Origin of the sequence: Marinomonas shanghaiensis, from assembly GCF_003259175.1 — a bacterium.
Lineage (GTDB): Bacteria > Pseudomonadota > Gammaproteobacteria > Pseudomonadales > Marinomonadaceae > Marinomonas > Marinomonas shanghaiensis.
This window is the reverse complement of record NZ_QGOK01000007.1, coordinates 1-57,671: the sequence shown is the minus strand read 5'-3', so window position 1 is coordinate 57,671 and position 57,671 is coordinate 1. Positions and strand designations below refer to the sequence as shown.

General features: G+C 44.8%; 51 protein-coding genes (1 of these 51 running past the window's edge). 24 read left to right on the top strand and 27 right to left on the bottom strand.

Annotated elements, in window-relative coordinates; translation table 11 throughout:
* From DKT73_RS07195 to DKT73_RS07165, 8 genes are all read left to right on the top strand, one after another.
* A protein-coding gene (locus tag DKT73_RS07195) for a glycerate kinase (RefSeq protein WP_111637888.1) crosses the window boundary here: on the top strand, positions 1 to 400 show its final stretch. It extends 761 nt beyond the left edge of the window; 400 of the gene's 1,161 nt are visible here — the last part of the coding sequence; the start codon falls outside the window, past its left edge; it ends in the stop codon at positions 398 to 400.
* Positions 401 to 512: 112 nt separating this feature from the next.
* Positions 513 to 1,583, top strand: a complete 1,071-nt coding sequence (locus DKT73_RS07190; RefSeq protein WP_111637887.1) for a sensor histidine kinase — start codon at positions 513 to 515, stop codon at positions 1,581 to 1,583.
* Positions 1,580 to 2,269 (top strand): response regulator transcription factor, encoded by a 690-nt coding sequence (locus DKT73_RS07185; RefSeq protein WP_111637886.1) that lies wholly within the window; start codon positions 1,580 to 1,582, stop codon positions 2,267 to 2,269. Before DKT73_RS07190 ends, DKT73_RS07185 begins: the two co-directional genes overlap by 4 nt.
* A gap of 44 nt (positions 2,270 to 2,313) precedes the next feature.
* Positions 2,314 to 2,967, top strand: coding sequence for a potassium channel family protein (locus tag DKT73_RS07180; RefSeq protein ID WP_111637885.1), 654 nt, complete (start codon positions 2,314 to 2,316; stop codon positions 2,965 to 2,967).
* 1 nt (position 2,968) lies between these two features.
* Entirely contained in the window at positions 2,969 to 4,336 is a 1,368-nt protein-coding gene (locus tag DKT73_RS07175) for a TrkH family potassium uptake protein (RefSeq protein ID WP_111637884.1), read from the top strand.
* A gap of 74 nt (positions 4,337 to 4,410) precedes the next feature.
* The gene (locus DKT73_RS07170) at positions 4,411 to 5,400 is read left to right on the top strand and encodes an AAA family ATPase (RefSeq protein ID WP_111637883.1); all 990 of its coding nucleotides are present in this window, start codon (positions 4,411 to 4,413) and stop codon (positions 5,398 to 5,400) included.
* Between the two features lie 20 nt (positions 5,401 to 5,420).
* Positions 5,421 to 6,005: a hypothetical protein gene (locus DKT73_RS20265; protein ID WP_232827809.1), complete on the top strand. Its 585-nt coding sequence runs from the start codon at positions 5,421 to 5,423 to the stop codon at positions 6,003 to 6,005.
* Positions 5,966 to 7,963, top strand: coding sequence for a S8 family peptidase (locus tag DKT73_RS07165; protein ID WP_232827808.1), 1,998 nt, complete (start codon positions 5,966 to 5,968; stop codon positions 7,961 to 7,963). Before DKT73_RS20265 ends, DKT73_RS07165 begins: the two co-directional genes overlap by 40 nt.
* 63 nt (positions 7,964 to 8,026) lie before the next feature.
* On the opposite strand, the gene mnmE is transcribed toward DKT73_RS07165, so the two are convergent.
* From mnmE to rpmH, 4 genes are all read right to left on the bottom strand, one after another.
* A complete protein-coding gene (gene mnmE / locus DKT73_RS07160; RefSeq protein ID WP_111638037.1) occupies positions 8,027 to 9,406 on the bottom strand; it encodes a tRNA uridine-5-carboxymethylaminomethyl(34) synthesis GTPase MnmE in 1,380 nt (459 codons plus the stop codon).
* A 137-nt stretch (positions 9,407 to 9,543) separates the two neighbouring features.
* On the bottom strand, positions 9,544 to 11,199 hold the full coding sequence (gene yidC, locus DKT73_RS07155) for a membrane protein insertase YidC (protein ID WP_111637882.1): 1,656 nt from the start codon (positions 11,197 to 11,199) through the stop codon (positions 9,544 to 9,546).
* Positions 11,200 to 11,294: 95 nt separating this feature from the next.
* Positions 11,295 to 11,693: a ribonuclease P protein component gene (gene rnpA, locus DKT73_RS07150; protein ID WP_111637881.1), complete on the bottom strand. Its 399-nt coding sequence runs from the start codon at positions 11,691 to 11,693 to the stop codon at positions 11,295 to 11,297.
* Positions 11,694 to 11,701: 8 nt separating this feature from the next.
* Entirely contained in the window at positions 11,702 to 11,836 is a 135-nt protein-coding gene (rpmH, locus tag DKT73_RS07145; protein ID WP_012072147.1) for a 50S ribosomal protein L34, read from the bottom strand.
* Between the two features lie 510 nt (positions 11,837 to 12,346).
* Between rpmH and dnaA the strand changes: the two genes are divergently transcribed.
* From dnaA to gyrB, 4 genes are all read left to right on the top strand, one after another.
* Positions 12,347 to 13,897, top strand: coding sequence for a chromosomal replication initiator protein DnaA (gene dnaA / locus DKT73_RS07135; RefSeq protein ID WP_111637879.1), 1,551 nt, complete (start codon positions 12,347 to 12,349; stop codon positions 13,895 to 13,897).
* A gap of 32 nt (positions 13,898 to 13,929) precedes the next feature.
* The gene (dnaN, locus tag DKT73_RS07130) at positions 13,930 to 15,027 is read left to right on the top strand and encodes a DNA polymerase III subunit beta (RefSeq protein ID WP_111637878.1); all 1,098 of its coding nucleotides are present in this window, start codon (positions 13,930 to 13,932) and stop codon (positions 15,025 to 15,027) included.
* 98 nt (positions 15,028 to 15,125) lie between these two features.
* Positions 15,126 to 16,232 carry a DNA replication/repair protein RecF gene (gene recF, locus DKT73_RS07125; RefSeq protein ID WP_111637877.1) on the top strand — a complete coding sequence of 369 codons (1,107 nt, stop codon included), beginning with the start codon at positions 15,126 to 15,128 and terminating at the stop codon, positions 16,230 to 16,232.
* Positions 16,233 to 18,656, top strand: a complete 2,424-nt coding sequence (gene gyrB, locus DKT73_RS07120) for a DNA topoisomerase (ATP-hydrolyzing) subunit B (protein WP_111637876.1) — start codon at positions 16,233 to 16,235, stop codon at positions 18,654 to 18,656. It begins immediately after the preceding gene.
* A gap of 447 nt (positions 18,657 to 19,103) precedes the next feature.
* Here the strand turns inward: gyrB and DKT73_RS07110 are convergent, their stop codons facing one another.
* The gene (locus DKT73_RS07110; RefSeq protein WP_111637874.1) at positions 19,104 to 19,949 is read right to left on the bottom strand and encodes an SDR family oxidoreductase; all 846 of its coding nucleotides are present in this window, start codon (positions 19,947 to 19,949) and stop codon (positions 19,104 to 19,106) included.
* Between the two features lie 83 nt (positions 19,950 to 20,032).
* Between DKT73_RS07110 and DKT73_RS07105 the strand changes: the two genes are divergently transcribed.
* Positions 20,033 to 20,443: a winged helix-turn-helix transcriptional regulator gene (locus DKT73_RS07105; RefSeq protein WP_111605779.1), complete on the top strand. Its 411-nt coding sequence runs from the start codon at positions 20,033 to 20,035 to the stop codon at positions 20,441 to 20,443.
* An 83-nt stretch (positions 20,444 to 20,526) separates the two neighbouring features.
* Here DKT73_RS07105 and DKT73_RS07100 read toward each other — a convergent pair whose 3' ends face one another.
* The 3 genes from DKT73_RS07100 to DKT73_RS07090 all read right to left on the bottom strand — a co-directional run bounded on the left by DKT73_RS07100 (position 20,527) and on the right by DKT73_RS07090 (position 24,480).
* The gene (locus DKT73_RS07100; RefSeq protein WP_111637873.1) at positions 20,527 to 21,273 is read right to left on the bottom strand and encodes a siderophore ferric iron reductase; all 747 of its coding nucleotides are present in this window, start codon (positions 21,271 to 21,273) and stop codon (positions 20,527 to 20,529) included.
* A 44-nt stretch (positions 21,274 to 21,317) separates the two neighbouring features.
* Positions 21,318 to 23,459, bottom strand: coding sequence for a TonB-dependent siderophore receptor (locus DKT73_RS07095; protein WP_111637872.1), 2,142 nt, complete (start codon positions 23,457 to 23,459; stop codon positions 21,318 to 21,320).
* Between the two features lie 145 nt (positions 23,460 to 23,604).
* Positions 23,605 to 24,480, bottom strand: coding sequence for a helix-turn-helix domain-containing protein (locus DKT73_RS07090; protein WP_111637871.1), 876 nt, complete (start codon positions 24,478 to 24,480; stop codon positions 23,605 to 23,607).
* Between the two features lie 170 nt (positions 24,481 to 24,650).
* Between DKT73_RS07090 and DKT73_RS07085 the strand changes: the two genes are divergently transcribed.
* Complete coding sequence (locus tag DKT73_RS07085; RefSeq protein WP_111637870.1) at positions 24,651 to 25,781, top strand: MFS transporter; 1,131 nt, start codon at positions 24,651 to 24,653, stop codon at positions 25,779 to 25,781.
* A 76-nt stretch (positions 25,782 to 25,857) separates the two neighbouring features.
* On the opposite strand, the gene gmhB is transcribed toward DKT73_RS07085, so the two are convergent.
* The 7 genes from gmhB to def all read right to left on the bottom strand — a co-directional run bounded on the left by gmhB (position 25,858) and on the right by def (position 33,241).
* Positions 25,858 to 26,415 (bottom strand): D-glycero-beta-D-manno-heptose 1,7-bisphosphate 7-phosphatase, encoded by a 558-nt coding sequence (gmhB, locus tag DKT73_RS07080; protein WP_111637869.1) that lies wholly within the window; start codon positions 26,413 to 26,415, stop codon positions 25,858 to 25,860.
* Between the two features lie 56 nt (positions 26,416 to 26,471).
* Complete coding sequence (gene ybaK, locus DKT73_RS07075; protein WP_111637868.1) at positions 26,472 to 26,945, bottom strand: Cys-tRNA(Pro) deacylase; 474 nt, start codon at positions 26,943 to 26,945, stop codon at positions 26,472 to 26,474.
* Between the two features lie 15 nt (positions 26,946 to 26,960).
* The gene (locus DKT73_RS07070) at positions 26,961 to 28,409 is read right to left on the bottom strand and encodes a TrkH family potassium uptake protein (protein WP_111637867.1); all 1,449 of its coding nucleotides are present in this window, start codon (positions 28,407 to 28,409) and stop codon (positions 26,961 to 26,963) included.
* Positions 28,410 to 28,480: 71 nt separating this feature from the next.
* Positions 28,481 to 29,854 carry a Trk system potassium transporter TrkA gene (gene trkA / locus DKT73_RS07065; RefSeq protein ID WP_111637866.1) on the bottom strand — a complete coding sequence of 458 codons (1,374 nt, stop codon included), beginning with the start codon at positions 29,852 to 29,854 and terminating at the stop codon, positions 28,481 to 28,483.
* A gap of 377 nt (positions 29,855 to 30,231) precedes the next feature.
* Positions 30,232 to 31,623 (bottom strand): 16S rRNA (cytosine(967)-C(5))-methyltransferase RsmB, encoded by a 1,392-nt coding sequence (gene rsmB / locus DKT73_RS07060; RefSeq protein WP_111637865.1) that lies wholly within the window; start codon positions 31,621 to 31,623, stop codon positions 30,232 to 30,234.
* Positions 31,624 to 31,632: 9 nt separating this feature from the next.
* Positions 31,633 to 32,631, bottom strand: coding sequence for a methionyl-tRNA formyltransferase (gene fmt, locus DKT73_RS07055; protein ID WP_111637864.1), 999 nt, complete (start codon positions 32,629 to 32,631; stop codon positions 31,633 to 31,635).
* A gap of 94 nt (positions 32,632 to 32,725) precedes the next feature.
* Positions 32,726 to 33,241, bottom strand: a complete 516-nt coding sequence (gene def, locus DKT73_RS07050) for a peptide deformylase (RefSeq protein WP_111637863.1) — start codon at positions 33,239 to 33,241, stop codon at positions 32,726 to 32,728.
* A 236-nt stretch (positions 33,242 to 33,477) separates the two neighbouring features.
* On the opposite strand from def, the gene dprA reads away from it, so the two are divergent.
* Positions 33,478 to 34,794, top strand: coding sequence for a DNA-processing protein DprA (gene dprA / locus DKT73_RS07045; protein ID WP_111637862.1), 1,317 nt, complete (start codon positions 33,478 to 33,480; stop codon positions 34,792 to 34,794).
* 46 nt (positions 34,795 to 34,840) lie between these two features.
* Here dprA and DKT73_RS07040 read toward each other — a convergent pair whose 3' ends face one another.
* Positions 34,841 to 35,260 (bottom strand): Hsp15 family ribosome-associated heat shock protein, encoded by a 420-nt coding sequence (locus tag DKT73_RS07040; RefSeq protein WP_111637861.1) that lies wholly within the window; start codon positions 35,258 to 35,260, stop codon positions 34,841 to 34,843.
* A gap of 44 nt (positions 35,261 to 35,304) precedes the next feature.
* On the opposite strand from DKT73_RS07040, the gene cysQ reads away from it, so the two are divergent.
* A complete protein-coding gene (gene cysQ / locus DKT73_RS07035) occupies positions 35,305 to 36,153 on the top strand; it encodes a 3'(2'),5'-bisphosphate nucleotidase CysQ (RefSeq protein ID WP_111637860.1) in 849 nt (282 codons plus the stop codon).
* Between the two features lie 147 nt (positions 36,154 to 36,300).
* On the opposite strand, the gene DKT73_RS07030 is transcribed toward cysQ, so the two are convergent.
* The 5 genes from DKT73_RS07030 to DKT73_RS07010 form a co-directional block, all read right to left on the bottom strand.
* On the bottom strand, positions 36,301 to 37,893 hold the full coding sequence (locus DKT73_RS07030) for an alpha-glucosidase (protein WP_111637859.1): 1,593 nt from the start codon (positions 37,891 to 37,893) through the stop codon (positions 36,301 to 36,303).
* Between the two features lies 1 nt (position 37,894).
* Entirely contained in the window at positions 37,895 to 38,923 is a 1,029-nt protein-coding gene (locus DKT73_RS07025; protein ID WP_111637858.1) for an ABC transporter ATP-binding protein, read from the bottom strand.
* Positions 38,924 to 38,935: 12 nt separating this feature from the next.
* Entirely contained in the window at positions 38,936 to 39,769 is an 834-nt protein-coding gene (locus DKT73_RS07020; protein WP_111637857.1) for a carbohydrate ABC transporter permease, read from the bottom strand.
* Positions 39,766 to 40,728 carry a carbohydrate ABC transporter permease gene (locus DKT73_RS07015; RefSeq protein ID WP_111637856.1) on the bottom strand — a complete coding sequence of 321 codons (963 nt, stop codon included), beginning with the start codon at positions 40,726 to 40,728 and terminating at the stop codon, positions 39,766 to 39,768. Before DKT73_RS07015 ends, DKT73_RS07020 begins: the two co-directional genes overlap by 4 nt.
* 70 nt (positions 40,729 to 40,798) lie before the next feature.
* Positions 40,799 to 42,076, bottom strand: coding sequence for an ABC transporter substrate-binding protein (locus DKT73_RS07010; protein ID WP_111637855.1), 1,278 nt, complete (start codon positions 42,074 to 42,076; stop codon positions 40,799 to 40,801).
* 124 nt (positions 42,077 to 42,200) lie between these two features.
* Here DKT73_RS07010 and DKT73_RS07005 point away from each other — a divergent pair, with 124 nt between their 5' ends.
* From DKT73_RS07005 to DKT73_RS06990, 4 genes are all read left to right on the top strand, one after another.
* Positions 42,201 to 43,292 (top strand): LacI family DNA-binding transcriptional regulator, encoded by a 1,092-nt coding sequence (locus tag DKT73_RS07005; RefSeq protein ID WP_198666566.1) that lies wholly within the window; start codon positions 42,201 to 42,203, stop codon positions 43,290 to 43,292.
* Between the two features lie 164 nt (positions 43,293 to 43,456).
* Positions 43,457 to 44,236, top strand: coding sequence for a ThuA domain-containing protein (locus DKT73_RS07000; RefSeq protein ID WP_111637853.1), 780 nt, complete (start codon positions 43,457 to 43,459; stop codon positions 44,234 to 44,236).
* Entirely contained in the window at positions 44,236 to 45,285 is a 1,050-nt protein-coding gene (locus DKT73_RS06995) for a Gfo/Idh/MocA family protein (RefSeq protein WP_111637852.1), read from the top strand. The genes DKT73_RS07000 and DKT73_RS06995 overlap by 1 nt, the downstream gene beginning before the upstream one ends.
* 11 nt (positions 45,286 to 45,296) lie before the next feature.
* Positions 45,297 to 46,418 carry a Gfo/Idh/MocA family protein gene (locus DKT73_RS06990; RefSeq protein ID WP_111637851.1) on the top strand — a complete coding sequence of 374 codons (1,122 nt, stop codon included), beginning with the start codon at positions 45,297 to 45,299 and terminating at the stop codon, positions 46,416 to 46,418.
* 38 nt (positions 46,419 to 46,456) lie between these two features.
* On the opposite strand, the gene DKT73_RS06985 is transcribed toward DKT73_RS06990, so the two are convergent.
* Positions 46,457 to 47,047, bottom strand: coding sequence for a TetR/AcrR family transcriptional regulator (locus DKT73_RS06985; RefSeq protein ID WP_111637850.1), 591 nt, complete (start codon positions 47,045 to 47,047; stop codon positions 46,457 to 46,459).
* A 127-nt stretch (positions 47,048 to 47,174) separates the two neighbouring features.
* On the opposite strand from DKT73_RS06985, the gene fabF reads away from it, so the two are divergent.
* Complete coding sequence (gene fabF, locus DKT73_RS06980) at positions 47,175 to 48,443, top strand: beta-ketoacyl-ACP synthase II (RefSeq protein WP_111637849.1); 1,269 nt, start codon at positions 47,175 to 47,177, stop codon at positions 48,441 to 48,443.
* 99 nt (positions 48,444 to 48,542) lie between these two features.
* Here fabF and DKT73_RS06975 read toward each other — a convergent pair whose 3' ends face one another.
* The 4 genes from DKT73_RS06975 to DKT73_RS06960 form a co-directional block, all read right to left on the bottom strand.
* Positions 48,543 to 49,865, bottom strand: a complete 1,323-nt coding sequence (locus DKT73_RS06975) for a TRAP transporter large permease (RefSeq protein ID WP_198666565.1) — start codon at positions 49,863 to 49,865, stop codon at positions 48,543 to 48,545.
* Positions 49,862 to 50,368, bottom strand: coding sequence for a TRAP transporter small permease subunit (locus tag DKT73_RS06970; RefSeq protein ID WP_232827816.1), 507 nt, complete (start codon positions 50,366 to 50,368; stop codon positions 49,862 to 49,864). The genes DKT73_RS06975 and DKT73_RS06970 overlap by 4 nt, the downstream gene beginning before the upstream one ends.
* A 128-nt stretch (positions 50,369 to 50,496) precedes the next feature.
* On the bottom strand, positions 50,497 to 51,522 hold the full coding sequence (locus DKT73_RS06965; RefSeq protein WP_198666564.1) for a TRAP transporter substrate-binding protein: 1,026 nt from the start codon (positions 51,520 to 51,522) through the stop codon (positions 50,497 to 50,499).
* Positions 51,523 to 51,920: 398 nt separating this feature from the next.
* Positions 51,921 to 53,810 carry a HAMP domain-containing methyl-accepting chemotaxis protein gene (locus tag DKT73_RS06960; protein WP_111637847.1) on the bottom strand — a complete coding sequence of 630 codons (1,890 nt, stop codon included), beginning with the start codon at positions 53,808 to 53,810 and terminating at the stop codon, positions 51,921 to 51,923.
* Positions 53,811 to 54,156: 346 nt separating this feature from the next.
* Here DKT73_RS06960 and DKT73_RS06955 point away from each other — a divergent pair, with 346 nt between their 5' ends.
* A complete protein-coding gene (locus tag DKT73_RS06955; RefSeq protein ID WP_111637846.1) occupies positions 54,157 to 55,095 on the top strand; it encodes a LysR family transcriptional regulator in 939 nt (312 codons plus the stop codon).
* Between the two features lie 25 nt (positions 55,096 to 55,120).
* Here the strand turns inward: DKT73_RS06955 and DKT73_RS06950 are convergent, their stop codons facing one another.
* Positions 55,121 to 56,062 carry a LysR substrate-binding domain-containing protein gene (locus DKT73_RS06950; RefSeq protein ID WP_111637845.1) on the bottom strand — a complete coding sequence of 314 codons (942 nt, stop codon included), beginning with the start codon at positions 56,060 to 56,062 and terminating at the stop codon, positions 55,121 to 55,123.
* A gap of 133 nt (positions 56,063 to 56,195) precedes the next feature.
* Here DKT73_RS06950 and DKT73_RS06945 point away from each other — a divergent pair, with 133 nt between their 5' ends.
* Both DKT73_RS06945 and DKT73_RS06940 read left to right on the top strand, forming a co-directional pair.
* Positions 56,196 to 56,378 (top strand): hypothetical protein, encoded by a 183-nt coding sequence (locus DKT73_RS06945; protein ID WP_111637844.1) that lies wholly within the window; start codon positions 56,196 to 56,198, stop codon positions 56,376 to 56,378.
* Positions 56,379 to 56,607: 229 nt separating this feature from the next.
* Positions 56,608 to 57,588, top strand: coding sequence for a TRAP transporter substrate-binding protein (locus tag DKT73_RS06940; RefSeq protein WP_111637843.1), 981 nt, complete (start codon positions 56,608 to 56,610; stop codon positions 57,586 to 57,588).
* Positions 57,589 to 57,671: the final 83 nt, after the last annotated feature.

The following is a 57,671-nucleotide window of genomic DNA, read 5'->3' as shown; positions in this document are numbered from 1 at the left end:
AGCGGGTGGCATGGGATTAGGTGCAAAAGTGTTTCTTAATGCGACGTTAAAGCCCGGCATTGAGATTGTCATGGAAACCGTTGGTTTAGCTGACAAGCTACAAAATGCCGATTTAGTCATTACGGGCGAAGGCCGAATCGATGGCCAAACCGTCTTTGGCAAAACCCCCATGGGCGTGCTGAAGCAAGCCATGGCCAATCAGGTTCCAGCCATTGGTATTGCAGGGAGTTTGGGTAAAGACGCGGAGGCGATTTTGGCGCATGGTATGAGCGCTATTTTTCCTATCATTCCAGCCCTCGATAGCTTGGACAATGTTTTGGCCCAGGCGGAAAGCAATCTCGTTCATTCATCACGAAACATCGCCGCTGTGATTAAGCTAGGTCGTTTGCTCAGGGAATAAATGCCATGGAGCAATGAAAAAGTTACGCTTTTTTTACGCGCTAAACACGTTGGCCTTTGCTAGAGTCTTGCTTGTGCTCTTCCTTATTTAATTGTCCACAACAAGCGATCCTATGAAACAGAATTGGCCAAGCATTCCCTCTTATTATTTAGCCGTTTGCGCCGTGGTTAGCGCTCTGCTGATCAGTTATGGGTTGGATATATGGGTTGGATCAAATATCGCTGTGCTGCTGATTTTACAATTGGCGGTTGTGGTGGTGGCGTTGTTATGCCCTCCTCGTTGGGTCTATGTTGTCGCCCTATTTGAAGCTCTATGTTTTAACTTTTTCTTTACCATTCCCCGCTATTCTCTTGAAATGTTCAATGGCGATGACATGGTCAACTTGCTGGTGTTTTTGCTGGTGGCCGTGATCACCAGTAAGCTAGCTGAGCTGTATCAGCATCAACAGAGCCAATTAAAACAAGAACAGTTACGCAGTCGTATTCTTTTATCTGTTTCTCACGATCTACGAACGCCCTTGGCCACCATTATTGGTACCTTAAGTACACTCAAAGAGTACATGGATAAGCTGTCAGAGCAGGAAAAGTCAGAGCTACTAGACAGCGCTACTCTCGAAAGCCATCGCCTTCATCAATACATTGAAAATTTGCTGCAAGCAACCAAGTTACATCATGGTGTGGTGGTTCCGAAAAAATCCGAACAGTCCGCCGTGGCGATTATTCACCTTGTTATGGAGCGTTTCAGGCAACAAAAGTCGCGTTTAATTCTGCACATAGACGACAGACTGCCGTTGGTGTCAGTGAGCTCGTCACTTATCCAACAAGCGATTTTTAACGTTGTTGACAATGCCTTGCGATACTCACCAATAGATAAGTCTGTGACCATTTCTATTAAATCGCTAGGTACAGATAACGAACATCCTCAGATTATGATCGATGTACAAGATCAAGGTGTGGGGATTGAACCGGATCAATCTAACAGTATTTTTGAGCTGTTTTACTCGGTGGACGCTTTTAAGCGCAATGACAGTGGCACGGGATTAGGATTGGCGGTATCAAAAGGCATTATTACAGCCCATCAAGGGACGATTCAATCCATCCCCGTTGAGCAAGGTTGTCTGATTCGTATTTGTTTGCCTGCATGCAGTGAGACATCACTGCATGGCAACGGGAGTACCGTATGACGTCTTATAAAATACTGGTGATTGACGACGAACCACAAATCCACACGTTTATGCGAATCTCCTTGGTGGCGGAAGGTTTTGTTTACCTTGGCGCCTCTTCCATAGCGACGGCAAAACAGGTGATTCAACAAGATACACCGCATTTGTTGGTTTTGGATTTAGGCTTGCCAGATGGTGACGGTATGGATTTGGTGAACCATGTGCGTGCCACCAGCAACACGCCTATTTTGATTCTGACGGCTCGTGATGAAGAAGATGAAAAGATTCGACTGCTTGAAGCAGGCGCGAATGATTACCTGAGTAAGCCGTTTGGTATTCGCGAATTGATTGCTCGAGTCAAAGTATTATTACGGGATTTAGTGAATACCCACTTACCTGCTAACCTCTTAGAAACAAACGATATTAAGCTGGAAATCAGTACCAACCAAGCGTGGTTTCAAGGCGAGACCCTAGCGTTAACCAAGAAGGAATTTGCCTTTTTACGCATGCTGATGACCACGCCAGACAAACTGGTGATGCAAGAAGAGTTACTGGCTAAAATTTGGGGCGTGACGCATACCCGAGACTCGCATTACTTACGGATTTTAGTCAGTCAGCTGCGTAAAAAGCTCAAAGATAATGCCAATGATCAGCGAGTGATTAAAACAGAACCGGGTCTAGGTTATCGATTGTTATCTGATCGTTAAATTATCGAAAGACTCTTCAAAAATACGAATAAAAGGTAATCAATATGGCGCATTTTACGGTGATTGGTTTGGGTCGTTTTGGCATTGCAGCCAGCATGGAGCTGATTTACTTGGGCCACACGGTCACAGGGGTAGATCGAGACGCAAAAATTGCGGAAAAGTACGTCGATGATTTCACCCAAGTGATGATTTGTGATTCCACCGATGAAAATGCGTTAAAAGAACTCGACCTAATCAACAGCGATGCTGTGCTGGTGGCGATTGGTGAAGACATGGAATCCAGCCTGTTGTGCATTTTGGCACTGAAAAAGCTCGGCGTAAAAGAAATCTGGGTCAAAGCCAGTAGCCGCGCGCATCACACCATTGTCTCCAAACTCGGCGTGGCACGAATCATTCATCCTGAAGAAGAAATGGGTGTGCGTGTTGCTCAGGCATTGAATTACCCGATGGTGAACGATTATTTGTCTATTGGTCACGGCTTGTATGTGGTGGAGATTCACATTAAACCACCGTTAGATGGACGCCCACTTGGGGGTGTTTTAGACCCAGCAAAAGGAAAAGTCGACGCGGTGATGGTTAAACGTGAGCAAGAGACATTTTTACAGTTAGACAAAACCTTTATTCTAAAAGAAAAAGACATCTTGTTATTGTGTGGTTTGCGAAGCGAGCTTAAACACATTGCGCCAAGGTTGGTGTGATATGGTGAATTGGGATCCCGCGGTGGTGGCCATTGAGCGTCATCCAAACGCGGCAAAAAAAATCATGGCGGCGCCACCTTTGATTTTGTGTGGTGGTTTCTTATTGCTGATTATTATTGGTACCTTGTTGCTTAAATTGCCGATGGCTACCACACAACCGATTTCATGGTTACACAGTGTGTTTACGGCAACATCGGCGGTGACTGTAACGGGCCTTGTGGTGCAAGATACAGGCACGATATTCACTACCTTTGGTCAAGTGGTGATTGCACTTTTGATTCAATGTGGTGGTCTTGGCTTAATGACCTTCGCTATCGTCACTCTTGTGGCGTTAGGCGGCCGTATTGGCTTTTTGCAACGTACGGTAGCGATTGAAGCATTTAATCAAACAGACGCCTCCACCATCGTTTCTACGGCGAAGTCTGTATTACTGTTTTCCTTGATTGTCGAAGTGATCGGCATGTTGATTCTCACGCTGCATTGGAGTGAGACGTTAGGTTGGAAAACGGCTTTGTTTCATGGTTTTTTCTACACCATTAGCGCCTTTAATAACGCTGGATTTGCGCTTTCATCGGCAAGTTTAATGCCTTATGTAGCCGATCCTATCGTGAATTTCACCATTAGCGGTTTGTTTATTATCGGCGGCTTGGGGTTTTCTGTATGGATCGATCTGATGAAAAATCGCCGCTGGGCGAGGCTTTCGCCCTACAGCAAAATGATGATTACCGGCACTGTTGTCATCAATTTGGTGGCCTTGCTTACGATTTATTTTATTGAATACAGCAATCCAAACACGCTTGGTCCACTGAGCGAAACAGGCAAATGGCTGGCGTCTTGGTTTCAAGCGGTTACGCCACGTACGGCGGGTTTTAACACGCTCGCCATTGAAGAACTAAGAGATGCCACGACCGCACTGATGTTGGTGCTGATGTTCATTGGTGGTGGGTCTTTGAGTACCGCTAGCGGTATCAAGGTCGTGACTTTTATGTTGTTGGTTTTAGCAACTTACGCTTACCTGCGCCGCGATGAAGAAGTAAACGTGTTTAAGCGCGAGATTCCTAAGGAAGTGATCAGCAAAGCGCTGGCCTTGAGCATGATTTCCATCGGTGTCACTTGGTTGGCTATATTCGTATTATTGGTGAGTGAAAAACACGCGCAGATGATCGACGTGGTGTTCGAAGCCGTATCGGCATTGGGTACGGTTGGCCTTTCTCGTGGCTTAACTGGTTCCTTGAGTAACACGGGGGAAGGCATCATCATCTTCTTGATGTTTATCGGCCGCCTTGGGCCATTGACGCTCGCCTACTTCCTCGCCAGCCCAAGAAGCAAAAAAGTCCGCTATCCAAAAGTCAAAATGACCGTGGGTTAAGAGCTGAATTTATGCCATACTTCAGGCTTTACTGAGTGAATAATAAAACCTTGAGGTTTTATGGAGATTGAATAATGGCTACTGCGGAACAACTAAAAGCGCTTTTAAAGAGTCACGCTGAACGTGACGATCAGCGTTTTTACTCTGTTGCCCTTCAGGTTGCTGCCAAGGAAGCTCGACAGGGGCATAATAAGCTTGCGAGCGATATTAAAAATCTTGTTGAGAAATCTCAGCGTTCTACCAATAAGCCGAGTCTAGCATCGTCTAGAACTATACCTTTTGCGCAACAGAATCAAAGTGAGTTAAAAGGTCTACTAGAGCTCACTCCACACAGTGTTCGTCTTAATGAGCTTGTTCTTTCTGATGACATACAAGAACGTATGGAGAAGGTGATATTAGAACAACGTCAGAAGGACAAACTCAGTCAGTTTGGTTTGCAGCCGCGTAGAAAACTTCTTTTTACTGGTTCTCCTGGAACTGGCAAGACAATGTCTGCATCTATGTTGGCAACAGAGTTAAAATTACCTCTTTATACAATCGTCCTAGATAATCTTATTACACGTTTTATGGGAGAGACTGCTGCAAAGTTGCGTTTGATCTTTGATCATATAAGGCAAACAAGAGCTGTTTATCTTTTTGACGAATTTGATGCTATAGGAACTCAACGAGGTGCACCCAATGATGTTGGGGAAATTCGTAGGGTGTTAAACTCATTTTTGTTATTTGTAGAGCAAGATGCATCAGAGAGTATTATTGTTGCAGCTACAAACCATCCAGAGCTACTAGATCAAGCACTTTATAGAAGATTTGATGACATCATTAAGTTTGAAAAACCAAAATTTGATCAAATATGCCTTCTTATTCAAAATCGTCTATCACTTTTCGATACTGATGATTTTGATTGGGGGATGGTTGCTGAAGCTGCAAATGGTTTGAGCTCTGCTGAGATTACCCGATCTTGTGAAGACGCAGCTAAAGAAGCTGTTTTGAATTTTAATGCAAAAATAACAAGTGAAATACTGTTAAAGGCCTTTTCTAGAAGGCAGTCAGGTAATAACAAATAAAAAGTATATAAGGGAATTGTATGGTTTCTAAAAGGAAGCATTTAGATGTAGCTAGGTTTTTCATTGAGGAAAATTTTAAGTCTAAAAGAACCGGTCGAACCCCAGGAGTTCCTGGACGAAATAGAAACCAACATGGAAGTCACTTAAGAGGTCAATATCAGAATTTAATTGATGCTTATGACCAAAAAAGAGAACATGAAGTTGATACTATAACGGATGATTCAGGAATATATGTTGAAATTATTAGTGTAGATGGGTGTAAGCTTCCGTTAGATAGTTTGGATAACAGAGATTTTAAACTCTGTTCTTGTCAAATGCGGGAAAATAAGGAGTTCGCTTTAGTCTTCATACCTGAAGATCGGCGAGATACTTTCCTTAAAAAAATACAGCAGTATTTAGATCCTCAAAAAGACGGAAAACCAAATGAGGATGGAGTATCTTTTCCTCGAAACCATGCATTAATAGATAGTATTTCTGAGATTAGGCTTGCAAGCTTAGAGTCATTTTGGACAGACCCACCAGAACTTTTTCCCACAGACCGAGACAACGATGTTTGGTGGGAGTTATGGTTGAAAAAAATGCAATTGATGGTGTTGAAAATATAGCTGCTTCTCTTGCAGAAAGAGTAAATGGTCGTTTAGGAAATACATCCATATCATTTTTCAATTCATTTGTTGTTCTTATTAAATCTTCAGTTCGTAATTTAGAAAAAGCACCAGAATTGATTTCAAATTTAGAAGAAATTCGAAAAGCTAAGGACACACCTGTTCCAATACTTAGTTCTTCACCAAAGGAACAACAAGAGTGGCTGCAGAGCATTTCTGATCGAGTTTCTTTTTCAGAGAATATAACAACTAGTGTATCAATTCTGGATACTGGCGTTAATTATAATAACATGCTGTTAAGTAAAGTGTGTTGTGATGATTTTGCAGTTTCTTGGGATCCTGATTGGCCTAAATACGATCAATATCAACCACTAGCACCGTTTAATGAGCATGGTTCGTTGCAAGCAGGACTAGCAGCATTTGGGAGTTTGATGGATGTCGTATTGGAAAATAGCGCCATTCAACTGTCACATGTTATTGAGTCAGCAAGAATTTTACCTCCGCAAGGCAACAATGATCCCTTGCTATATGGGGCTATAACGGTAGGAACAGCATACAAACTTGAAGTAGATAGGCCTGATTTAAATAGAGTATATAGTCTTGCTGTTACTTCTGATCATGAGATAGAAAGTGGCAGACCTTCTTCATGGTCTGCAGAAATTGATCAATTCACTTCTGGTATGCAAGATGGAAAGCAGAGACTTTTTGTTATTTCTGCTGGTAACAACTTAGATATTCGTCCTGACCAAGACTACTGGGATCAAGTAAATCTCGCGCAGATAGAAGATCCAGCTCAAGCATGGAATGCTATTACAGTTGGGGCATATACAGAAATGACAACAAATGATGATCCCAATTTTGAAGGTTGGTCGCCGTTTGCGATGGAGGGAGATGTTGCTCCATCAAGTCGTTCTTCAGTGAATTGGGCATGGAGAAGGCAAGCACCATTTAAACCTGATGTTGTTGCTGAAGGTGGAAATCGGCTTTTGTCACCAGATAGGACGGAAGTTAGTAATGAAGATACGGTTGGATTATTAACAACATCAGGAAGAACCACAGGTCAGGTTTTTGAGCGGGGAAGTGATACAAGCGCTGCATGTGCTTTAGTTTCTCGGTGTGCGGCCCAGTTAACAGCCGAATATCCAGAATTTTGGCCTGAAACTATCCGAGGCTTAATAATCCATTCTGCGGAGTGGACTCCACGAATGATGGAGCGATTTGGGCTACTAAGTGCTGTGCATAGTCCTAAAGTGGCAAAAGAAACCTTGCTACGTACAGTTGGATATGGTGTTACAAATATTGATAAAGCTAGATACAGTGCTGATCATGCACTTACTTTGATCGCTGAGGGGGAGATTCAACCATTTATAAAACCTCAAAATGCTAGTGCATCATCCGATCCTAAATTAAATCAAATGAAGCTTTATCAGTTACCTTGGCCTTTGACTGAGTTGCAAAACTTACCACCAGAGTTAGAGGTTAAATTAAAAGTTACGTTATCGTATTTCATAGAACCTAACCCCGGAAGACGAGGATATCGTACAAGATATAGCTATCAATCTCATGGTTTAAGGTTTGAAACAATCAGACCTGGGCAGTCACTTGAGAACTTCCGTGCTTACATTAATGGTTTAGCAAATATGGATGATTATGATGGGCCAGAGGGTGACAGTGATGGGTGGTTCTTAGGAGGTCAATTGAGAACAAGAGGCTCAGTTCATTCAGATGAATGGACTGGTAGTGCTCAAGATCTAGCTGACATGCACACCATAGCTGTTTTTCCTGTAGGCGGATGGTGGAAGTATAAAACTGCGGAAGATCGGTGGGAAAATAGAGTGCGGTTTAGCCTTCTTGTTAGTATCGAAGTTCCGGATGAAAATGTTGATATTTACTCTGTAATAGAAAATCAGATTCAAGTAGCAATAGAAAATCAGGTTGAAATAGAAATTACAACTTGATGAGCCATTTTGGTTTATGGGCTCTAGTATTGTTTAAACTACCGTACCAGAGCCTACACTTGTTCACTTCCCAATACAAAACGAGCCAAAGATGCGGCCTAGCAGGTCGTCGCTGGTAAAAGCGCCGGTGATTTCGCTAAGCGCTTGTTGGGCTTCTTTGAGATCTTCGGCGAGTAACTCTCCTGCGCCGTAGCCGTGCAGTTGTTCGTTACCGGCGTCTAAAAAGCGGTTGGCTTTGTTAAGTGCTTCAATGTGGCGACGACGAGCAATAAACCCCCCTTCAGTGGTGCTGTCGAAGCCCATGACGGCTTTTAGATGTTCAGTCAAGTCGTTAACGCCCTCACCTGTTTTGGCTGATAGAGAGACAACAGGGACGCCTGAGATCATTTCTATACCTGTGCCTTCTTTGGTTAAGTCGACTTTATTGCGCACCAAGGTAAGGTGTTTGGTGTTGCCCAGTTTTTCCATGAATTCTGGCCAGATTTCGCTTGGGTCTTTGGAATCAATGGATTGGCTGTCGACCATCATCAGAATGCGATCGGCTTTGCTGATTTCGTCCCAGGCGCGCTGAATACCAATGCGCTCTACTTCGTCTGGGCTGTCACGCAAGCCTGCTGTATCGATAATGTGCAGCGGCATGCCGTCAAGATGGATATGCTCGCGCAAGACGTCTCGTGTCGTGCCTTCTATGTTGGTGACAATGGCGGATTCTTTGCCAGACAAGGCGTTTAACAAGCTGGATTTACCGGCATTCGGACGCCCTGCTATCACCACATTCATGCCTTCGCGGATCAAAGCGCCTTGGTTCGCTTCTTTCAGGACTTCTGCCAGTTTCGTTTGAATGCCAGCCAGCTCCGCTGCGACTTTGCCGTCACCGATGAAGTCGATTTCTTCTTCTGGGAAATCAATCGCGGCTTCTACGTAAATACGCAGATGAATTAAGGCTTCGACCAATTCGTCTACGCGTTTTGAAAAAGCACCTTGCAAGGAACGTAAGGCGCATTTAGCCGCTTGTTCTGAGGTACTGTCGATTAAGTCGGCAATGGCTTCCGCTTGGGTTAAGTCCATTTTGTCATTCATAAAAGCGCGTTCAGAGAATTCGCCCGGACGAGCTAAACGGGCGCCAAGTGCCACACAGTGACTCAGCAGCATGTCCATAATGACGGGGCCGCCATGGCCTTGCAGTTCAAAGACGTCTTCGCCAGTGAAGGAGTTGGGCCCTGGAAAATACAAGGCGATGCCTTCATCGAGCTGTTCTTGATTCGTGGTTTTAAATGGCACGTAGTGGGCATAACGTGGTTTGGGTTCAAAGCCGATTATCTGCTTGGCGATGGCAAGGCTTTTTGGCCCTGATAAACGAATAATCCCTACGCCACCTCGGCCGGGAGCGGTGGCTTGTGCGGCAATCGTGTCTTGGTCTGTGGCGTATTGGAAATCGGTCATAATCAAACTCTGTGCGGTAAAAGAAAATAAATAGAAGTGTCTGTCATTGTCCGTTAGCAAGGCAAACATGGCAATCTAAACGTAAAAAAGGCCTCCCAATGGGAAGCCTTTTTTGAAATCAAAGACCAATTTTTATATTAGGCTTCTTTTTCGATACGTTTCGTAATGATGTACTGCTGTATGATTGACAAGGTGTTGTTTGTCACCCAGTACAGTACCAAACCGCTTGGGAACCACAAGAAGAAGAAGGTAAATGCGATCGGCATAATCTTCATGATTCGAGCTTGCATCGGATCTGGTGGTGTCGGGTTAAGCATTTGCTGCCCCATCATACTAAGACCCATTAAAATAGGCAGTACGAAGTATGGATCCATCACAGATAAGTCATGGATCCATAAAAAGAATGGTGCATGACGTAACTCAACGGATTCCATCAAAACCCAGTACAAAGAAAGGAAAACCGGCATTTGTACCAAAATAGGTAAACAGCCCCCTAGTGGGTTTATTTTCTCTTTTTTGTAAAGCGCCATCATGGCTTGCGACATCTTTTGACGGTCATCACCGTACTGATCTTTCAGCTTGGCAATTTCAGGGCCGAATTTACGCATTTTCGCCATAGAGCGATAGCTTGCAGCAGATAACTTGAAGAAGATGGCTTTTACACACACCACGATCAAGATAATCGCAATACCCCAGTTGACCACATAAGATTGGATCAAGGTTAACAACCAGAACAATGGCTTAGCTAACCACCATAGCCAACCGTAATCTACGGTCAGATCTAGGTTTTCAGCAGTGCTCTCAAGATGATCTTGTAGCTTAGGACCAACATAGAAAGTTGAGCTTAATGTACCTTGTTTGCCTGATGCGATTTCTACAGGAGAACCGGTGAATCCAATGATGTTAAAGTCACCGTTAGTTCGCGCTTGCAAAGTGACTTTCTGGCCTTGCTCAGGGATCCAAGCAGACACAAAATAGTGTTGCAGCAATGCAACCCAACCTTGTGTTGTGGTGGTTTTGAGCGGTTCTTCTTTCATGTCAGAAAAAGATACTTTTTTGTATTTATTCTGCTCATCAGAAACCGCACCACCTAGGTAAGGCTGTAATCCCATGCTAGTGGCAGTACTTGGATCTGCTGAATTGTCACGTTTAATCTGCGCAAACAGATTACCGCGCCACGTACTTGAAGACGTGTTATCAACAGTGATCAATTGGCGAATACGGTACTGACCTTTCGTAAAACGGAAGGTTTTGGTGTATTTCACGCCTTTTGCATCGGTGTAATACAGATTTACGTCAAGAGAATCTTCACCATCCGCCAAGGTATAAGTCGTTTTTTCTGACTGATAGACAGGGCGACCTTCTGGCGAAGCATCTGGACCATTTTGTCCGACTAAACCACTTTGCGTGACATAAGTGCGCGCTGAGCCGTCTTCTAAAATGACATAAGGATCTGGTTGGCCTAATTCTTTTTTGTATTGAAGCAGGGCCGCTTCTACAAGGTCACCGCCAACTGGGTTAATGGCAACACGCAAGGTATCGGTTGTCACTTCTATCAGTTTTCCGGGTGCAATTTGGCTCACACTTTGCGGAATCTCGGCATTCGCCTCGGTTGTACTTTGAGTTGCCATTGGCAAATCATCGTTCATTTGAGAATTTGTCTCAGATTGAGACTGTGTGCTTTGAGCTACGCTTTGAGTGGACTGAGGACCATAATCTTGGCTCCACTGTAAAAACAGCATGTAGCCACTGATAAAAAGCGCACCCCATAAAAAGTAACGTCTGAAATCCATGGTATTCAACTAATTCATTTGGTTAGACAAGCAGGTTCATTGAACCCTTATAAAAATCACGCGCTATTAAACCAGCCTTTGGCAGTTTTTTCAGCCTATTTCTGCTTATCTTGATCGCGTTTTTTATTTTGAGTGGGTTTTAAGGCTTTTTTTGCCAACTGATCCCATGCTTTATCGAGTCGGTTGTGCAAATCGGCGTTTTCCAATTCTTTGATGCCTTGTCGAGCTAAAAAGACAATATCAAGACCGGAAAGAGGAATTTTGTGGTGACGAAAGGAATCACGCACCAAGCGTTTGATACGATTCCGGCCTACTGCACGTTTATCCGTTTTTTTCGACACAATAAGACCCAACCGAGTTTGGTTGTCATCTCGTTTTCGTGCCAATAAAAGGAATTCGCCTGCAAAGACTTTGGAGGAGGTGTCGTTAAAGACAGATTGATAATCCCCGGCATTCAGAAGTCTGACGTGCCGAGGAAAACAATATTCGGTCATCAGCGTACTTATGCGCTTAGAACCTTGCGGCCGCGAGCACGACGACGAGCGATAACTTGACGTCCGCCTTTAGTAGCCATACGAGCACGGAAACCGTGGTTACGTTTGCGTTTTAGAACGCTAGGTTGGAAAGTTCTTTTCATCTTAATTCTCTCACTGAATGCAGTGTTTGAGTTTTGAGGGTTAGCTCGCGCCAAGCCTCTACATTTGATTGGTCAAATCAGGGCGCGGATTTTAGAGGCTTTTTCCAGTAAATTCAATGCTTCCAGAGGGGAATTGTAAAAAAAAGAACCACACAATTCATTCAACACTTACACACAGACTTCTACCAAAGAAGTGGATAAAGAAATTAGAAGAGAAAACTTTTATCCACAGAGAGAAAAAATACATCTTTAATGTGTATAAAAATCAAAACGATAAAATGTTTCCCACATGTGAATAAGATAAAAATAAAGAGATTTTAATGTGTGTATAACTTGATGGTTTATGCACACAAAAAATTTTTATCTACGCTTGTGCATAACCCTATATGTTATTAACATTTTTTGATTTTCAGACGGATGCGGTTTTTTTCTATTTATGTGTGGATAACTTTAAATGGCCGATGTAAAATCCGCTCCTTGTCTGTCACTCAACCAGGGAGTACGTCTACAGTGTCTTTGGAGCATTGGAATCTTTGTCTGCAGCGCTTGCAGAGTGAGTTTTCCACATCTCAGTTCAACACCTGGATTCGTCCATTGCAGGCTGAAATGATGCCGAATGGAGAATTGTGCCTAAGTGCACCAAACCGTTTTGTGTTGGATTGGGTGAGTAACAAATATCAAACGCGCATCAAGGAATTATTGTCTGAATTTGCTGGCGATGATCTTGCCCCCGCTTTAAAGCTAGAGGTGAAGGCACAAAACTTCGCCCAAGCAAATTCGATGTCGCCACCACCGCCGCCGGTTTCAAACGAACCGGCTATTAGCCCTTTGAATAATGAAGTGGCTCGAGAATCTGGCTATCGTCCTGGCTTTGGTTTAATGGATGACGAAGAAGGCAGCCCCAACGCTGACCTTGAATTTGAAGCACCATTAACTTTATCGGGTACAGGATTACGCGGGGAGCTTGAACCTTATGAACAGGGGCAATTGCCATTAACGGCCCCCAAGCGAAAAGTTCAGGTAGAAGGTGGGATTAACCACGGCGCGAATCTGAATAACTCTTTTACCTTTGATAACTTTATCGAAGGTAAATCCAACCAGCTCGCTCATGCGGCGGCGTTACAGGTCGCAGAGAATCCTGGTGGTGCCTACAACCCTCTGTTTATATACGGTGGCGTTGGTCTAGGTAAGACTCACTTAATGCAAGCCGTCGGTACAGAGATGATGCGTCACAATCCGAATGCGAAGGTGGTTTACCTGCATTCTGAACGCTTCGTTGCTGACATGGTAAAAGCGCTTCAGTTGAACGCGATCAACGATTTCAAACGTTATTATCGTTCAGTTGATGCGTTACTCATTGATGATATTCAGTTTTTTGCCGGTAAAGACCGTACGCAAGAGGAGTTTTTTCACACCTTTAATGCTTTATTAGAAGGTGGCCAACAGATGATTTTGACCTGTGACCGCTATCCTAAAGAAATTCAAGGTCTGGAAGATCGTCTGAAATCGCGCTTTGGCTGGGGTTTAACGGTAGCCATTGAACCGCCAGAATTAGAAACCCGTGTGGCGATTTTGATGCGTAAAGCGGACGAAAGTGGCATTAAGTTGTCTTATGATTCGGCTTTCTTTATTGCACAGAAAATACGCTCCAACGTCCGTGAGTTAGAAGGCGCGCTCAAACGTGTCATTGCGAACTCACATTTTACTGGAAGAGCGATTACGCCAGATTTCGTGCGCGAATCGTTAAAAGACCTTTTGGCCTTGCAAGATAAGCTGGTAAACATCGATAATATCCAGCGGATTGTAGCGGAATACTACAAAATTAAGATCAGTGATCTGCTGTCGAAACGTCGTAGTCGATCGGTTGCACGTCCTCGCCAAGTGGCGATGTCGTTAGCCAAAGAATTGACCAACCACAGCTTACCAGAGATTGGCGATGCCTTTGGTGGCCGTGATCATACGACAGCCTTACATGCGATTCGCAAGATTAAAGAACTGCAAGATACGGATTCGGATATCCGTGAAGACTATAAACAATTGATGCGAATTCTGACCACCTGATGGTCTAAGACTTTGAGTTTACGAGGAAAATAATGAAATTTTCAGTCGTCCGCGAGACACTTCTTAAGCCACTACAACTAGTGGCAGGCGTTGTAGAGCGCAAACAAACCATGCCCGTCTTGGCCAACGTATTGGTGGAAGTGAAAGACCAAGTACTGACGTTGACAGGCTCTGACTTAGAAGTCGAATTGGTGGGACATGTACCATTAGACGAATGCGAAGAAGGCCGAATTACCGTGCCAGCGCGTAAGCTTATGGACATTTGCAAAAGCTTACCAGATAGCGCCGTGATTGAATTTACCTTGGATGATCAAAAAGCGGTCATACGCTCTGGTCGTTCACGCTTCAGCTTGTCGACCTTGCCGGCGGATGAATTCCCGAATATCCAAGATATGCAAGGTGATCTAAAAGTGTCTATCGCGCAAAACAGTGTCCGTCGTTTGATCGACCGTACGGGTTTTGCGATGGCGAACCAAGATGTGCGTTATTACCTTAATGGTATGTTGCTCGAAGTGGCCGATGGTCAACTACGGGTTGTAGCGACCGACGGACATCGTCTAGCAACGGCGGTTGAAGACGCGCAAGTGAGCGGCGATTTGACGCAAGTGATTGTGCCTCGCAAAGGGGTGTTGGAATTAAATCGCTTGCTAAACGATACCGATGAAGTCGTTCAATTGACCATAGGGACAAACCATATTCGCGCCAAAGTCGCTGAATACGTCTTTACCTCTAAATTGGTCGATGGCAAATTCCCGGATTATCACCGTGTTATTCCGCGTAACAACGAAAAAATCGTCATTGCGGATCGTTTGGAATTACGCCAAGTATTCCTACGCGCATCGATTCTTTCTAACGAGAAATACCGTGGTGTGCGTTTGATTCTGTCTAATGGCATGTTGCAAGTGTTTGCCAATAACCCAGAGCAAGAAGAAGCGGAAGAATCCGTATTGGTTCAATACCAAGGCGACAATATGGAAGTGGGCTTCAACGTCGGTTACTTATTAGACGTACTTGGTGTTGTTGACTCCCAAGAAGTGCGCTTGTCATTGAATGACTCGAACAGCAGTGCCTTGATCGAAGAAGCACAAAGCCATGCCGCACAATACGTTGTGATGCCGATGCGTCTCTAATTGTCCTTTAGATGATAGACCTATCACCCACTTGGCGTTTTCGTTTTCTAAAGCGCCAAGTGGATTGTCTTCCCTACCCTAATTAAGGTTTAAGAGTTATGCCGCTGGTGCGTTTGGACATCTCTCATGTTCGCAACCTTTCTAGTGTGCGCTTTGAACCTTCGCCTCAAGTGAATGTGATTGTTGGCAAAAATGGCAGTGGTAAAACCTCCATATTGGAAGCCATTCACCTATTGTCGTTTGGGCGTTCTTTTCGTAGTCACAAACACAAAACCTACATTCAGCATGAAAATGAAGCCTGCATTGTCTTTGCACAGCTTCATCAAACGCAAGGCAGTCCGATTCGTGTCGGTTTGCAGCGTCATCGCGATGGTCAAATTGACGTGCGGATCCAAGGGCAACGAGCGCAATCAGTCATTGAGCTTGCTGAGCGTCTTCCTGTTCAGCTGATCAACCCCGATGCCTTTCGATTATTAGAAGGTTCTCCCAGCATTCGACGTCAATTTATCGACTGGGGGACATTTCATTACGATAAAGACTTCATTCAAGCGTGGCGAGGCTGGCAAAAAGCATTAAAACAGCGGAATACCTTGCTTAGACGTGGTAAAATATCCCTCAGTTTATTGGCGGCATTTGATCAGGAATTGATCCGACTGGGTGAGCATGTCAACCAATCTCGCAAAGCGTATGTGGAAAAATTAACGCCGCATTTTGTGAAGGTTTTATCGTTATTAACCACAGAGCTTTCGGTGAGTTTGCAGTTCTTTCAGGGCTGGGATGCACAAAAAAACTTACAGATGGCGGTTGAAGCGGGACGTGAGCGAGATATCGAGCTGGGTTACACACATACCGGTCCTCAACGTGCTGATTTACGCGTGAAAACCGCGACGGGAGATGCGTTAGATACCTTGTCTCGGGGTCAGCAAAAACTGGTTGTGTCTGCGTTGAAAATTGCTCAAGGACAGTTACTGATCGATATGGGCCGCCCGCTGGTATTTTTAGTGGATGATTTACCAGCTGAGTTGGACGCTAACCACAGGCAGAAATTGTGTCAGTTGTTGGAGTCACTAAACAGCCAAATTTTTATTACCAGTGTCGAGCCTGATACAACGGATTTTACTTGGGCCGACACCACAGACGTTCGTCAGTTTTCGATGAATAACGGCGAATTGTCTTTATTGAGCAAAGGTTTGCAGGAGAGTTAAATGAGTGAAAATAATTACGATTCGTCCAGTATCAAGGTGCTCAAAGGGCTAGATGCCGTACGTAAACGTCCAGGCATGTACATCGGTGACACGGACGATGGCACGGGTTTGCACCACATGGTGTTTGAAGTCGTGGATAACTCCATCGATGAAGCGCTTGCGGGTCACTGTGACACCATTACTGTATTGATTCACCCTGATGAATCGATTTCTGTTTCGGATAATGGCCGTGGTATTCCGGTTGATATACACGAAGAAGAAGGTGTTTCTGCTGCCGAAGTTATCATGACGGTACTGCATGCCGGTGGTAAGTTTGACGATAACTCATACAAGGTGTCTGGTGGTCTTCACGGTGTGGGTGTTTCAGTAGTAAACGCCCTATCAGAAGCGCTCACTTTAACGATCCGTAAGAATGGCAAAGTCTACGAGCAGCATTATGTTCATGGCGTTCCTCAAGCGCCTTTGGCTATTGTGGGTGACTCTGACGGTAAAGGCACAACGGTTCATTTCAAACCGTCTCCAGCGACGTTTAGCAATATTTTATTCATTTATGACATCTTGGCGAAGCGCCTGCGTGAATTGTCATTCTTGAACTCAGGTGTTGCCATTAAATTGAAAGATGAGCGCACGGGCAAAGAAGACTTTTTTAACTACAGTGGTGGTTTGCGCTCTTTTGTTGAGCATTTAAATACCAACAAAACGCCTATCAACGACATTTTCCATTTCATGTGCCAACGTGACGACCTAGAAGACGGTATTGCTGTAGAAGTCGCATTGCAGTGGAACGAAGGCTTCCAAGAAAACATCTACTGTTACACCAACAACATTCCACAGCGCGATGGTGGTACTCACCTTGCGGGGTTCCGTGGCGCTTTGACGCGTACCCTCAACACTTTCATTGAGAAAGAAGGGTTAGCGAAAAAGCAAAAAGTCGCGACAACGGGCGATGATTGCCGTGAAGGCTTGACCGCCATCGTATCGGTAAAAGTACCAGACCCAAAATTCTCTTCTCAGACCAAAGACAAGTTAGTGTCTTCTGAAGTAAAAACCGCCGTAGAACAAGAGATGACCAAGCGTTTCTCTGAATTTCTACTGGAAAAACCAAACGAAGCCAAAATCATCGTTAACAAAATGATCGACGCAGCGCGTGCCCGTGAAGCAGCACGTCGTGCCCGTGATATGACGCGCCGTAAAGGCGCGCTAGACATCGCAGGCTTGCCAGGTAAATTGGCCGATTGTCAGGAAAAAGACCCCGCGCTTTCTGAAATTTACCTAGTGGAGGGTGACTCTGCGGGTGGTTCGGCAAAACAAGGTCGTGATCGTCGTACGCAAGCGATTCTGCCGTTGAAAGGTAAGATTCTCAACGTCGAAAAAGCTCGCTTTGACAAAATGCTCGCGTCGGTTGAAGTGGGCACCCTGATTACGGCATTAGGTTGTGGTATCGGTCGTGATGAATTCAACGCCGACAAATTGCGTTACCACAGCATTGTTATCATGACCGATGCTGACGTGGATGGCTCGCACATCCGAACCCTGCTGTTGACCTTCTTCTTCCGTCAAATGCCAGAAATCATTGAACGTGGCCATATCTTTATTGCCCAACCCCCTTTGTTCAAAATCAAACGTGGTAAGCAAGAACAATACATCAAAGACGAAGCCGCATTGGATCAGCATTTGATCGAAGTGGCGTTAGACGGCGCTCATATGCACGTTAACGAAGAGGCGCCAGGCATCCAAGGTGAGCATTTAGCGAAATTGGTGCGTGACTACATTCAAATCGAAGCGGATATTGATCGTTTGTCTCGTGTGTACCCAAAAGATGTTATGGGTAAACTTCTGTACTGCAAACCCTTAACGCAAGACAGCTTGACCAAAGAAGCGGCCGTCTTGGAATGGGTTGACGCCATTCGCAATCAAATGCCACAAGATGCGCGTACCGGATTCCGTTTTGACTTCTCAGTAGAAAAAGACGACGAACGTAATATCTACTTACCAGTGGTCGACATCATGTCGCACGGTGTGTCTAACCGTTACCGTTTTGAAGGCACCTTCTTTAACTCGCCAGAATACAAACGTATTGTGACCATGGCGGAAACGGTTGCAGAACTGTTTGGTGAAGAGTCTTATATCCAGCGTGGCGAACGTCGTGAAGCGGTGAAAACCATCAGTGACATGAAGTCTTGGCTAATGAAAGAAGCGTCTCGTGGCATGACCATCCAGCGCTATAAGGGTTTGGGTGAGATGAACCCTGAGCAATTGTGGGAAACCACCATGGACCCAAGCGCTCGCCGCATGCTTCGCGTGACCATCGACGACGCCGTTGCCGCTGACCAAATGTTCACCACCTTAATGGGTGACGAAGTGGAGCCACGTCGTAACTTCATCCAAGACAACGCCTTGAACGTCGCCAACCTAGACGTTTAATTCAGTCTGAGTTTACTTACTAAAAAGCTTCGATGTTTTTATAGATGTCGGAGCTTTTTTGCTTTGTGTAATAATTTAATCTGAAAATGAGTTATTTGAAAATTATGTTTCAATATTGTTGGCAGTTTAGTTCGTCTTGGGGGATATATGGATACAGGTAGTTTAATTTTATTGATCATAAGCTTTTTTGCACTTGTGATTTTCGTGATTTATTACTTTGCTCAAGGAGGGAGTAATACTGAATGTTATAATTGTGGGCGAAAATTAAAGTTTGGTGAACATAAAGATTTTTCATATCTAAATTCTGATGGGGAAAGAAAGAACCTATGTTCTATCTGTTATAAAAAGCTTGAGAGATTGGCACATAAGGGGAGATATTGGTGAACTTTAATCAAAGAATAAAGCTTCACTTTTGTAAGATCGAGAAGCTTTATTTTGTTTCTTTTATTACAACACCGCTTTTATGCTGTCTTCAATGGGCGTGGTTGGATGACCAATCAGAGTCGATAAGTTTTTGCTGTCGTTAAACAAGCCGCCTTTGGAGGCGCCGACTTCCGAGTTAGCAAGGATGGCGGCAAAGCCCTCTGGTAAGCCTGCGCCGACCAGAATCTTGGTGAATTCTGCTTCCGGTACATTGTGGTAGGCCACGGTTTTGCCTGATACCTTGCTGATCGCTGCGGCGTATTCGCTGAGTGTGAATGCAGTGTCGCCTGCTAGCTCGTATACTTTGCCCGCTTGTCCGTCTTTTAAGAGTACAGCTGCGGCGGCTTCTGCGTAATCAGCACGGGTTGCCGTCGAGAATTTGCCTTCTTCAGCACAGCCGACAACACCGTATTCTAAGGCAGTTGCTAGACTCATTGTGTAATTTTCTGAGTACCAGCCATTGCGCAGCAATACATAGGGTACGCCAGATTCTGCCAACAGATTTTCGGTGGCTACGTGTTCTTCTGCCAAGATCAGCGGTGATGTGTTCGCGTTCAAAATACTGGTGTAAGCAATCAGAGAAACGCCCGCTTGTTTTGCGGCATGGATGACGTTGCTGTGCTGAGCAGTACGTTGGCCCACTTCACTTGAAGAGATTAATAATACTTTTTCAACGCCTTGCATCGCTGCAACAAGAGCGTTTTGGTCGGTGTAATCAGCTTGACGAACTTGTACGCCCTTTTCAGCTAAGTCTTTTACGCTGTCTGGATTACGAACGGCGGCGATGATGTTGCTCGCGGCTGTTTTCTCTAATAGTGATGCAATCACGAGACGGCCAAGTTGGCCTGATGCGCCAGTTACTAAAATCATATTATTCTCCTTTGAGTTTCGAGTAGATGGAAGTAGAATATATCACTAACAAACTTTTAGTAAGTACGTACAAAAAGGTAAGTATGGAAAATAATTTACAAAATTCTCAGAACGGTATGGCTCATTTATTTGATCGGGGGGATGTGTTTTCAGACAAGTGTCCTTCGCGTGATATTTTGAAACATGTGACGAGTCGCTGGGGCGTATTGGTGTTGTTTGCACTGAAGGACGGTGAAACACATCGCTTTAGTGAATTGCGTCGCAAGATATCTGGCGTCAGTGAAAAAATGCTGGCGCAAACGCTCCAAGCCTTAGAGCTAGACGGCTTTGTCCTACGCACGTCGTATCCTGTTGTGCCGCCTCATGTGGAATACAGTTTGACGACATTAGGGCTTGAAGTGGCGGTTCGCGTTGCCAGTTTGGCAGACTGGATTGAAGACAATCTTACGGATATTTTAGCCCAGCAGTCACGCAGTGAAACATTGGTTTCTTAAAGTCTTATAATAATTGGCTTACATTCTAAGTAAGCACTTACTATCTGGTTTATTTGATCTAGCCTCGACGGCGTGTTTCAACATCAAGAGACGCTACATTGCTGTTTCTTCTTGGCGCTTTTGGTATGCAGTCTTGGGCAGTTGGAACAAAGTTCTCCGCCTTCACGGCGAAAATGTAAGCAGCAGGTATGACGAACAAAAATAGGCGTTTTGGCTGTTTGTAGGTTAAGTCCTTCAAGCGGTTTCATTGGTAAATTCATGGCCTGCGCCCAAAGACGAAAATCTTCTGCTAAATTGTGTTTTTGTTCGTCCGGTAGCAAGTTACCTATACCAATTAAGGTACTCATTAGCTGGTCCGCAAGCAATCCCTTATAAAGCGCGGGTTGCCCTCCAAACGCATTCACATGGGCGGTTTCAAGAGATTGGAAAAGACTGTTGAGCTGCTCACAAACCATTGTAATCAGGACTTCGTGGCTTCCTTCTTGCCATATGCCATCTGGTAAGCAAAAACCAGCCACCATCTCGCCGCTTTGTTTTTGCTCTATCGCTTTTAAGCTTAGCGGAACCGCTTTGAGCTGATAAACACAAATCATCGCTAAATAGATCGGCTGCCAACACACTAATCCCCAACACCGTATACGCCAATAAGGCGCCCCTGTTTCTGGGTGCGCCTCCTGTAGTGTGTTATGCAAAACCCGCAGAGCGTGTTCTGGATTTTTGGCTGATAGCCGTGTGATGCTCTGTTTTTCATCAGAGACACCCTCTTGTCCATCCAATACGGCAATGAATGATCTTGCTGTGTTGAAAAGACGATCTATAAGCCTTTCCATGTTTTTTTACCTCTAAAGAGTGGTTCTAAAACGCCCTGAGATAGCTAGAACTCATAACGGGCACTGATTTCGTAGGCTCTTTCGTCACCAAACCAGCAGTTGGATGCGTCGTAGCAGCTGTAATAGGTTTCATCCAATAGGTTACTCATGGCAAATCTCACGCTGGCGCCTTGCCATTGTGGTGACAATGCAGATAAGTCATAGCCAATAGACAAATCGACCAAAGTAAACGATGGCACAGTATTAGAATTGGCAGCATCAAGTTGCATTTGACCGACATAACGTACGCCTGCACCGAATGATGCCCCTACTAATTCCCCTTCTGTTGGTGCATAGGTTAGCCAGGTGTTGAATTGTTTTTTAGGTACCCAAACCGGTGTATTGCCTTCTATACCACTGTTGTCTTTGGTGACTTCAACATCTTGCAGTGTGTAGGCTGCTTTGACCGTTACGTCAGATGTAATGGCGTGTTGCAATTCAAGTTCGATACCACGAGAGCGCATTTCACCTACTTGGACTTTTTGGCTGTAGTCTGTGCTGTCCGGATCGCGAGTCAGTACGTTGCGTTTGGTGATTTCGAAAGCGGTTGCGCTGGCGGTGATCTCTCGTCTTTTGTATTTCAAGCCGGCTTCCCATTGGTCGGCGGTTGAGGTATCAAACGTTTTGCCATTGCGATCTGAACCTGTAATGGGTTCGAAACTTTGTGCGTAACTAACAAACGGTGCTACGCCATTATCAAATTCATACAGGGCGCCTGCTCGACCACTAAATTGGCTTTGATCGACCTTGGTATTGGTCGCTGCTCCGTATTTTCTGCCAGTTTCGGTCGATTTGAATTGATCATAGCGACCGCCGGCAATAAAGACCCACTGATCAAAGCGTATTTGATCTTGTAGATACAGCCCCGTTTGTTCTTTGTCGATGGTAAAGTCACTGCTGTATCCGGACCCTGCGAAGTCTAGATTGTCTCTGATAATTTGGTTGTGATCTGGATTATACAGATCGATGCTTGGTGCGACGGCATCTTCGTATATCACGTCAGATTTGAGTTTTAGATAGTCCACACCGACCAAAATATTGTGTTCTGCATTGCCGACATCAAATAATCCAGAAAATTGGTTATCTATATTGATGCCTTCGGATTTTTCATCCGTTAGGTAGGCACGACGGTTTAGGGTTCTCTCATCACTGTCTAGTGAAGAAGAGTAAGTGTTTTCTTGGTAGGCTTTGGCGGTGGTGAAACGCGCATTTTGTAAAAAGCGCCAAGTATTATTGATGTTGTGATCGAGCTTATAGCCCAGTAATAGAACATCTCTGTCGTAAGTCTCCCAGTTTGTGTCACCCGCATAGGCATCGGAAGACAGCTTGCCATTGATGCTGCTGTAGACGGTGCCTTTTGATGGCAAAGTGGAGTACACACCCATGCTTGGATCTTTTTGGTAATACATATTGAGGTTTAGCATGGTGTTGTCGCTTATTTTCCAATCAATAGAGGGCGCGATCATGATGCGCTCTTCTTCCGATGTGACGGCTTGTCCGTCTTTTTGACGAAATAATCCAACGACGCGATAGTTCATTGTGTCGTTAATGGCACCTGTACTATCGATCTGTGTTTCGCGTTTATTATCGCTACCTAAGGTTAATTCCACACTATGCTGGCTCTCAGACTGAGGGGCTTTACTAATGAGGTTCACCATACCGCCTGGTGGCATAGCGCCATACAGTGTCGAGGTTGGGCCTTTGAATACTTCTACTTGTTCCACGGCTGCCATGTCGATTTGCGGTTGTAGGTTCCAATCGTTATAGAGTAGCTGCAGTCCGTCATAGTAAGCTTTATCATTTTCAAACCCTCGGATATTAAAAAAATCCAATCGAGTTACCGCGCCACCGCGTAACTCTGTATTGATACCAGGTGTGTATCGAACGGCCTCTGCGACGGTTTCTGTACCTCTGTGTTGCAAAGCTTCCTTCTCTATTACTGAAATCGCTTGTGGTGTTTCTTCTGGGTCCAACTGTGTTTTTGTTGCGGTATTACGATATGTCTGGCCTTTTACAACGAGAGTGTCCAATTGATCTTCTAGGTTTATGTCAGTCGTTTCTGAGGTATCAGCAGCAAGGGAATAAGATGAGACTGAGGTAATGGCCAAAGCGAGTAAAGTAAGCTGGAACTGCACAGACGGTTTCATATTAACTCCGAGAAAAGAATAAAACAATATTGATAATGTGTCTCATTCTATTTTTATCGAGAACGTAAAACTTAACCTTTTGGTGCATCTTCATAAGAAGATGTGTTTATTGAATGTCATGGCGCATAAGGGGTTATGTGTCAGGTTACCTAGGTTTGATGGGAAGCCAATATTCCATGTAACTGTGCGAACTGTCTGGGTCGTAATTCGGTTCGTAAATTTCTAACTCATAGCCTTGTACCCCAAGATAATTGGAGTCTGGCAGCCATTGATAGATAAACCATTCCACGGCTTGTTCAATGGCGACGACTTTGCCATGTACTGGAATCACGGCGTATTCCTGAGCAGGTACTTGCATCGAGTCGAAATGCTTATTGGGCTGATCAACATATCCTACCCAATAACACATCTGATCTGGGTGTTGGGGGTGATCATTGGTATCTACGACACCGATAGGTCGAGTATGACTATCGATATGGTGTGCTTGTTTTTCTAATTGTTTCCAGAGCCGTGGTACCCGCTCGATAAAGTCGGGTGCAGAAGAAAAAGGTCCGCGTATCCAATCGTTGATGCCATGCAGCTGAAAATCATCGCGGCTTTCAAGGCGTATTTGTGTGAAGGTTTTTGGTGTGTCGATTTGTGCCGTATGCGGTTTCCTATATTGCAGTGGTGTACGCAGCCCATAGCGCTTTCCCTGTTGACGATAATGTCCAGGGGTACAGTTAAACATTTGTTTAAATGCGCGAGAGAAGCTTATTTCGGAGTCAAAACCACATTGTATGGCAATGTCAACGTGCCTATCTTTGCTTGATAGTAACAGTTCGGCTGCATTGCTTAAGCGTAACTCTCTAATGTATTGAGCAACAGTGAGTCCGGTTGCTTGACCAAAGACCCGTTGAAACTGCCAACGTGACCAACAGCTTTTTTCAGCCAAATTGAGAACATGAATAGGCTCATCCAAATGCTCGTGGATGTAGTCTAATACTTTTTCTATACGAGTAAGTCGATCTGGATTCGTCATGGACTGAGGGTTTTAAAATAATAACTATTATCATCTAATCTTGTAGCAATGCCAATGACCGATAGAAGGCTTGGGGATTTTCTTTTTAGAGTCTATTAATTAATCAAGTTGCGTGATTAAATCCCAATTATTTTTAATCATTCAAAACAATAAAAAATGGATGTTGTTCTATGAAGGAAATGACTCGGACTGGGCTCTATTTTGCTATGTTTCTTGCTGCTGGCGCCGTCTCTGGTTTGCTTGGACCAAGTTTGATTTATTTAGCAGGGCTAATTGATGCATCGGTCGCTGAAATCTCCATTGTTTTCACAGCTCGCGCAATTGGTAATATTTTAGGGGCCCTGCTTGCAGGCCGTATGTTTGATCGTTTACAAGGCCATCATTATCTTATAATGATGCTGCTTTGTGTGATCGCAGGTTTGATATTAGTCCCCTTCTCGACCAGTTTAACCATGCTGGTGGTATTGTTTTTCTTGCTTGGTGCTACTGAAGTTTCGGTTAACGCTGGCGGAAATATGATGATGCTGTGGTTGCATAAAGAAAAAGTCGGCTCATATGTGACGATTTTGCATTTGTGTTACAGCTCTGGGTGCATGCTAGCGCCGCTTATTTTGGTGTTTGCCGAATGGACGGGACAGAGTTATGGTGCTGGTTATTGGATGGTGGCGTTATACGCTCTTATCCTACCGTTTTTATTATGGCGACAGCCCAGCCCACGGTTTGAAGCCAGAGCGAGTGAAGTGGTTCCTGCGACTAAGCAGAAGGCCACTTTTTTGGCTTTTTTAACGGTGATTTTTTTGTATGTGGGATTTGAAATTACCATTGCTGGCTGGATTACCACGTACGCTGTCCTGTCTGGTGAAGACCACAATAGTGCCGCTATTTTAGTGACTTGGTTTTTTGTCAGCTTGTCATTGGGACGATTATTTTCGGTGATTTTATTGCGCTGGATTACTCCTAGACAGGGAATCTATGGATTATTAGCGATCAGCATGAGCGGCAGTGTGATGATGATATTGTCTGATGCTTCTTTGGTGATGATTGCTTTGTGGCTAGGGTTGGGTTGCTCAGCCTTTTTCCCCATGTTGTTCTCCTATGCCAACAGCATTATGTCACTTAATGGTAAGCGCACAGGGTATATCTTTGTCTGTTGTGGATTGGGAGCGTTGGTCGCTCCGTCTTTGACTGGGCCCATTATTGAGGCCTTTAGTGTGAGCGCTTTTCCGTATCTTTTGTTATTGTTGGCTGTTTTAATGGCGCTAAGTTGGCAGAGACTCGCCAGTATGACTCGAGCCCATTAGCGCTACTGGAAAGATCACCTTGTTAGTAATTGGTTACTAACAAGGTGTTTGAGCACACTTTAGTTTCTAAACAGCGTTAACTGTATTTATGCAGTAATGCAATGGTGAACGCTGCCAAGTCCGTATAGACGTTAAAGGGGAAGTCTATCGTTTTATACTGAGTCTCACGGCCTTTTCCCGTTAGAACCAATACTGGTGAGCAGCCGCGTGCATTTCCTGCCTGAAGGTCTCGTAAGGAGTCTCCGACCATGATGGCTGGGTGCTCTTCGAACGATAGACCAAGCTCTGCTTCAATTGCTTCAATCATCCCACTTTTGGGTTTACGGCAATGGCAGTTATCTTCTGGGCCATGTGGGCAATATTGAATGCCAGCGATTGTACCGCCCTCTGCCTCGACTAAGGCCGTCATTTTATCATGCATGGCGTATAGCGTGGCTTCGTCATAATAGCCCCGTGCAATGCCAGACTGATTGGTTACCACAAAGACTGAAAACCCTGCTTTGGATAATGCTGCTATGGATTTAATACTGCCTGGAATAGGCTGCCATTCATCGACAGATTTTACATAAGCGTCTGAATCTTGGTTAATGACGCCGTCACGGTCTAGTAAAATAATGGGTTTGATTTGCGTCATCTGGACATATGCCTTTCTTGGTAAAGTGAGTGATTTGATTGGCGTTATTGGTTGGCTTATTTACTTTCGCCAATGGCCGCGAAAGTGGCATTGCGACATGCGAGACTAAGATCCTTTGGTGCGAGGCCTATGTCTAATCCGCGTTGTCCGCCACTGACATAGATTTTTTCAAAGGCTTTAGCGGAGTCGTCTATGCAGGTTATGAGGCTTTTCTTTTGTCCTATTGGACTGATGCCACCAACCAGGTAACCCGTGAGTCGTTCTGCGTCTTTCACATCGGCCATGTGTAATTTTTTGACGCCCAACGCACTGGCAGCCCGTTTTAAATTCAGGGTGCCGGTAACTGGCACAATGGTGACAAAAGTTGTTTTGTCGTCGGTTACTAATAAGGTTTTAAACACACAAGCGGGGTCGAGGTGAAGCTTCTCAGCGGCCTCTTCGCCAAAATTAGAACAGTTTGGATCGTGTTCATATTCGTGCAGGCTAAACGCAATTTTTAGTTTCTTTAGCTGGTTGATGGCAGGTGTCACGATGGTAAATCCTTGTTATCTTTGCCAGAACATTGGGGTGAATAATACCAACAAGGTAAACACTTCTAAACGACCCAATAACATAGAGAAACACAGCATCCATTTTGCAGGGTCACTGACGCTGGTAAAGCTGGATGCCACATCGCCTAAGCCTGGACCAAGGTTGTTTAATGTGGCGGCGACCGCTGACCAAGCTGTGACCTGATCCAAGCCTGTCGCCATTAAGCCAATCATTAAGATAACGTAGACCAGTAAATAGGCTGAGAAAAACCCCCACACTGCAGACACAACTCTCTCGTTGATTGCTTTGCCGCCGACTTTAACTGGAATCACCGCATTAGGGTGAATGAGTCGCTGGATTTCACGCATGCCTTGTTTGAGTATTAGTAAAATACGGATTACCTTCATGCCCCCACCTGTAGAGCTTGCACAGCCACCGACAAAGGATGTAACAATCAATAAGAAAGGCAAAAAATGTGGCCAGCTAGAAAAATCCGAAGTACCAAAGCCTGATGTCGTAGCGATCGAGACGCTCTCAAAAACCGCGTATCTTAGTGATGTCGTCCAATCATACGTGGCTGTCATTGCCAGTACTAAGGTGGACAATATACAAGTGCTTAAGAGAATGAACAAAAAGAAACGTGCTTCTGGATCTTTAAAATAATGCCAGACACTTTTGTGACGCCAAGCGTAAAAGTGCAATGCAAAGTTACAGGCCGATACCACCATAAAAAAAGTACAAATCATTTCAATGGCGACACTGTCAAAGTAACCAATACTGGCGTCATGTGTTGAGAAACCACCAATAGCCACGGTCGAAAAACTGTGACAAATGGCATCGAACAAACTCATTCCCGCAATCCAATACCCTAAGGCGCAGACACTGGTTAGCGTGGCATAGATATACCAAAGCGCTTTTGCTGTTTCGGCAATACGCGGTGTTAATTTAGTGTCTTTTACTGGCCCTGGTGTTTCCGCACGATACAGCTGCATACCACCGATACCCAACATTGGCATGATGGCAACGGCCAAAACGATTATCCCCATCCCCCCCAACCAAGTTAATAACTGGCGATAGAATAAAATCGATTTTGGTAAATCATCGATACCCGTAAGGATGGTCGCCCCAGTGGTAGTCAGTCCAGAAATGGATTCAAACAAGGCATCTGTAAAAGTAAGGTTTGGTGTTTCGGCTAAGAAAAATGGCACCGAACCGAATAAGCCCAATACCGTCCAAAACAGAACGGTGACTAGGAAGCCATCACGAATTTTGAGTTCACCCCGTTCTTTTCGGACCGGGAACCACAATAAAAAACCGCCCAATAAGTTGATCGCTAACGCATACAAGAACGCATGAATAGTGCCATCTGAATAAATGATAGAAACAATAATCGGTGGAATCAGTGACACACTGAACACCATAACCAATAAACCAATAACGCGTAAAATAACACTAAAATGCATATTTGCTTCCTAGAACCTGACCTCGTTTTTGGCCTGATCTATGTTAATAATTTCTATCACAAACAACGCTTTTAAAAGAAACTTAAACCGACTTGGAAAAGTTGCTCAACCGCTGGGATCTGTTTTTTATTGGTCACAAAAATGATGACATGATCTTCTGCTTGAATGACCAAATCACCGGTTGCCACAATCATATTGTCTTCACGAACGATGGCCCCTATGGTAGCGCCATCAGGTAAGTTCAAATTAGCAATACTGCGGCCAACGACTTTTGACGAACGATAATCTCCGTGTGCGACCGCTTCTAATGCTTCCGCTGCGCCTTTGCGCATTGAGTGAACGTTAACAACATCGCCGCGACGAATATAACTTAATAAGGAGCTGATGGTGGTTTGTTGCGGCGATATGGCAATATCGATCATGCCTTCTTGAACAATGTCGACGTAAGCCGGATTGTTAATGATGGTCATAACCGTACGAACACCAAGCACTTTTGCCAGCATAGAAGACATGATGTTGGCTTCATCGTTGTTGGTTAAGGCGCAGAAAACATCGGTTGACTCAATGTTTTCTTCAAGCAGCAATTCCTGTTTAGACGCATCACCGTTTAGCACAATGGTATTGTCCAAAGTTTCAGATAGATAGCGGCAGCGCTCTGGGTCGCGTTCAATGATTTTGACGCGATATTCTTTTTCTAAACTCTGTGCTAAACGTTCCCCGATATTACCGCCACCGGCAATAATGATGCGTCGGTAAGGCACATCCAGCGGGCGCAACTCACTCATAACATCGAGCACGTCCCGTTGAGCTGTCAGAAAGAAAACTTCGTCGTTGGCACGAATGTGAGTGTTGCCATCCGGAGAGATAGACTTACCATCGCGATAAATAGCCGCAATACGTGTCTGAATGGATGGCATGTGCTCTTTCAAAAAGCTGATGGGTTGATCGATAAGCGGCCCCCCTTTTTCAGCTTTCACCACCACTAGCTGGACCTTGCCGTCAGCAAATTCCATCACTTGCAGAGCACCTGGGTAACGGATTAAACGACTAAGGTGTTTTGTTACTTCTTTTTCTGGACTGATGCGCACATCCATTGGAATCGCTTGATCAGCAAAGAGCTCAGGATATTTTGCGTAGGCACTAGAACGAACACGACCAATCTTGGTCGGTGTTTTAAATAAAGTGTGGGCTACCTGACACGCGATCATGTTGGTTTCATCTTGGTTACTTACCGCAATCAGCATATCGGCATCATTACAGCCTGCTTGGTCTAGTACATCTGGATGTGAGCCACTGCCTTCAACTGTCTGAATGTCGAGACGGTCCTGCAATTCTCTAAGGCGAGTTAAATTAGTATCAATGACGGTGATATCGTTATCTTCACTCGCCAAGTTTTCCGCAAGTGTGGCACCTACTTGGCCAGCCCCTATAATGATGATTTTCATAATCTGCCTTAGAGCGTTATTTGTTATTCGGCTCTTTGTTTAATGTATTAGTTCAAATGCCAAAATTGAGTCGTTTGCTCGATCGAACGTGCATATTTTTTGCTCGAATCAAGTAGAGTAAGTTTACCCACATAAGGACAATTATTTAACTTGAAGTTGATAAATACTCGTAATTATTTTGGATAATCATGGAATGAGATTTCTTTGATTAGTTAACGAGTGTTGAAACAGCGGCCAAACTCAAAAAAGCCCAGCGTATTATGTTTCATGTGAAACAATTCACTGGGCTTTTTTATACCACTTTATGCGACTGCGACCTTTTCTTGAGTCGTTTGCGCGATAGTATCTGCGTCTGTTTTAGGTATTGCCGATACAGATTACGCTTTTTGCAGGAGGCAGTAATAGAAACCATCATGGCCGTTTGCTGTCGGAAACAGTTGTCGACCATGGCTCACTGGAATCCCCCATTCTGTCACCAAACTCGGCGCCAAAGAATTTAATGCGACTTCTTTGGCGTCGCTTTGGTTTGCTAAGAAGTGTTGGATTTGTTGTTCGTTTTCTTCTGGCATTAAAGAGCAAGTCGCGTATAGCAGGAAGCCGCCCTGCTTCAGCGTTGTCCAAACCTGTTTAATAATTTCTCGTTGAATGATGACGAGTTCATCTATGTCTGCTGGTTTGCGATTGATTTTAATATCTGGATTACGACGAATTACCCCTGTGGCAGTACAAGGCACATCAAGTAGTATTTTGTCGAAATACTCACCATCCCACCAAGCTTTTAGATCGCTCGCATCGGCGCAAATTACATTGGCAGAATAGCCAAGACGCGCTAAATTGGATTCGATTTTTTCCATGCGCCATGACTCGAGTTCCACCGCAGTCAATTCCATTGAACTCAGTCCAGATGCGTTGGCTTTCTCTAACAAGTGACCTGTTTTTCCTCCGGGCGCTGCGCAAGCATCTAATACTTTTTCGCCATTTTTAGGCGATAAAATGTGAGCGGAAAGCTGAGCGGCTTCATCTTGAACGCTGACATAACCGGCATCAAAACCTGGTAACTCTCCCACTCGAACGGCGTTTCTTAGATACAAAGCAGATTCTGAAAATTCACCCTCTTCTGAATCTATACCCAAGTCAGCAAGTTGAGTCTTGTATGTTTCACGTGAAACGAGGCTCTCATTTATGCGAATACACATCGGCGGATGCGTGTTGCTGGCATCAATTATTGCTTCAAGGTGCTCTGGCCAGTGTTTATTAAAACGCTTCACCAGCCATTTTGGCATGTTGAATTCCACGGAGGGCTGGGCTTCAAGAATCTCAACGATGTCGTCGGCTTCTCTTTGATAGCGACGTAGCACGGCATTCATCAACTTGGTGGCCCAGTCTTTTTTCAAGATCCGGCAGGCTTCGACGGTTTCATTGACGGCCGCATGATCTGGCGTGTTCATGTAGGTTAATTGGTATAAACCTAAAAGTAAGACCGCGTATAAATCTGTGTCCTTTTCTTCGAAAGGATGGGCTAATAAATGCAAAGCAATGCTGTTTAACCTAGGGAACTGACGGCACACACCGAAACACAATTCCTTAAGCATCGGTGTATGCTCGCTGGCGACATCCAGTTGGTGACGAGCCAGTTGGGTGCTCAGTGAACCCTGCTGAAGCAGAATATTAGTGATGACTTTTACCGCCACTTGGCGAGGACTTTGTTGCCCGTGATTTGCACCGAGTTGGCCTGTGTTGGATGAAAAGGTCTTGTCGTATTGATTCATGCTGTTTGTTTACTCTTGATTTCCATTAACGCCAAGACGCTGACCTATTTCTAAGGCGGCTTTGTGTTTGCCATTTAAGGCATCTTGTACCTTCATGCGTTTACCGCCTGCAAATTGAATCTCGGTAATGAGCAGAGAACCTTGCCCTGTGGCGACGATAATGCCTTCTTTACTGACGACCAAGATCTCGCCTGGTGTCGAGGCTTCATCGCTGACGCTGGCGATGTGTGCGGCATGTATTTTCATGATACCCGCAAGGCTATTGGTATAAGCCACTGGCCAAGGCGATAAGCCACGGATCTGACGCTCTATCAATTCGGCAGACGCTGCCCAGTTAATATCGCCTTCTTGCTTGGTTAATTTTGCAGCGTAACACGTCAGGCGTTCATCCTGCTGTTCAGCAACCAATGACCCCGCTTTGAATTGCTCTAAAGCATCAATCAGAGTACTGCCACCAAGTACGGCTAATCGATCATGTAAGGTTTCTGATGTGTCTGACGGTTTGATATCGCAATGGGCTTTTAGCAACATATCGCCTGTATCCAAACCAACATCCATTTGCATAATGGTGATGCCCGTTTCGCTGTCTCCTGCCATCAAAGCACGATGGATGGGAGCGGCTCCACGCCAGCGTGGCAGCAAAGAAGCATGTACGTTAATGCAACCAAACTTAGGTGTATCCAAGACGACTTTTGGCAGGATGATGCCGTACGCAGCGACAATCATGAGGTCGGCTTCTAACGCGGCAAGCTGTGCTTTGTCTTCTTCTAACTTGAAATTTAGCGGCTGATAAACTGGAATGTCGTTGGCGATAGCAAGTTGTTTAACTGGGCTTTGAACCAGTTTCTGACCGCGCCCTGCTGGGCGATCTGGCTGAGTATAAACGCCAACGATCTCATACGGGTTTTCAGCGTTTGAGTCTTTCATTTTTGTTAAGAGTGCTTGCAGGCTGGCTGCTGCGAATTCTGGTGTGCCAGCAAAAACAATACGAAGTGGTGAGGTTGGCATAAAGGTTCCTTAACAAAAAATCAGGCCAAAGCCTGATTTTATAATGCGAATATCAATGTTCTTTGGTTCGTTAAAGTTAAGAAGAGCGAACTTCTTAACCTTGTTTTTGCGCTAGCTTGTGGGCTTTTTCCAGTTTGCTCTTAATGCGATTACGCTTTAGAGGTGTCAAATAATCAACCATGAGTTTGCCGTCAAGGTGATCCACTTCATGCTGTACGCAAACAGCCATCAGCTCATCAACTTCCATAGTGAAGGGTTTGCCATGACGGTCGAGCGCTTTGACTCGTACTTTAGCCGCACGATAAATGTGCTCGTAAAAACCGGGAACGGACAAACAGCCTTCTTGGAATTCATTGGGCTCGTCGTCTAATACTTCGAATTCTGGATTAATAAAAACGATTGGCTTGTTACGTTCTTCAGAGAAATCCATCACCACAAGGCGGTGATGATAGTCCACTTGTGTTGCGGCAAGACCCAAACCGTTTTCGTCATACATGGTATCCAGCATGTCGTCGATTTTGGTTTGCAGCTCATCAGTGAACTCGGTAATGGGTTTCGCTACCTTGCGTAAGCGATTGTCTGGGTATTCAAGTACAGTTAAAACAGCCATGATCTTTTCCAACGATGTGTCTTTGTTCGTGAGAGGAAAGCTTGTCTCCTACTCTTTTCATTCTCTCTATTGTAACGCAAGTCTGCCGCTTGGGCAGTCTTCTCGTGGCGGTTTTTTGGTCAATATGATTGAATAGGCTCTATAGTCAAAGACTATTCGTGTTTGACGGTGTGTTTTTACTGGCGCTATGGGGACGGAATACCCTATTTTTTCATTCGTAAGGAAGCGGTTTTATTATGTCTTTGTCTTTTCCTATCTCAGGTTTATCACCCACTGATTGGCTGTGTTTGAGTTTTTTGTCCGGGATTGGCCCTGCTCGATTGTCACGGCTTTATACTTACCTCAGTGAGCTGGACCAACAGACTCCAATGGACGAACGTGCGTCCCTGTCCTTGTTTGATGAAGAAAAAACGACTGAGGCGATTTCGTATGAGCTGCTGATCGCTTTAAAATGGCCTGAGATTACCGCTCGTCAGGCCATGGACTATTTTTCTAATGGCTTACTTACTAAGGAGCAGCAAGCGAAACGTGATGAGTCACTCGCTTGGCTAGAAGACACCGATCACCACTTAATACTACAAGAAGATGAGTATTACCCTAAGGCATTAAAAGAGATCTCCGTCGCGCCTGCGTTTCTTTATGTAGAAGGTAACAGAGACGCTTTGGCGTTACCGAAAATAGGCATTGTTGGGGCTCGAAAATGTTCGCGTTATGGTCGAGATATCACGTTTCAGTTTGCCGAGCAGTTGTCTACTCATGGTATTTGTGTCGTGAGTGGCGGTGCAATGGGAGTCGATACCGCAGCGCATCAAGGGGCATTACACAGCAAAACAACGCCGACGATTGGGGTGATGGGTACCGGTCTTTTTCATCGTTATCCACACCACAACAAACCACTGTTTGATGAAATCCTACAACAAGGTGGCGCATTAATAAGTGAATACCCACTATCAACCAGTCCACGTCCTCACTTGTTTCCGCCACGTAATCGGATTATCAGTGGTTTGAGTATGGGCGTGCTGGTAGCAGAGGCTTCGGTGAAAAGCGGCTCCTTGATCAGTGCCAGTTATGCGATTCAACAGAACCGTGAAGTCTTTGCCTTGCCGGGTCGATTGACCGATGCGCAGTCGGAAGGCTGCCATCAGTTACTGAGGCAAGGTGCGACTCTAGTTCGCCATGTGGATGATATTTTGGCTGAATGCCCAGAATTGCCCTCACCCTCCTTCATTCAAAAAGCATCCGATCAAAAGACACCAGACAAACGTTCAAGGGGGGAGAAAAAGACAGAAACGCCGTTGGCTGAAGACAGCGCTCCATTGACTGGCAGCAGCATGGTAAGGTTTGCCACGCAGACGTTTCATGCTTTACCTGAAACGGCGTCAGGCAATGCCAAACGTATCCTAACTATGATGGAACAGGAAGCGCAGCCGATGGATTTTGATGCCTTAATTCGCCACAGTAAAATAGACGCTGGATTGATGATGCAGGTGTTAATGGAATTAGAGTTGTTTGGTTGTATAGAGAATCGAGAAGGTTTGTATTTTCGGTGCTGATGACAATGACAGACCTTCTCGTCAGGCGAGCGAGCGGTTAGTAGGTTTAATCCATGCCACTAAAAATATCTTTCTTGAGTTGCTTAATGTCGCGACGCTCTTTTTTATTGGGTTTATGGTCGGACATGATTCGGCCGCCAAAAGACTTGTTCTCTAAAGCGCGCTTTTCGCGTTTTTCAATGGACTCAGGCGTTTCTTCGTACAGCATTTGTGCTTCTGGCGCGCCGCGGCGTTGTTCGCTAATGGCTTTGATCTCAACGATCTTTTCATCCCAACCAATGCGTATACCAATTAAGGCGCCCACTTCCACATTACGGCTAGCTTTGCCTTTACTGCCGTTGTAAGACACCTTGCCACCGTCGATGGCGTCTTTGCAAAGTGAACGGGTTTTAAAAAAACGTGCGGCCCAAAGCCACTTATCTAAACGAACGGCTTGTGGAGTTGACTGCTTTTCTGTTTTACTCATAAGGAATACGTTGACCCTATTCTGTTGTCATATTTGAGGCTGTTATGCAGGACATTAGTAGACATCCCATTTTCCAAGCACTGCAAAAAATAATACACGATGCGGCCGATGTGATCATGGAAATTTATCAAGGTGCCGATTTAGGCATTGAGCAAAAACTGGATGACAGTCCGGTGACGGCGGCCGATCTCGCTGCACACAAAGTGATTCTAGCAGGTTTGCAAGCACTTACACCTGATATTCCAGTGTTATCTGAAGAAGGCGTTGTGGCCTTTGAAGAGCGTTCACAGTGGCCCATGCTTTGGATCGTTGACCCGCTGGATGGTACGAAAGAGTTTATCAAGCGCAACGGTGAATTCAGTATCAACATTGCTTTGGTTGAAAACGGCGCCCCCATTCTGGGTGTGGTGTATTTACCGACCACAACCGAAGGCTATTTTGGAGTGACCAAAACTTGGCAAGATTTGCCAGTCGGCGCTTTTAAATGGCAAGGTGAAGAATACGAGCGCATAAATGTCCGTGAACCGCGCGAGCCGATCATTGCCATGACAAGCCGCAGCCACGGCCCTGCACTGCCCGCGTCACTGAAAAATAAGCTAAAGCAAACCTACGAACAGGTACGAGAACTACCCAAGGGCAGTTCAATAAAAGGCTGTCGAATTGCCGAAGGCATCGCGGACTTACATTTGCGTCGAGGCCCAACCAGTGAATGGGATACCGCTGCTCAGCAAGCCATCATCGAAGCCGCCGGCGGCATGCTCGTCACACCAAATGGCAAACCCTTTCGCTACAATCAACGAGAAACCCTACTCAACGGTCACTTCTTTGTATCCGGTGCGGAACTCGCTCCTTATGTAATGGCTTGGTATCTTGAAAACACCGATGAAGAGTAATGCTTACTCTTCAGGCTTTCCTTTCAGAGTGTTTAAACGTTTTACCTTGGTATCATTTATCTCATTGTTTCACGTGAAATATGTCGAAACAAAAAATACCTTTGCGTGGTAAAACGCAAAGGTCAGTTGGTTAAATTGTTTAAACCGTTATCTTATTAAAAAAGCAAAGCCATTAGCCTCCAATTGTATGTTTTGTTCCTCTACGGTGGCGTGCTGATGTTTGACACTCCGTGTAAATTCACTGGTGTTTTGGTAGGTCACTGGTTGATGGCTGAGGTTAAAAACGCATAGCATGGTGTCACCTCGAACATAGGCTAGCAGTGAGTTTTCCTCGTTGATAAAGCGTGAATTTCCACTCCGTAGAGAGGCGTTTTGCTTACGAAACGCCAGCATGCCCCGATAAAAATTAAGCACAGATTCTGGATTATGGTCTTGGTCGGCGACGTTTCGTTGACGCTGCTTGTCTTTGACTGGAAGCCATGGTGGGGCAGAAGAAAACCCAGCAAACTGAGTATTATTCCAACTCATTGGCGTGCGACAGCCATCCCTTCCCTTGTCTTCAGGCCAAAACTCAATGCCTTGTGGATCAACCAATTCGTCGTAGTTTAAATCTGTTTCTTGTTGCCCCAACTCTTCGCCTTGATACAGACAAACAGAGCCTTCTAAACTTAATAATAAAGCACAGGCTTGTTTGGCTAACAGCGTTGGGTCTTGAGCATGGTGCTGCCAACGACTCACATGTCGAACAACATCGTGATTGGAGAAGGCCCAGCACGGCCACCCCTTTGGTGCTAGTCGGAAGAATTCTGTTATTTGTTTTGAAAAATGTTTGGGTGAAAACGAATGACCTAACATTTCAAATGAGTACGCCATATGCAATCGTTTATCTGTCGTATATTCTCCCATCATTTCGATAGGATGATGGCTTTCTCCTACCTCCCCAACGGATGTTGTGGCTCCATATTCATCCAGTAAAGCTCTAAATTTTTTAAGAAAAACCAAATTCTCTGGTTGGTTTTTTGAAAATAGATGATATTGCATGTGGTAAGGATTCCAATCAACTACGGATTTTTGGCGAAAATCCGCGGCGTCATCACGTAACAATGCATCATGAAAGTAAAAATTAACCGTGTCTAAACGGAAGCCATCGACGCCACGCTCTAACCAAAAGCGCACTGTGCTGAGAATCCACTCTTGCACGGCTGGATTATGAAAGTTCAAATCCGGCTGTTGGCGTAAAAAATTATGCAAATAATACTGCTTGCGACGCGGCTCCCATTGCCAGCCGACACCGCCAAAAATCGATAGCCAGTTATTCGGCGGTGAGCCATCGGGTTTCGCATCTGCCCACACATACCAATCGGCTTTATCATTGCTTTGGTCTTGGCGGCTTTCTAAGAAATAAGGATGCTGGTCACTCGTGTGTGAAAGCACTTGATCTATAATAACTTTAAGGCCTAACTTATGAGCCTTGGCTATCATTTCATCGAAATCTGACAGTGTTCCGAAAGACGGATCTATATCGGTATAATTGGAAACATCGTAGCCCATGTCTTTCATTGGCGACGTGAAAATGGGAGAAAGCCAAATAGCGTCAACACCTAGATCTGCTAAATAGTCTAAACGGCTCGTAATGCCAGGAATGTCCCCTATACCGTCATCGTTACTATCTAGGAAAGATCTTGGATAAATCTGATAGGTAACGCTACCACGCCACCATTCTTGCTCACTAGTATTCATTTTAAATAGTCTCACTGTTGGCTGTGGAAGTGATAGGCAAACCGTTGTTGTCAAATCGATGGAGGTGTTCTCCTAATGGACGTACATTAACTTGAGTACCTAGCGGAATTCGTTGTTGTCCATCCAAGCGAACAACGAGAGGATCTTTTATACCCAAATCCAAGAATAAAAAGAAATCTGCACCTAGGTTTTCTGTGTGAACTACTTCCCCACTCCATATACCGTCGTTATGATCGATAACCAGATGTTCAGGGCGAATACCCAAAGTATGACACTGGTGTTTTACAGCGATATCGCCAGTGAGAAAGTTCATTTTTGGAGACCCAATAAAGCCGGCAACAAAAAGAGATTTCGGATGACTGTAGAGCTCTTCTGGTGTGCCAACTTGTTCGATATTACCGTCTCTTAGGACGCAAATTCGATCTGCCAGTGTCATTGCTTCCACTTGATCATGGGTAACGTAAACCATGGTGGTGTTTTTCATTTTGTGATGTAACTTGGCTATTTCTAGTCGAGTATCTACACGTAAAGAGGCATCTAAGTTAGATAAAGGTTCGTCAAAAAGAAATACTCTCGGATCCCTGACAATCGCGCGGCCAATGGCAACCCGTTGACGTTGGCCGCCGGAAAGTTGTTTAGGTAAGCGATCAAGTAAATGGTCTATTTGCAGCATTTTAGCGGCTTCAATAACGCGAGCTTCCATTTCTTTGTTGGAAAAATTGGCTAATTTGAGCCCAAATGCCATATTTTTATACACAGACATATGTGGATACAGAGCGTAGGACTGAAATACCATAGCGATGCCACGTTCAGACGGCACTTTGTCATTCATGGACACACCATCAAATAATAGCGCTCCAGATGTAATGTCTTCTAATCCACAAATAAGACGTAATAACGTTGACTTACCACAACCGGAAGGGCCGACAAACACCATAAGTTCACCTGCATTAATGGTGAGATCGACATTTCGAATAACATCTGTACTGCCGAACGTTTTACTCAGATTTTTAAGTTCAATTTTAGCCATAATGAATACTCCTTAGCCTTTCACGCCACCAGCGGTTAGGCCGGACACAATTTTTCGCTGGAAAATAAGCACCAAGATCACGAGTGGAACGGTGACCAAAACAGAGGCCGCCATAATTAACCCCCAGGGTGTTTCGTATTGAGATGAGCCTGACAACATAGCAATGGCAACCGGCACGGTGCGCATGGTTTCCGATGCGGTAAAGGTCAGAGCGAATAAGAACTCGTTCCAAGCACCAATGAAGGCGAGTAAGCCAGTTGTGACCAAAGCAGGCCACAGTAAGGGCATAAAAATTTGCGTGATAATGACCCAAGGCGTGGCACCATCGACAATCGCCGCCTCTTCAATTTCGACGGGCAAATCACGCATAAAGGTGGTCAACACCCAAACGGTAAATGGCAGCGTAAAAATGGTGTAAGACAAAATCATCGCCCAAGGGGTGTTGTATATCCCAATAAAGCGAATAAGTTCGAATAGTCCTGCTAGCACGGCTATTTGTGGAAACATAGAGACGGCTAAGATAGTCATCAGCAATAACCCTCGACCTCTAAATCGGACCCTTGCTAAAGCGTAGGAGGCCGTAACGGCGAGAAAGAGTGCGAATACGACAGTGGTACTGGCAATAAATACGGAATTTAAGGTGCTGCGTATAAATTTGCCGTTGTTCAGTATGTCGATGTAGTTGCGAAAATCGAACGATGAAGGGAAATAATTCACCTTGAACAAATCGGTTCCTGTCTTAAAGCTGGTTAAGATCGCATAGTAAAATGGGAACACTGAAATAAGGACTATAACCACCACGACGGCATAGAAAGCGATATTGTTGCGTAATGTCTTGTTCGTCATGATTGGTCTCCATTTAGATCGAGCTTGCCAAGCCAAATATAAAGCGCGACGCACACCGCTATAATGGCAAACAATAAGGTTGACTGAGCTGAGCCATAGGCAAACTTGTCAAATTCAATGAGGTTTTCTCTGGAAATAATCGACATGGTTTTGGTGGCGGTAGAGTTTGGCGTGAGCACATAGACCAAATCAAACATGCGCAATGCATCAAGCGTCCGAAAGATAACCGCTACCATGAGCGCCGGTTTTACTAAAGGAAGTGTCACTTGAAAGAAGACTTTGATGGGATGGATTCCATCAATTTTGGCTGATTCGTACATGTCCCTTGGGATCATTTGCAACCCGGCCAAACAAAGCAGAGCCATAAAGGGCGTCGTTTTCCAGATATCGACAATCAAGACGGACAACATGGCTGTATCAAGATTCGCTGTCCAAGCGATTTTATGATCGATTAATCCTACAGTGAGGAGCATGTCATTAATGATGCCGAATTGGTCATTAAACATCCATGCCCACATTTTTGCTGAAACAATTGTTGGGATTGCCCACGGTATTAAAATGGCTGCTCGTACTAAACCTCGGCCTTTGAATTCAGCGTTTAAGACCAGAGCAACCATTAATCCAATAATGGTTTCTAAGGTGACAGAAACGACAGCAAATTTTACGGTATTCCAAACTGCATTCCACCAAGCAGGATCAACTAAGGTGCCGGAGTAAATGGTGCGCCCAGACGACAGTGTTCTCCAACTTAAATAGTTTTTGAAACCGACCCACTCTCCTCCATACAAATCGGTTAGAGAGGTGTCGGTAAATGAAAAATAAATGGAGCGTAAGAGTGGCCAGGCAGCGACACAAAGTAATACGAATAACATTGGCGCTAGAAACCAAAATGCCGCTCGTTGTTTTTGCTGTTGCAAACTAGAGATGGGCGAATTGGTTAAGGTGTGTTTTTTAAACATACAAACGTTTCCTATCGAAAAAGGAAGGGGCTCAAAAGAACAACTCTTTGAGCCTTATTGAGTGCAGGAATTACCAGCGACTGCCTTTGAGTTCTTCCAATTCATATTCAAGTACTTCGAGATTCTCTTCTGCGGAGCCGCTGCCTAACAGCGTGGCGTGTACCGCCGAGAAAAATTTAGAAGACACTTCGTTGTATTTGATTTTGGTCGGCGCAGAAGGCCGTGGTACCGCCTGTAAAAACACGTCTTTCCATTGTGCGATCATAGGTTGTTGCTGTTTGATGTCTGGATCATCGTACAAGGACATGATGGTCGGTAACCGAGATGATTGAAGGGCTTGGTACTTTTGTACTTCTTCGGACGCGAGGAATTTTATTAATGAAATAGACGCGTCTTTTTTGGTTGAGTAGCTTGAAACCGCTAAATTCCAGCCACCTAATGTGGCTGCGGATGGGCCATTTTCAGTGCCACTGGGTAATGGCATAACAGCAAACTGGTCTTTAATCGTACTGGTTTCCATGTTGCCAAGCGCATAGGCATAAGGCCAATTTCGCATGAAAACCGCGTTGCCTGTTTGCCACACGCCGCGAGCATCTTCTTCTTGATAAGCCAATACCCCAGCAGGAGAAATGTTACCGACCCAAGATTTCGCCAGTTTTAACGCCTCTATGGCTTTTTCGTTGTTGATCGAAATTGAACCGTCAGCTTCTACTATTTGGCCGCCGCCAAAAGATTTTACCCATTCAAGCGCGTTACAAGTCAGGCCTTCATAAGAATTGCCTTGCCAGACAAATCCCCACATATTGTCATTGCCTGCTTGACGCTCTTTGGTTTGAATTTCTTTTGCGGTAGCGGTGAGTTCTTGCCAAGTGGTTGGTGCTGCTTTTTGGTATTTTTCCAATAGGTCTTTACGGTAATAAAGTGCGGGAGCATCAGTAAAAAAAGGCAGCGCAACTAGCTTCCCGTTGCTTGTTTGTGACTCAATAATGGAAGGAAAGTGTTGGTTTATGATGTCTTTGGTGTAGGGAGTAAGGTCCACAAAATTATTAGCGAGTTGTGGGGCCCAAATTACGTCGGTTTGAAAAACGTCTATGTCGGCATTCCCCGCCGCAAGCCATAAGCGATACTGAGCGAACTGATCGGTCGTTGACGCTGGCATGGGAAATACGGTCAGCGTATGCCCCGTTTTTTGTTCCCACGGTTTTACTATTTCTTTTAGTATTTCGATGTCTTTCCCTACAGCGCCAGAAACCAGTACGATCTCTTCGGCATGCGCCGTATGAATGGCCGAGGCCGCGATAGAGACGGCTAAAAAAGAAGCATTGACATATTGCCATGGTTTTTTCATTGCACTCACTCCTGTTCTTATTCTTGTTGAGTTCATTTTTTGCATGAGTACGTAAACGTTTACTCACGTTTTTAACGTTAACGTAAACCTTTACTCTAGTCAACGAAGTATGGAAATAATTAGCATGCTTTTAAAAAAGACTATTTGGATGAATCGTCATGAAGGTTTTCTCTGCCTGTCGCTTGTGGGACTCATTTGCGATATTCTTAAAAACCTTATCCTGTATTTTAAGAAAAGCGATCATTACTTCATGAGCAACAAGTCGGTTACCATTCATGAATTGGCTAATTTAGCCGGTGTGTCTATTGCGTCGGTTAGTCGAGCATTAAATGGCAAGCCTGGTATTAGTGATACCTTGCGAGCGCGTATTCTGTCGCTAAGTGAGGAGATTAATTACCAGCCAAATGTTATGGCTCGTCAGCTTATTTCAGGAAAAACGCCAGTAGTGGCTCTGTGTATGCCGCCTTCTCCTTATGAATTTTCGGATAGACCGTATTTTGTTCATCTTTACCAAGCATTAACGTTGTATCTACATCGCAAAGGTTTGGTTCCGGTTTTATTTGCGTATGAAAATATCGATCAGGTCTTCTCGCAAGCAAGCTCAGCAATTTTATTGGGTGCGACAGAGGATGATCGTCCAGAAATTTTTGATCGCCAAAAGTTCCCTTATGTGACCTTAGAAACTGGGGTGGGAGCTTCTGTCGTTATTGATGAGGCAAATGGTGTGTATAAACTGACACACTATTTGTTTAAAAAAGGTCGGAAAAATATGCTTTTTTTAGGTGAGAACATCGATATTTCAACAAGCCAAGGACGATTGCGAGGTTACCGAAAAGCAATTAATGAACTAGGATTGCAAGAACATTTTGATAATGTATCTCGTCAAATTAGCTCTTCTCTCAGTGCATATCGCCAGATGATGGAACATTTTCAGTCTTCAGAATCTTTTCCTTACGATGCTATTATTTGCGCAAATGATGAATTAGCTGTTGGTGTCATTCAAGCTGCTGAAGATGCTGGGTACAAAGTTCCTGAAGATCTTTCTGTAACGGGCTTTGACGACCTTCCAAGATTCTCTAACAAGATTACTACTATCCATCAAGATATTCCCAAAATTGCTGAGGCCGCTGTCTGTTTGCTATCAGAGCAGTTAGACGGACTACCTCCGCGTGTTATTGAAGTGATGACGCGACTCGTGAGCCGAGAGAGTGCTTAACTCTTCTTTATTGAGCACCCACACTCCCCTCAATTCATCGATGCTTTTTTAATTAAATTAAGAAAAATACTTTTATTATTTTGAGTAAACGTTTAAGTTATTAACGTAAACGTTTACTCACGTTTATTTTCCATTATCAAAAAAACAACACCTTGGAGAACAGAATGACAATAAAAGTGACGGTATGGGGTGAAAATGTCCATGAAAAAACCAATAAAGTGGTCGCACGTATTTATCCCAATGGTATGCATCATTGCATTGCTGCAGGTCTGAATGAAGATCCGAATATTGAAGCAACCAGTGTTACCTTGCAGGATAAAGAACATGGTCTTACCGAAGAAAAACTAGAAAATACCGATGTTTTAATTTGGTGGGGGCATGCTGCCCATGGGGATGTTGCGGATGAAATTGTTGATCGGGTTCAGAAGCGTGTACTTGAAGGAATGGGTTTATTAGTACTGCATTCCGGTCATTATGCCAAAATATTTAAACGTTTAATGGGAACGACCTGTTCTTTAAAATGGCGTGAGGCTGGCGAACGTGAACGGCTTTGGGTTGTCAACCCAGGCCACCCTATTGTTCAAGGTGTGGGCGATTATATTGAGTTACCCCATACTGAAATGTATGGTGAACCCTTTGCCGTTCCGAATCCAGATGAAGTGATTTTTATCAGCGCTTTTGAAGGCGGAGAAGTATTCCGTTCTGGCCTTGTCTATCGTCGTGGTAATGGAAAAATATTCTATTTCCGTCCGGGTCATGAAACTTATCCAATTTACTATGATGACAAGGTCAAACGTGTTCTAAAAAATGCGGTGAAATGGTCTCAGCCTGAAGGTAGCCGTTGGATCGATTCTTGCCCTTGCGTCCCTGCTGACCAAGCTCCAAACCCCATTGAAGTTAAAGGCGAAGGCTTGCATAAGCCAGGCGAAGAGGGCTTTAAATAATGATTCGTATTGGCATTATTGGAACGGGCGGGATGGCTCGTGTCCATGCAGAAGCGTTTGCTAACATTGCTGGCTGTGAGCTTGTTGCCGCATGTGACCTTAACGCGGCACGTGTTGAAAGTTTTGCTAAGGCGCACAATATTCCTCACACTTTTGAAACCATAGAGGACTTGATTGCGAGCGGATATGTGGATGCGGTATCCATTGTGACACCGGACCCCTTTCACAAAAAACTAGCGCTTCAAGCGCTTGAAGCTGGCTTGCATGTGTTGTGTGAAAAACCTTTAGCACTCAACGCGTTAGACGCGAAAGAGATGACAGATGCTGCACTAAAAGCAAAACGCATTAACATGGTCAATTTGAGTTATCGTAACGCGCATTCATTGCAAAAAGCTCGAGAGCTGATTGCGGCCGGCCGAATCGGCAACATTCGCCATATAGAAGCCAGCTATTTGCAGAGTTGGTTAGTATCCCCTAAATGGGGAAACTGGAAGACCGAAGATACTTGGTTGTGGCGGCTATCCAGCGCACACGGTAGTAAAGGTGTGTTGGGTGATGTAGGCGTTCACATACTGGACTTTGTTCGTTTTCCTGTTGGCGAGTTTGCAAGCGTAAACTGTACCCTAATGACCTTTGATAAAGCAGATAATAACCAAATTGGTGACTATCACCTTGATGCAAATGACAGTGCCTTAATTACCGCGCGAATGCAAAATGGTGCCATGGCGTCTATTCATGCTTCTCGTTGGGCCACGGGAAATCTTAATGATTTACGATTGGTCGTGCATGGTGATAAAGGGGCAGTGAAAGTGTCATTAAAGCTAGATCAGGACTGGAATCAACTAGAAGTATGCTTGGATGAGGATGTGATTGATGGCGTTTGGAAAACCATAGAATGCCAAAGTACGCCCAATATCTACCAGCGCTTTGTCAACAGTATTTTGTCGGGTAAACAAGAACAACCCGATTTTAATGCTGGGTTACAGGTACAACGAGTGCTGGACGCCTGTGAACAATCCGATCGGTTGGGTCAGGCAGTGCGATTATAGGAGAGTATTGGATGGCTATATTGCATTGGGGAATGGTGGGAGGTGGAGATGGTGCGTTTATTGGCGATGTTCATCGTATGGCCGCTCGTTTAGATGGAGGCTACCAGCTTGTCGCTGGTTGCTTCTCTTCTGACTTTGAAATCACAAAAGCATCCGCGAAATTACTGGGTGTGCAAGATGATCGGGCATATTCTGACTTTCGTACGATGGCTGAGGTTGAAAGCCAACGAAAAGATGGTGTCAGCGTGGTGAGTATTGTCACACCTAATTTTTTGCATTACGACAATGTTGTTGCGTTTTTAAACTGCGGGATTGCCGTGATTTGTGAAAAACCTCTCACCGTTTCATTACTGCAAGCTCAAGAATTACAGGCTTTGGCAAAGGACCGAAACACTTTTCTTGCTGTGACCTATAACTATGTTGAAAACCCTATGGTTAAATTTGCACGAGAATTGGTTAAAAAGGGAGAATTAGGTGAGTTGTTGATGGTAGACGCCTATTATCTACAAGATTGGCTGGCCGCAGATATCGAAAACGCGGATCAAAAACAAGCCGCTTGGCGTACTGATCCTACTAAGGCTGGACGGGCTGGATGCTTAGGTGACATAGCCATACACGCTTATAATTTGATTAGTTATTTGATTGACTATTCGGCATCGTCTGTCAATGCACGCTTGACTACTTTTGTCGCTGGGAGAAGAGTCGATGATCATGTGGATATTCAATTAGGTTACAGAGACAATATACTGCAAGGACGGATATTAGCTTCACAAGTAATGACGGGGCATGAAAATGATCTTGGTTTTCGTTTAACGGGTCGTAAAGCAACGATTGAGTGGCGTCAAGAAGACCCGAATGTGCTGTGGTTTAAGCCAATGGGAGCGCCTGCTCAACGATTGACTAGAAATGGTGCGGGTCATCCTGAGCATTTACGTGCTTTATGTCGTATTCCTGCCGGTCACCCTGAAGGTTACTTAGAAGCTTTTGCCAATGTTTATAAGAATATACGGTTAGCCTTATCGGAAAAGGATTTTTTGTATTATCCCAATGTCGATCAGGCTGTACAAGACATGGCGTTTGTTGAGGCATGCTTACAGTCTCATAGCCAAGGTAATTGGCGTGAAGTTGGATAAGGATTTGGAAATCACGGAAACAGCGCCAGCGAAAACAACTAAACCGTATTTTGCATACCACTGTTAAGTCGATTGACGATGCGCTCTTGGGCGCGTTTTAAGAAATCGTTTTGCAGCGGTTGTGCAAAAGAGCGTGCGATGGCGACGGTTCCTACTAATGACACGACTGTCTCTTCTGCAAGCGCTTCGGCTTCTTGGCTACCGCGCTTTTTTAGAATGCTGGCAAGACGGTCGACTAAGCTATCGAAGCACGCTTGATAGGCTTGGCGAACTTTTTCTTCTTTGTGCGCTGCGTCAGTGACGAGAAACTCTAGTGGCGATGGGTGCTCTTTGTCGTTGCGACTCCAACTTAAATAACGAGTAACGAGCGCTTTTAGATGCGTCTCATTGCTTTCGGTTTTTTTATCATTGCGTGCCCAAAAACCGTTAGACGTAGCAAATTGCATGGCCGCTTCATAGAGGCTACTTTTCCCCGAAAAATGCGCATAAAACGCCCCGTGTGTCATATTGGCTTGTTTCATGATTTGGGTCAGCGTGACACGATCAAAGCCATGCGAACAGAAAAGTTTTGCGGCGGCTTGTAGTATGCGTTGTCTCGTTTGCTCTTTGTGTTTTGGGGTGTATGACACAGTTAACCTCCTGGGTGAACCTTCGTATGTCCCATTATAAATCGGTTTCTAAATATTATCTTGATCATATATAGACTCACTCTAGCATGGGGACTTTCTTTCTGCTGAAACTTAATGGGGTTATTTCATGTCGCTTAAAGAACGTATTGTTATTACAGGTATGGGTTTGGTGTCACCACTTGGTTTAGGTGTCGCTTCGGTCTGGGAGAAATTGATTCGTGGTGAGTCTGGCATTCGTATGCTGCCTACAAACTTGTCTGAAGGCGTAAGCACACACATTGCCGGACAGGTTCCAAGCCACACAGAACAAGCGAATGGTTTAAACGAAGCTGACTATCTGTCACCTAAAGATCGTAAGCGTGTCGATCTGTTTACCTTATTTGCCCTTGCTGCTGCCGAAGAAGCGTTAACGCAAGCCAATTGGCACCCAACGACGGCGGAAGACCAAGAGGCAACCGCTACGATTATTGCTACTGGTATTGGTGGCTTACCAACCATTACTAATGCACACTCTGTTTTGAAGGAGCAAGGTGCACGTAGAGTGTCACCTTTTACGGTTCCGGCCTTCCTCGCCAATCTAGCAGCGGGTAATGTCTCTATTAAATATGGTTTCAAAGGACCGATTGGCACACCGGTAACTGCATGTGCGGCGGGTGTTCAAGCGATTGGAGACGCTATGCGTCTATTGCGTACGGGGGAAGCCAAAGTGGCTTTAGCTGGTGGTACAGAAGCCTGTATCGATCCATTGTCTCTGGCTGGTTTTGGCGCTTTGAAAGCGTTGTCTACTCGTAATGATGATCCCACAAAGGCGTCTCGTCCATTTGATCAAGATCGTGAAGGCTTTGTGATGGGCGAAGGTTCTGGTCTTATTGTGCTGGAAACCCTTGAACATGCCTTGGCTCGAGGTGCGACACCCTTAGTGGAGATTGTCGGTTATGGTACCAGCGCCGATGCTTACCATCTGACATCAGGCCCAGAAGACGGTAACGGTGCTGCCCGTGCGATGCAAACGGCGCTCAACATGGCAGGCATCACTGCGGATCAAATTGGCTACGTGAATGCGCACGCTACGTCAACACCGGTGGGCGACCGCGGTGAGATCAACGCCTTGCGACGCGTGTTTGGCGAGAAAGTGACAGAAGTGGCGATTTCATCGACGAAATCCGCGACAGGTCACTTGCTTGGTGCTGCTGGTGGTGTTGAAGCAATTTTCAGTGCTCAGGCGTTAATAACAGGCATTCTGCCACCGACATTAAATCTGGAAAACCCAGAAGAAAGTATGGCCGATTTGGACCTTATCCCATTGGTTTCACGTGAAAAAAGTGTCGAATACGTGCTGTGTAATGGTTTTGGATTTGGCGGCGTCAACGCAGCGATTATCTTGAAGCGTTACTAATCTATAGAGCAATGTATAGAGCAATTTATCGAGTAAATAAAAAGGCGACTCAATTTGTATGAGTCGCCTTTTTAATATCGCTGTTCTTGTGTATTGGTTTTAGCCATCCATTAGTTGGCTAGGTAACCAAGTAACCAATTCTGGGAACATCATCACAATGACCAGCACCAAAAGTTTTAACAGCACAAAGGGTAGGATAGATTTGTAGATGTCCAACATGGTGATGCCCGGAGGCGCAATGCCTTTTAGGTAGAACAAGGCAAAACCATAAGGCGGCGTTTGTACGGCGATCTCAATGTTAAGAATCATCAAGATACCAAACCAAATTGGATCGTAGCCAAGTGACACGGCAATCGGTGTGAAGATAGGCGCACACATTAGCACGATGATAAATTCATCGATAATGAAGCCCAGCAACAGCATGATCAATTGGAACAACATGATGACGACAATCGGAGGCAAGCCTAAATCTTGAGTGAAGCCTGCGACCATGTTTTGTACGCCCATTAGCAAATGGAAGTTACTGAACACGGATGCACCGACAATGATCCACATGGCCACACTGACGAGCAATGCGGCTTGCATACCGGCTTTTTGAACCATACGCGGTTTGAAGCGTTTAAAGAAAATCGCAAGAATAATCGCGCCCACTACACCGATAGCACCGGATTCTGTTGGCGTGGCGATGCCCATGATAATACTGCCAAGAACCGCCACAATCAGTAGCAGAGACAATAAGCCATCTCGCGCGGTGAGAAACTTTTCTTTTGGTGTTGGCTGTACTTTTGGTGCGATATCCATCGGCGCACGTTTAGGGTTTAACTTACAAGAAATCACCACGTAAGCGATGAGCAAGATAATAGTGATCAGCGCTGGAATTAAGGCACCGATAAACATGCGCCCTACTGAGTTCTGTGTAGATGACGCAAACATGATCATTGGGATGCTAGGTGGAATCAAAATACCTAAACCGCCACCGGCCATAATAACGCCAAGCGCGAGACGTTTATCATAACCACGCTCCAACATTGGACGCAGTGCGATACTGCCAGAGGTCATGATGCCTGCACCGATGATACCGACCATGGCGCCGATCATAGAACACACCACGATCACGCTGATGGCGAGGGAACCACGCACACGACCGATCAACATTTGGCTGGCATTGAACATGGCGTCGCCAATGCCGGAACGAGTCAGCAATTGTCCCATGTAAATGTATAAAGGGATGGCCAGCAGGATAAAACTAAAATGGGTGGATTCTAGTGTAGTCGGAATAACATTAAAGAGCGCATCGCCCCACGTCATATAACCTATGCCCATGGCGATACCACCAAGCGCTAACCCAACGGGAGCACCTAAGGCAAACGACGCGATGATGCAGGCGAATAAAATGCCCGTTAATAACTCAATACTTATCATTGTGCGGCTTCCTCTTGTTCGGTCTGTGCTTCTGGTAATAAAGGTTTGCCTGTAATCGCCTGATATAAGGAGCCAATCCAGTCGCTGGAAAGTTGTAAAATTAGCAGCACACTAGCGATTGCCATCATTAACCAGTAATGATGCATATGAGGAGCCCATTCGCTTTGACGTCGATAGTTAAACTCGAGCGCTTCTTCAAACTTACCTATGCTCATTTTGCAAACGATCACCATGAAGAACATGGCAAGGGCGAATGAAAATAGGTTAAATATGCTTTTCGTCCGAGCTGAAACTTTGTTGTAAAGGATATCCACATTGATGTGAGCGCGTTGCTGCTGGGCATAAGCACCACCTAAAGCCGCAATATAACCAAAAATAAATAACGACGTGTCGTAAGCCCAAATGGTCGGTTTGTCTAAGGCGTAACGAGAGAAAACCTCGAAAGCAACGACAAAGGCTAATACCGGCATAAGATAGGAAACGGAATTCCCAATGAAAGCCACCAATGCGTGGACTCCTAGACAATAGCGTCTAATCGCAGTCATTATCATTGTTTTGTACCTGTAAGGGTGGATCGGAAAATTGAAAACGGCCTTCTTGGTGAAGGCCGTTTTCATGAGTGCTAAATCAATTATTTCTGTTCTTTACGAAGAACGTCGATCAGCTCTTTGCTGTATTTGTCTGCAGCCGCGTACTCATCCCAAAGTTTCGCACCCGCATCTTTCCATGCGGCTTTGTCTGCGGCACTTGGCTCAGGGCTCCACTGAAGACCTTTCGCTTCCATGTCAGCAACCGCTTGAGATTCCCAAAGTTTAGATTTCGTCATTTGCTCTTGAGCGTGAACGGTTGTTGCCGCTTTAACAATGGCTTTTAAATCATCAGGAAGTTTGTTCCAAGCGCTTTGGTTAACGATGATAGGTAACACTTGAGCACCAGCTAGTGGAAGTGGGTACATGTATTTCGCTACTTCAACGTGGTTACCGTCGCGGTGATCGATCATGTTAGAACCGATAGAACCGTCGATTACGCCAGTCGATAGAGAGGTGTAAATCTCAGACCAAGCAAGTGATACCGGAGAGGCGCCTAGGTTACGTAGGAACTTACCGTATGCGCCTGGTGCACGGATTTTCAAGCCTTGGAAGTCGGCAACAGAATTAATGGGTTTCTTAGTAATAACATAAACCGCTGGCTGAATGTATGGGTCAAGCCATACTAGACCTTGAGCGCCGTAGGCTTCTTTGAGGATTGGCGCCCAACCTTTTTCTTGGAACAAAGTCGTTAGCTCACCAACGTCGCTTGTACCGCCAGGAAGACCGATTTCAACTAAGCCTGCTGGAAGTTCGCCTGCGTTCAAAGATTGGAAGGTCGCGCCCATCGTGATTAGGCCCGTTTTCACGGCACCAAAAATACCAGAAGAACCTACGCCTTCACCGTCGTATAAAACTTGTACTTTGATGCGACCGTCAGACATGGTTTCAATGTTTTTTGCTAAATCTTCGTATACCGCACCGAAGGCAGAACCGCGGCTGTATAGGTTAGCGAAGCGCCAGTTATGATCTGCTGCATGAGCAGAGGAAGCGACAGCGCCTAATCCAAGAGCTACCGCTAGAGAGCTTGCAACCAATCGTTTTTTTACTTTTAGTATTGCCTTAATCATTGAGCTACCTCGAGAGCAAAAGTGCATTAAAAAGTCACATCCGCATTGGCGTGACACCTTGTATTCGATACTTTCAAAAAGCCTGCGTGCAATAAAGCACGCAAAATCTATCTAAAGTTTTGTCGTTATCAAACAATCAAAAAAGTCAAAAGTCTTTATAAATCAGATCACTAAGTGGAACAGGATGCACTAAAAAGGAATGGATTGCACTATTTTGGTGCGATTGACGGGTGAGAATCATGCACCAATTGAGTGAATAATATTGATCTATGATGTTGAAAACGTGCATTTTTTTTGCAATTTTCAAACAAGTGGTTAGTTTTCTAGATTCAGCCAAAAATTCGCACCGAATTGGTGCGACGTGTTTTTTAACAGTGTGCTGAGGCGGTTTTTTGGCTTTAGGTTATATCAAAACGTTGGATTTGCTGAGCTAACTCATTTGTTTGATGATGAACATTTTTATTGGCCGTTTGGATAGATTGAGTGGCGTTATGGTTGTCTTTAATATCATGAGCAATGATGTCCATGTCTTGCGCCATTTGTGCTGTCGTCAAGGCAACCTCTTTTATGGCTTGAGTAATCTCTTGCGTATTGTTCATCGCCTCTAACGTATTTTGCTCAACGAGATGAATGGTCTTCACTGCGTTTTCGCCCTGCTCTTTACTTCGACCGACTTTATTTAAGCTCAGCGTCATGGCGTCAATGACTGCCAGCGTTTCCTTTTGGATGTTTTCGACTTTCTCGGTGATGCTACCCGATGCTTTAACCGTTTGCTCAGACAGCGTTTTGACTTCGTCGGCAACCACAGCGAATCCGCGCCCTGCTTCCCCTGCTCGAGCCGCCTCTATTGCTGCGTTGAGAGCCAATAGGCTGGTTTGCTCTGCGACACCCACGATGAGCTCAATCACCACATCAATCTCTTTAGACAGCGTACCAAGACGCGCGACACGTTCGTTGGTGTCTTGAATGGTGTCTGCCACATCGCTGATGCTGGTCATGGCATCACGCATGGCACTCACACCACTGGTTGCTGATTCATAAGCCACTTTCGCGGCGCTTTGAACGTTCTGCGTCATGGACTGAACGGTATCTGCGGTCGCGGATATTTCTTCCGTTGAGGCCGCCAAGGTGTTACTGCGATCACGAATGCGCTCACTGCCGCTGACAATGGTTTTAATGCCGCTGTCCAGTTCATCGGCTGTGAATACCAGCTTCTCGTTGCTGCTTATTAAATGGCCAATTAGTAAGCGTAAGCTGTCGGACATCTGGTTTGAAGCAATAAATAGCTGTTGGAATTCATCTGGATTTGTTGAGGTCTGGCTATTTTTATGTGAACGCAGTTTGCCTTGTGCAACGTCTTTTAAAATCGCTAACACGGCTGTTAGATTGCGATTCAAAGAACGGATGACGGTCGACAAAATGAACCCGATAACGAGCGCCAGTAAGACACAGGCGATTGTTAAAGAGCGACGTGCTTGCTTAGCGGTTTCTGATGAGCGGATCTGCGCCTCAGCCAGTAAGGTGTTTTGCAGATAATGGGCGCTGTCGTCCATGGCTTGTGTGTATTGGTTACTTAAGAGTGCAAGCTTGCTCTGCTGCTCTTTTAGAGTAATAGACAGGGCAATCACGGGAGCCAGTGCATCTTCATAGGTTTTAATCATTGGTCCAAATACATCACCAAAACCTATGTTATTAACGTTGTCTTTGAGTGCTTGAATGGCGGCCTGCAGACTTGCTTGGTGTTCTGCATCGCTGTAGGCAAGAAAGTCTTTTTCTTTTGCTCTCACCTCTTTAAAGAGTGAGGCAAAGCTTGCTAAGGATTTTAGCTGTTCAGCCAAGGCTTGTGCTGATTGGTTCAATTGCCCAAGGGCACCTGTGTTGCTGCTTAATCCAAGAGTGGTTAAGTTTTGCAGATTGCTTTCAAGGGTGGATAAATAATTAGGCTGTAAAGTTTGGCTGTTTTCTAATAATGCCTTTCCCTCTTTATCGAGTAAATCTGCTCTAATACTAAATCCCGCCGCAGTTTCACTTTTAATTCTGGCTAAGGTTGTACTGATTGTGTCGATGTTATCCGGTGATATGCTGGTCATTTTGCGTTCAACTTTTAAGAGCGCAATCTCAACATCTTTGACCTCGCTGGTGAGTCGGCTTAGCTCGGTAGCATCGTCGGATGCACTCGACATCTGCGATAAGTTGTAAATGGAATAAGCACCAAACCCTGCATAGCCAACACAGACTAACACAACGATTGCAATTAGCTTTTGACGAACGGACAACGCGATGGACATATCAACCTCCTTTATACCCCTTTCTAAAAAGAAGGGAAGCAATCAAAATGACAAAAAAGGCCTGTTTATCAAACAAGACAAACAGGCCAAAATAACGTGCTGGAAGAATAAAATGAAAGGCCAGTATCCAATGTTTTATTTCAGAGCATAGCCAAGTCATTTCAGGGTATAACCAAGCGGATACGTATCATCCTGAATGAACAAAATATCAATATGAAGATTTTTTGTTGCGGTAACCGACCTCTCTTACCTTAAAGAAGCAGAAAGGGGGATGAAAGTCGCTTAAATCAATGTAAAGTTAGAGAATCAACGAACTAAATTATGACGGGACATATGGGGAGCGGCGATGAGTGTTAAAAACTACTCACTGGGGCAAGTCGGTGACTATGAGATCAAACAACTAAAAGTCTTTAAAACGGTCGTTGATTGCGGTGGTTTTTCGGCGGCTGAAACCTCTCTGAATATTGGTCGATCAACCATCAGCCTGCATATATCTAATTTAGAAGCGCGCTTGAACTTGGTCTTGTGTAAACGTGGCCGTGGTGGATTTTCGCTGACGGAAGAAGGTGTCATCATCTATAAAATGACCGAAAACTTGCTGGAGTCCCTAGATGCATTTCGCACCACAGTAAACAACCTCAATGCCAGCTTAACGGGTAAGCTCCGCCTTGTTCTTTCCGATAAAGTCAGTCTAGACCCTCGTAGCCATTTTCCTGAACTCATTCAGCGCTTTGCGACGGAAGCGCCAGAAGTGTCTATCACTACGAATGTCGCTTCTATGTCGAACATTGAGCGAATGATCCTTAATGACGAGGCGGACATTGGTTTTATTCCATATCATCGCAAATTGGATGGCTTAAGCTATGTTCATTTATACAGTGACGATTGCTATCTTTACTGTGGAAAGCATCATCCACTGGCGACTATGTCCCCTGAGGAACAAGAAGAAAAGGCGGATATATACCCAGCCACGCACGCGGGCCTAAAACCCCATGAAGCGGTGAGCGAGCAAATTTCTCATATGAACTTAACGGCGATTTCGTACTTCTATGACAGTCGGCTCGCTTTGATTTTATCAGGAAAATACATCGGCTTTTTACCTGAACTGTATGCTTCATACTATGTTCAAAAAGGCGACATTGTCAAAGTAGCACCACACGACCGTTCTTATACATTAGGCGTTGCGGTCATCTGCAAGAAGACCACACAGCCTAATAAACCCCGTGAACTGTTTCTTAAAGTGCTACATCAGACGGTAGAAGAGCTAATTTCTGCACCTTATTAAGTGAGTTTATAAAAATTGTATCTTACTAAGGCCAGGGCAATGGTTGATGAGATTCTGTTTTAAGGATGTTTTCACCCTGCCCACCGCTTTCTTCTCTGAGCCAGTCGACAAAAGCCTTGATGCGGGCTTTTCGTGGAGAGTTTTTGCTGTAATTTACATAAAACTCTATTTTGGTATTCAGTGCTTTGGGGAAAGCCTGTACCAGTATTCCTTGTTCCAGCTCTTCTTGCACCATAAACCTAGGACACAGAAACACACCGTGACCCGCTTTAACTGCGCTGATTCCCATGTACCAAGAATTGACTTCGGCCCAAAGTAACTTCTTACTGCGAAGTGGCGAAATTTGTTGCTCTGCGAACCATTTTTCCCAACGGTAAATCGGGGTATCCACTTGTATCAGCCAGCATTTGAGCAAGTCTGTTGGCTGTTTAAATGGAATATTTTTAGCCAGCTCAGGTGCGCATACAGGAATGATTTCAGACGATAAAAGCAGACTTTGAGAGATGTTATCTTGATGGTTGATAAGATTATCGATACTGATGTCTATTTTGCCTGAGTGGATATCTTCGCGTTCATCGGATGAGAAGAGTTTGATGTTGATAGATTGGTGTAAGTGGGAAAAACGCCACAGTTTTGGCATCAACCATAAAGACACAAAACTTTGTAGTCCGGAGACGAGCAGTGTTCCTTCAACGGGTTCAAGTTTGACGCTTTCTAAGCCTTTTCCTATGTGTTCAAACGCTTGCTCTAGATGTTCTGCGAGAACCTGTCCTTGATTAGTAAGTCGCATGTCACGACCAGAGCGATAAAACAATGGCACGCCAAGGTATTCCTCCAATAAACGGATTTGCTGGCTTACGGCAGCTTGTGATACATGCAGCTGCTTTGCGGCTTTGGTGTAGCTCAAGGTCTGGCTGGCGACCGAGAAATAATGTGCGGCTTTTAGATGCGTGACTCGATTGCTCATAAGCGAGTCCATAAAAACATATTCATGAAAATGAAACCCATAAGATTTTCTAATCTAACCTGTAAGAATATAGCGTTCGTTTTTACCTCTTTTTGGCGACACAATAAAGCCCTCATTAACAGGAGGTTTGGGTATGTGGACGTTATTACTGTGGTTAAATGCAAAAATAGTCGACGCACGTGTTGTCTTTAAAAAAAGGCGCACTGAGCAAAAAAGACGTCGTCAGATTCGAGATTTTCATTTGAAATCTCAGCATATGCCGGAGTATCTGAAAAGAGATATTGGTTTACCGCCTTATTCGGAACATGACTCCTAGATCTATCTAGAAATCTCAGTTATAAAAAAACAGCATCTTAAAGATAAGCTTATGATGCTTGTTTTTGATGTTATCTTTTAGACAGATTTCTTCGCACTCTGAGGGCTTTTACTTCTATACTTTGATGGTTTGATTTTCTGTGTCGAAATAGTGAATTAAGAGTTGTAACACCGGCATCATCTTGGATTCATTGTCGAGATCAGATAACCGTCTAGACTAGGGCTGTGCCATGAAAAAAATAATTGTAACAACCGCAGTGATGCTATGTGCTTGTTCTGTCAATGCGGCCTCTGTAGAGGTTGCCTTAGATACCAATCCTGATCGAGAAAATTCGGGCAGTTATCGATATGTTGATAATTTACTTCAGTCGTTGAAAGAAAAAGGCTGGCAGACAAATGTATTTGCGCGGGACACGATAGGCAGTGAAGAAGAGCGTGTTGCTCGTGTTCGCTCAGGTACCTTAAATGTCTCTTTGTCTCGATACACCGCAGCCGCACAGTTTGTACCCGAAATGCAGGTGTTGCAACTGCCCTATACCTTTAAAAGTGTGGATCATCAGTATGGTTTTTTTGCCAAAAGTGATTATCTTGATGACATAAATAAGCGACTCGCTAGCGAGGGATTGCGTGTGTTGGCTGTGTTACCAACGGGCGCATTTTTGGGGATTTTTAACAGAGAAAAGCCCATTGAGACAGTCCATGATATGTTTGGTTTGCGCATGCGGGCGCTCGACTCAAACCAACTAAATATGTTTGAAATGATGGGAGCAAGCGGTGTGATTGTTCCGCTTTCTGAGGTATCAAACGCCTTAAAAACAGGAATTGTGGATGGGTACATCAATGCATCATCTGTCCCATTAATGTTTGATCAGACAAGCCTACTGCGCCACTTTACGGATGCGAAATTGATCATGTCGGCGCGCTTGGCATTGGCTTCCCAATATTGGTGGGATAATTTGTCCATTGAGGAGAAAGAGCAATTCACAGCCTCTTCTATGGAAGCCCAATCCGAGGTGTTTGATTGGGTGAACCAGTCAGAAAAAAGGCATAAAAAAATGCTTATAGAAGCGGGTATTGAGGTGTACGAACCAACAGAAGAAGACATCGCCACTTTTAAGTCTGCGTTATCGGGTATGAATCAGTTTGTCAAAGGTGTTTCTGATGAGCGTATTGAACAGCTGCAAAAAATGGTAAACGACTATCAGCCATAAATCATGCGATCAAACAAAAAAGCGGCCTTGATGATAATCAAGGCCGCGTTTCGTTTGCCCAGCGAAGCTGGCAAACCCGTCAG

Coding starts and splice junctions, on each gene's coding strand:
- DKT73_RS07190 (WP_111637887.1), top strand. CDS start 513: ATGAAACAGAATTGGCCAAGCATTCCCTCTTATTATTTAGCCGTTTGC.
- DKT73_RS07185 (WP_111637886.1), top strand. CDS start 1,580: ATGACGTCTTATAAAATACTGGTGATTGACGACGAACCACAAATCCAC.
- DKT73_RS07180 (WP_111637885.1), top strand. CDS start 2,314: ATGGCGCATTTTACGGTGATTGGTTTGGGTCGTTTTGGCATTGCAGCC.
- DKT73_RS07175 (WP_111637884.1), top strand. CDS start 2,969: ATGGTGAATTGGGATCCCGCGGTGGTGGCCATTGAGCGTCATCCAAAC.
- DKT73_RS07170 (WP_111637883.1), top strand. CDS start 4,411: ATGGCTACTGCGGAACAACTAAAAGCGCTTTTAAAGAGTCACGCTGAA.
- DKT73_RS20265 (WP_232827809.1), top strand. CDS start 5,421: ATGGTTTCTAAAAGGAAGCATTTAGATGTAGCTAGGTTTTTCATTGAG.
- DKT73_RS07165 (WP_232827808.1), top strand. CDS start 5,966: ATGGTTGAAAAAAATGCAATTGATGGTGTTGAAAATATAGCTGCTTCT.
- mnmE (WP_111638037.1), bottom strand. CDS start 9,406: ATGACCGATTTCCAATACGCCACAGACCAAGACACGATTGCCGCACAA.
- yidC (WP_111637882.1), bottom strand. CDS start 11,199: ATGGATTTCAGACGTTACTTTTTATGGGGTGCGCTTTTTATCAGTGGC.
- rnpA (WP_111637881.1), bottom strand. CDS start 11,693: ATGACCGAATATTGTTTTCCTCGGCACGTCAGACTTCTGAATGCCGGG.
- rpmH (WP_012072147.1), bottom strand. CDS start 11,836: ATGAAAAGAACTTTCCAACCTAGCGTTCTAAAACGCAAACGTAACCAC.
- dnaN (WP_111637878.1), top strand. CDS start 13,930: ATGAAATTTTCAGTCGTCCGCGAGACACTTCTTAAGCCACTACAACTA.
- recF (WP_111637877.1), top strand. CDS start 15,126: ATGCCGCTGGTGCGTTTGGACATCTCTCATGTTCGCAACCTTTCTAGT.
- gyrB (WP_111637876.1), top strand. CDS start 16,233: ATGAGTGAAAATAATTACGATTCGTCCAGTATCAAGGTGCTCAAAGGG.
- DKT73_RS07110 (WP_111637874.1), bottom strand. CDS start 19,949: ATGATTTTAGTAACTGGCGCATCAGGCCAACTTGGCCGTCTCGTGATT.
- DKT73_RS07105 (WP_111605779.1), top strand. CDS start 20,033: ATGGAAAATAATTTACAAAATTCTCAGAACGGTATGGCTCATTTATTT.
- DKT73_RS07100 (WP_111637873.1), bottom strand. CDS start 21,273: ATGGAAAGGCTTATAGATCGTCTTTTCAACACAGCAAGATCATTCATT.
- DKT73_RS07095 (WP_111637872.1), bottom strand. CDS start 23,459: ATGAAACCGTCTGTGCAGTTCCAGCTTACTTTACTCGCTTTGGCCATT.
- DKT73_RS07090 (WP_111637871.1), bottom strand. CDS start 24,480: ATGACGAATCCAGATCGACTTACTCGTATAGAAAAAGTATTAGACTAC.
- DKT73_RS07085 (WP_111637870.1), top strand. CDS start 24,651: ATGAAGGAAATGACTCGGACTGGGCTCTATTTTGCTATGTTTCTTGCT.
- gmhB (WP_111637869.1), bottom strand. CDS start 26,415: ATGACGCAAATCAAACCCATTATTTTACTAGACCGTGACGGCGTCATT.
- DKT73_RS07070 (WP_111637867.1), bottom strand. CDS start 28,409: ATGCATTTTAGTGTTATTTTACGCGTTATTGGTTTATTGGTTATGGTG.
- trkA (WP_111637866.1), bottom strand. CDS start 29,854: ATGAAAATCATCATTATAGGGGCTGGCCAAGTAGGTGCCACACTTGCG.
- rsmB (WP_111637865.1), bottom strand. CDS start 31,623: ATGAATCAATACGACAAGACCTTTTCATCCAACACAGGCCAACTCGGT.
- fmt (WP_111637864.1), bottom strand. CDS start 32,631: ATGCCAACCTCACCACTTCGTATTGTTTTTGCTGGCACACCAGAATTC.
- def (WP_111637863.1), bottom strand. CDS start 33,241: ATGGCTGTTTTAACTGTACTTGAATACCCAGACAATCGCTTACGCAAG.
- dprA (WP_111637862.1), top strand. CDS start 33,478: ATGTCTTTGTCTTTTCCTATCTCAGGTTTATCACCCACTGATTGGCTG.
- DKT73_RS07040 (WP_111637861.1), bottom strand. CDS start 35,260: ATGAGTAAAACAGAAAAGCAGTCAACTCCACAAGCCGTTCGTTTAGAT.
- cysQ (WP_111637860.1), top strand. CDS start 35,305: ATGCAGGACATTAGTAGACATCCCATTTTCCAAGCACTGCAAAAAATA.
- DKT73_RS07030 (WP_111637859.1), bottom strand. CDS start 37,893: ATGAATACTAGTGAGCAAGAATGGTGGCGTGGTAGCGTTACCTATCAG.
- DKT73_RS07025 (WP_111637858.1), bottom strand. CDS start 38,923: ATGGCTAAAATTGAACTTAAAAATCTGAGTAAAACGTTCGGCAGTACA.
- DKT73_RS07020 (WP_111637857.1), bottom strand. CDS start 39,769: ATGACGAACAAGACATTACGCAACAATATCGCTTTCTATGCCGTCGTG.
- DKT73_RS07015 (WP_111637856.1), bottom strand. CDS start 40,728: ATGTTTAAAAAACACACCTTAACCAATTCGCCCATCTCTAGTTTGCAA.
- DKT73_RS07010 (WP_111637855.1), bottom strand. CDS start 42,076: ATGAAAAAACCATGGCAATATGTCAATGCTTCTTTTTTAGCCGTCTCT.
- DKT73_RS07005 (WP_198666566.1), top strand. CDS start 42,201: ATGCTTTTAAAAAAGACTATTTGGATGAATCGTCATGAAGGTTTTCTC.
- DKT73_RS07000 (WP_111637853.1), top strand. CDS start 43,457: ATGACAATAAAAGTGACGGTATGGGGTGAAAATGTCCATGAAAAAACC.
- DKT73_RS06995 (WP_111637852.1), top strand. CDS start 44,236: ATGATTCGTATTGGCATTATTGGAACGGGCGGGATGGCTCGTGTCCAT.
- DKT73_RS06990 (WP_111637851.1), top strand. CDS start 45,297: ATGGCTATATTGCATTGGGGAATGGTGGGAGGTGGAGATGGTGCGTTT.
- fabF (WP_111637849.1), top strand. CDS start 47,175: ATGTCGCTTAAAGAACGTATTGTTATTACAGGTATGGGTTTGGTGTCA.
- DKT73_RS06975 (WP_198666565.1), bottom strand. CDS start 49,865: ATGATAAGTATTGAGTTATTAACGGGCATTTTATTCGCCTGCATCATC.
- DKT73_RS06965 (WP_198666564.1), bottom strand. CDS start 51,522: ATGATTAAGGCAATACTAAAAGTAAAAAAACGATTGGTTGCAAGCTCT.
- DKT73_RS06960 (WP_111637847.1), bottom strand. CDS start 53,810: ATGTCCATCGCGTTGTCCGTTCGTCAAAAGCTAATTGCAATCGTTGTG.
- DKT73_RS06955 (WP_111637846.1), top strand. CDS start 54,157: ATGAGTGTTAAAAACTACTCACTGGGGCAAGTCGGTGACTATGAGATC.
- DKT73_RS06950 (WP_111637845.1), bottom strand. CDS start 56,062: ATGAGCAATCGAGTCACGCATCTAAAAGCCGCACATTATTTCTCGGTC.
- DKT73_RS06945 (WP_111637844.1), top strand. CDS start 56,196: ATGTGGACGTTATTACTGTGGTTAAATGCAAAAATAGTCGACGCACGT.
- DKT73_RS06940 (WP_111637843.1), top strand. CDS start 56,608: ATGAAAAAAATAATTGTAACAACCGCAGTGATGCTATGTGCTTGTTCT.